Consider the following 57,671-nt stretch of genomic DNA (forward strand, 5'->3'; position numbering starts at 1 on the left):
CGCCTGGTCGGAGCGGGGGATTTGCGTTCGCCGCAGCGATGAAAGGCCTGCCGGACAGCAAAAAGGCCGCCGCTGGATCCCCTCACTCCAGCGGCGGCCCTTTTCGTACGCCAATCCGCGATGCGGACGGGCGGTCGTATTCGGGGGATGCCCCGTATTGCCGTCGGGGTCGGGGGGTCAGACCACAACACGGGGCCATCCGGTGGGTCGGATACCCGCGCCCCCTTCCGACTAACCAGATGTGACTCAACTCATGACGAGCGCCGATCCGGCGGGACCGGGCCCCGACGGGTCCGTCAGGCCTCCAGGATGGCGGCTACGCCCTGGCCACCTGCCGCACAGATCGAGACCAGGGCGCGCACGGTGCCGCCGCCCTTCTGCTCGGCCTTGCGCTGGGCGAGCTGCTTGGCCGCCTGGGCCAGGATCCGCCCGCCGGTGGCGGCGAACGGGTGGCCGGCGGCCAGCGAGGACCCGTTGACGTTCAGCTTGGATCGGTCGATCGAGCCCAGCGCGCCGTCCAGGCCCAGCCGCTCCTTGCAGTACTCCTCGGATTCCCAGGCCTGCAGGTGGCACAGCACCACCGACGCGAACGCCTCGTGGATCTCGTAGAAGTCGAAGTCCTGCAGGCTCAGGCCGTTGCGCGCCAGCAGCCGCGGCACGGCGTAGGTCGGTGCCATCAGCAGGCCGTCGCGCCCGTTGACGTAGTCGACGGCGGCGGTCTCCGAATCCACCAGGTAGGCCAGCGGGGTCAGCGAATGCGCGGCCGCCCACTCGTCGGTGGCCAGCAGCGCCACCGACGCACCGTCGGTCAGCGGCGTCGAGTTGCCGGCGGTCATCGTCGCGTCACCCGCCTTGACGCCGAACACCGGGCGCAGCTTGGCCAGCTTCTCCGCCGACGAGTCCGGGCGCAGGTTGTCGTCGCGGTAGAGCCCCAGGAAGGGCGTGACCAGGTCGTCGAAGAAGCCCCGGTCGTAGGCGGCGGCCATGTTGCGATGGCTGGCGGCGGCCAACTCGTCCTGGGCCACGCGGGAAATGCCCATCTTCTTGGCCGTGAGCGCCTGGTGCTCGCCCATGGACAGCCCGGTGCGCGGTTCGCTGTTCACCGGGATCTCGACGCCCAGGGTGGCGGGCAGCGTGCCCACCAGCTTCAGCCGTTGCACGTTGGACTTGGCCCGGCGCAGCTTGAGCAGGGTGCGGCGCAGGTTGTCGCCCAGCCCGATGGGCGCGTCGGAGGTGGTGTCGACGCCACCGGCGGCGGCCACGTCGTAACGGCCGGACGCGATGCCCTCGGCGGCGGCCACGGCCGCCTGCAGCCCGGTACCGCAGGCCTGCTGCAGGTCGAACGCGGGCGTGTGGGACGACAGCTGCGAGCCCAGAACGCATTCGCGGGTCAGGTTGAAGTCCCGGCTGTGCTTGAGCACGGCGCCGCCGACGACGACCCCGAGCCGCTCGCCGGCCAATCCGAAGCGGTCCACCAGCCCGCCCAGGGCGGCGGTGAACATGTCCTGGTTGGACGCCTCCGCGTAGGCGCCGTCGGATCGGGCGAACGGGATGCGGTTGCCGCCCAGCACGGCCACCCGGCGACGCTCAGAACTGCGCTGAGCAGACTGTTTACTTGCCTCAGAACTTGCAGCGGCCACTATTCTTCTCCGTGTTTGCGCGGTCTATCGGTTTGGGAATCGCCCGTCCGGGGCCATAATACCCACTGTTCTTACTCTGCAGTAAGTTCGTCCCCGATACGGTTGTGCTGTAGGCATACCCCGATTTCGCAAGAACATGGAAGGTAGCTCCGGTGGCTCCCAAGGCTTCGTCCGATCTGTTCTCCCAGATCGTCAATTCCGGTCCTGGATCGTTTCTCGCCAAGCAGCTCGGCGTCCCCCAACCCGAGACGCTGCGCCGCTACTCCGCCGGTGAACCGCCCCTGGCCGGGGCCCTGCTGATCGGCGGCGAGGGCCGGGTCGTCGAACCGCTGCGCGCGGCGCTGGACGCCGACTACGACCTGGTGGGCAACAACCTGGGCGGCCGCTGGGCGGACAAGTTCGGCGGCCTGGTGTACGACGCCACCGGCATCACCACGCCGGAGGGGCTCCGGGGGCTCTACGAGTTCTTCACCCCCCTGCTGCGCAACCTGGGTCATTCCGCGCGCGTGGTGGTGGTCGGGACCACGCCCGACGCCTTGCAAAATACAGAAGCCAGCCCGCACGAGCGGATCGCACAGCGCGCGCTGGAGGGCTTCACCCGTTCGCTGGGCAAGGAGCTGCGCAACGGCGCCACGGTCGCGCTGGTGTACCTGTCGCCGGACGCCAAGCCCGCCGCGACGGGCCTGGAATCGACGATGCGGTTCATCTTGTCGGCCAAGTCCGCCTACGTCGACGGCCAGGTCTTCTACGTCGGGGAGGCGGACTCCACGCCTCCGGCCGATTGGGACCGCCCGCTGGACGGCAAGGTCGCGATCGTGACCGGCGCGGCCCGGGGCATCGGCGCGACGATCGCCGAGGTGTTCGCCCGCGACGGCGCCCGCGTGGTGGCCATCGACGTCGAATCGGCCGCCGAGGCGCTGGCCGAGACGGCCAGCCGGGTCGGGGGCACCGCGTTGTGGCTCGACGTCACCGCCGAAGACGCCGTCGACAAGATCACTGAGCACCTGCGCGAGCACCACGGCGGGCGCGCCGACGTTTTGGTCAACAACGCCGGCATCACCCGCGACAAGCTGTTGGCCAACATGGACGACGCCCGCTGGGACGCCGTCCTGGCCGTCAATCTGCTTGCCCCGCTGCGGCTTACCGAGGGTCTGGTGGGCAACGGCACCATCGGCGAGGGCGGCCGGGTGATCGGTCTGTCGTCGATGGCCGGCATCGCCGGCAACCGCGGCCAGACCAACTACGCGACGACCAAGGCCGGGATGATCGGCCTCACCCAGTCGCTGGCCCCGGAGCTGTACGGCAAGGGCATCACGATCAACGCCGTCGCACCGGGTTTCATCGAAACCCAGATGACCGCCGCCATCCCGCTGGCCACCCGCGAGGTCGGCCGCCGGATGAACTCGCTGCTGCAGGGCGGGCAGCCGGTGGACGTCGCCGAAACCATCGCCTACTTCGCCAGCCCGGCCTCAAATGCGGTGACGGGTAACGTCATTCGCGTCTGCGGCCAGGCCATGCTGGGCGCATAGCGAACCGGGCTGTCGAGGAGAATGCCATGAACCAGCCAAGCGGCCTGAAGAACATGCTGCGCGCGGCGGCCGGGGCGCTGCCGGTGGTGTCCCGCAGCGGCGAGGTGCCCACCCGCACCGTGACCATCGAGCAATTGCCCATCGACCGCGCGAACGTGGCCGAGTACGCGGGGGTCACGGGCCTGCGCTACGGCAATCACGTGCCGCTGACCTACCCGTTCGCGCTGACCTTTCCCGCGCTGATGTCGCTGGTCACCGGCTTCGACTTCCCTTTTGCCGCAATGGGAGCGGTGCACACCGAGAACCACATCACGCAGTACCGCCCGATCGCGGTCACCGACACCGTCGGGGTGCGCGTGCACGCCGAGAACCTGCGCGAGCACCGCAAGGGGCTGCTGGTCGATCTGGTGACCGATGTCAGCGTCGGCAACGACACCGCCTGGCATCAGGTGACGACCTTCCTGCACCAGCAGCGGACGAGCCTGTCCGATGAACCCAAGCCGCCACCGCAGAAGCAGCCCAAGCTGCCGCCGCCGTCCACCGTGTTGCGGATCAGCCCGGGGCTGATCCGGCGCTACGCCGACGTCGGGGGCGATCACAACCCGATCCACACCAACTCGGTCGCGGCCAAGCTGTTCGGCTTCCCGACCGTGATCGCGCACGGAATGTACAGCGCCGCAGCGGTATTGGCCAACGTCGAAGCGCAAATCCCCGATGCCGTGCGGTATTCGGTGCGGTTCGGCAAGCCGCTGGTGCTGCCCGCGACCGCCGGACTCTACATCGACGAGCACGACGGCGGCTGGGACATTTCACTGCGCAACATCGCCAAGGGTTACCCGCACCTGACCGGCACGGTCCGGGCGCTCTAACCCGCGTGCGTCGTACTGCGGCCCTGGGCAAGCACTTTCAGCGCGTGTGCGCTGCTCGCGGTCAGCAGGAAGAGCAGAAACAGCCACAGCGGGGGCCGGGCGAGCTCCCAAACGAAGATCGCCGCCCAGATCGGTGACCCCTGGGTCACCGCGAGCACGCCGGCGGCGCCGGCCAGCGACACCGCCGGGACGTGCAGATGAGTTCCCATCGCCCAGTTGATCGCCAAGACCAGCGCGGCGCCGGCGGCGGCGCCGGTGGCCAGTGAGGGCGTCAGCAGGCCGCCGGCCCCGCCCGCGCGCAGAAACAGCGCGGTCAGTAGGGGTTTCAGCGCCAGGATGGCCAGCGCCGAGAGCAGGGTCATGCCGCTGGCCAGGCTCACGGTCAGGATGCTGCGGCCGTTGCCGGGCAACTCGGGCCACCAGTGCGAACACACGCCCATCACCAGGCCCGCTCCCGCGAGCGCGGGGATGAGCAGCGCAGTCCTCGGCTGGCGGGCGGGCCGGGCCGCGGCCATCAACCGGTTGAACGCCAGCCCGACCGCGAGAGCCACCGGCGCCAGCAGCAATCCGTGCGCGGTCAGCAGATACGTGGACTCCCCGATCGGCCATCGCAGATTGGGTTGATCGCGGGTGATGGCCGAGCCGACGGCGACGGCCAAGCCGGAGGAGAGAAACGCCGCGCCCACCACCCGCGGCCGCCAGGTGTTCAGCAGGATCCGGATCGAGAACAGTGCGCCGGCCAGCGGAACCGCATACACCGCACCCAGGCCCGCGCCCGCCGCACAGGCCAGCAGGATCTCGCGATCGCGCGGGCCCAGCCGCCTGAGCCATCCGGTCCCCAAATCGCTGAGCGCAGCGGCGAATTGACGTGGGGCGCCCTCTCGCCCGAGCGATGCTCCCGATCCGACGAGCAGCACCTGCAGCATCGCGTCGACGCTCCAGGACAGCCGCGGCACGGGTGCGCGGGCGGCGATGGTCTGCGCCAGCGGGGGCACCTCGGCCCGGCGCCGCAGCAACCACCACCCCAGGCCCGCCAGCCCGGCGCCGATCATCGGGCCCAGCATGCGCCGGATCGGGCTGCTGGCGGTCACCCCTTCCAGCAGCGCGCCGAAACTGTAGTTGTAGGTGGCGTGCTGGACCACGCGCAGCACGAACGTCGTCGCCAAGCCTGCGACTCCGGCGAGCAAGCCGACGATGATTACGGCGCAGAAGAATTCGAGGTTGCCGCGGTCCGAGCTCGGGACGCTCATCCGGGCCACCGCAACGACCCTGGGGCTAGTCGCCGGCGGCGTCCGAGCCGCCCGCCTCGGGGTGCGCCGCCGCCCGTTCCGCCGGCGACCCCTTGAGGCCGTACCAGAACAGGTCGATCATCAGCTGGGCCGCCTCCTCGACGTCGACGTCGCCGGTGGACAGCCGGTTGGCGACCGCCTCGCCGGCGCCCACCAGGGCCACGGCCATCATCTCGTTCTCGCGCTCGGTGCGCGGGTTGCGGCTGCCCGCCCGCATCAGCCCGGCCACGAGTTCGATGATCTGCTCGCGTCCCTCGCGGACCATGTGGGCGAACGCCTGTGAGCTGGTGGCCTGGGTGTACATCACGATCCAGGACGCCCGGTTGGCGTCGATGTAGCGCATGAACGACGCGATGGTGTTGCGCAGCATGTCGTTGGGGCTCTGCTGGAAGTCGATGTCGGCGCGCACCGCGTCGATGAACCGGCCCATCTCCCGGTTCAGGCAGGCGCCGAACAGGTCCTCCTTGGAGCCGTAATACAGGTACAGCATCGGCTTGGAGATCTGCGCCTCGGCGGCGATGGCATCCATCGAGGTCTCGTGATAGCCGTTGACCGAGAACATCTGGACGGCGGCGTCGAGCATCTGCTGCTCGCGGACGGCGCGCGGTAACCGCTTGGTGCCACCCGCCATCGCTTACCTTTCCGACCCGTCTAGCTGACTCAAGGGTAAGCAATGCGGCCCGGCCGCCACATCCGTTGGTGCGGACGGGGCCGACCCGCTAGTGGCCGCAGTTACGGCTGGGGCCCTTCATCGTCGCCACCCGCACCAGCGAATCGTCGACCTGCTTGGCCGGCAGGTCGCCCGAGGCCACCGCCTGTTGCAGCCGGTCCAGGACCGCCGGCACCTCGTCGGTGGTCACCCACAGCGCGACGTCGACGCCGGCCCGCAGGCTGCGCAGCACGGCCTCCGACACGCCGTATCGGTCGGAGATGGCGGCCATGCTGGACAGGTCGTCGCTGAACACCGGCCCGGTGAACGGCGGGCCCTTGTACCCGACCCCGTTGCGCAGCAGCTGCACGGCCTCGGGGCTCAGGCTGGCCGGGGCGTCGCCGGTGAGGCCGGGAACCTGCAGGTGGCCCACCATGACGCCGACCGGCGGCGAGACCACCAGGGTCCGGTAGGGCACCAGATCGCTGTTCTGCAGGGCGTCGAGCGGCGGCGTGACCACGCCGCCGGTGTGCGAATCGCCCGAGCCGTGCCCGTGGCCGGGGAAATGCTTGAGCACCGGCAGCAGGCCGGCGTCGCGCAGCCCCTGCGCATAGGCCCCGGCGTAGTCGGTGACCGTGGCAGGATCCGCGCTGAACGACCGGTTGCCGATGACGGCGTCGTCGGGCTCGTCGCTGACGTCGACGACCGGGGCGAAGTCGACGGTGATGCCCAGGTCGCGCATCTTCCTGCCGCGGTCGGCGGCCAGGTCATGCACCTGTTGGACCGTTTGCGTCTGCGCCAGCTCGCGCGGCGATGGCGACGTCCCGATCAGCGACTTCAACCGCGAGACCCGGCCGCCCTCTTCGTCGACGCTGACGGCCAGCGGCAGCGGACCCGCCTTGGCCGCGATGTCGGCCAGCGGTCCCTTGAAGATCGACAGGTCCGTCCAGCTGCCGATGAAGATGCCGCCCACGTGGTAGCCGTTGACGACGTTGCGGGCGTCGTCGGCGTTCTTCACGCCCACCATCAGCAGTTGGGCCAGCTTGTCGCGGAAGCCCAGTGTGGCCGGGAGTGCCGACGGGTCGGCGCACACCGGCGGCGCCGGAGCGGCGACCGGTTTGCTCGACGCCGACGAGCTGGGCGGGTGCGCGGCGGGGTGGTGGCCGCAACCGGCCACCAGCGCCGACGCGGCTGCGAGCACGGCGAAGGTGCGCGAAAATGCCATCGGGCCATGCTTTCACGGCGGGCGTTTCGTGCCCGGCGCCAGGGGGCATCAGCGGTACGTTGCTGATCGGGGGGCTGCAGACCCGTTCGACTGGCAGGGAGGGAGCCAGCGATGACCGGTTTCACGTTGGCCGCCGCGGTCAGCATCGCGGTGGGGTTGTCCGCCGGGGTGGCGACGACCGTCGGGATCACGCTCGCCGTGGCCGACCAGAGCCTGGTGTCGGTGCCCAGCCTGCAGCGCCCCGCGCTTCCGGTCGCGCCCTATCAGGTCGAATACGGCGACCGCTGTTTCCACGGACACTGTCTGCACTGGTGACCGGGGCCCCGGTTGGGCGGGCGCCGTTCTGCTAGGTTGGCGCTAGGTCGAAAGTCAGGACCGCAAGCCGACCCCAGGAGCCGTCGATGAACCGGATCGTTGCGCCCGCCGCAGCGAGCGTTGTGGTTGGCCTGTTGCTCGGCGCGGCCGCGATCTTCGGGATCACCTTGATGGTCCAGCAAGACACGAAGCCGCCACTTCCCGGGGGCGATCCGCAGTCGTCAGTGCTCAACCGGGTCGAGTACGGCAACCGTAGCTAGCCGGTCGCGGACAGGGGCCGGACCTCCGGTCTCATGCTCGACGGCTGGGCCGGTGTCGCGGCGGTGGTTGTGGCTGGTCGGTGCGATCGCGCTGGCCCTGACGTTCGCCCAGTCCCCGGGGCGGGTCTCCCCCGACACCAAGCTGGACCTGACCGCGAATCCGCTGCGCTTCCTGGCCCGCGCGACCAACCTGTGGAACAGCGAGCTGCCGTTCGGGCAGGCGCAGAACCAGGCCTACGGCTACCTGTTTCCGCACGGCACCTTCTTTCTGCTCGGCCACGCGCTGGGCGTGCCCGGCTGGATCACCCAGCGGCTGTGGTGGGCGCTGCTGCTCACCGTCGGCTTCTGGGGGCTGCTGCGCGTCGCCGAGGCGCTGCGGATCGGCAGCCCGGCGTCGCGGGTGATCGCCGCCGTCGCGTTCGCGCTGTCCCCGCGAGTGGTGACCACGCTCGGCTCGATCTCGTCGGAAACCCTGCCGATGATGCTGGCGCCGTGGGTCTTGCTGCCCACGATCCTGGCCCTGCGCGCCACCGGCGACCGGTCGGTGCGCGCGCTGGCCGGGCAGGCGGGCCTGGCCATCGCGCTGATGGGCGCGGTGAACGCCATCGCGACCGCGGCCGGCTGCCTGCCGGCGGTGATCTGGTGGGCATGCCACCGGCCCAACCGGTTGTGGTGGCGATACACCGGGTGGTGGCTGGTGGCGCTGGCGCTGGCCACGCTGTGGTGGGGGGTTGCGCTGATGATGCTGCGCGCCATCAGCCCGCCGTTCCTGGACTTCATCGAATCGTCCGGCGTGACGACGCAGTGGTCGTCGCTGGTCGAGATGCTGCGCGGCACCGACAGCTGGACCCCGTACGTGGCGCCGACCGCCACCGCGGGCGCTCCGCTGGTGACCGGGTCGGCGGCCATCCTGGGCACCTGTCTGGTCGCTGCGGCCGGACTCGCGGGGCTGACCCGCCCGGCGATGCCGGCGCGCGGGCGGTTGGTGACCATGCTGCTGGTCGGGGTGGTGCTGATGGCCGCCGGATACAGCGGCGGGCTGGGCTCGCCGGTGGTGCACGCGGTACAGGCCTTCCTGGACGCCGGCGGCGCCCCGCTGCGCAACGTGCACAAGCTCGGATCGGTGATCAGAATCCCGGTGGTGCTGGGCCTTGCGCAGCTGCTGGGCCGGATACCGCTGCCGGGCAGCGCGCCAATGACGGTGTGGCTGCGCGCCTTTGCGCACCCCGAGCGCGACAAACGGGTGGCGGCGGCGATCGCGGTCGTGACGGCGCTGCTGGTCAGCACGTCGCTGGCGTGGACCGGTCGGCTGGCCCCGCCGGGGACGTTCACCGCGATCCCGCAGTACTGGCATGAGGCCGCCGACTGGCTCACCGAACACAACACCGGCACACCGGCGGCCGGGCGGGTGCTCGTCGTTCCCGGGGCGCCGTTCGCCACCCAGGTGTGGGGCACCAGCCATGACGAGCCGCTGCAGGTGCTGGGCGCCAGCCCGTGGGGGGTGCGCGACTCCATTCCGTTGACCCCACCGCAGACAATCCGCGCCCTCGATTCGGTGCAGCGCCTGTTCGCCGCCGGCCGCCCCTCGGCTGGGCTGGCAGATACTCTTGTCCGGCAAGGTATTTCATATCTGGCGGTGCGCAACGACCTGGACCCCGACACGTCGCGCTCGGCACGCCCCATCCTGGTGCACCGCGCCATCGACGGGTCGCCCGGACTGCGCAAGGTCGCCCAGTTCGGCGCGCCGGTGGGCCCCGGCACCCTGGCCGGTTTCGTCGCGGACAGCGGGCTGCGGCCACGGTATCCGGCGGTCGAGATCTACCGGGTCGGCGGCGATGACGACCCGGGCACACCGTATTTCGCCGACGCCGACCGGATGACCCGGATCGACGGCGGGCCGGAGGCGCTGCTGCGCCTGGACGAACGGCGGCGGCTGCTGGGCCGGCCGCCGCTGGGCCCGGCGCTGCTGAGCGCCGACGCGCGCGCCGCGGGGCTGGCGACGAGCGCCGGGGTGACCATCACCGACACCCCGGTGGCCCGCGAGACGGATTACGGCCGGGTGGACCAACATTCGTCGGCCGTCCGGGCCCCGGGCGATGCGCGGCACACCTTCAATCGGGTGCCCGACTACCCCGTCCCCGGCGCCGATCCGGTGGCCGGCGCCTGGACCGGCGGCCGGATCACGGTATCGAGTTCGTCGTCGGATTCGACCGCCATGCCCGACGTCGCACCGGCGACCTCGCCGGCCGCCGCGATCGACGGGGATTCGGCGACCGCCTGGGTGTCCAACTCGCTGCAGGCCGCCGTCGGTCAATGGATGCGGATCGATTTCGACCACCCGGTGACCAACGCGGCGATCACGTTGACGCCCAGCGCCACCGCCGTCGGCGCCCAGGTGCGTCGCATCCTGATCGAAACCGCCACCGGCAGCACCACTTTGCGCTTCGACGAGCCGGGCAAGCCGCTGGCCGCGGCACTCCCCTACGGCGAGACGCCGTGGGTGCGGATCACCGCGGCGGGCACCGACGACGGTTCGGCCGGGGTGCAGTTCGGCATCACCGACCTGACGGTCACCCAGTACGACGCGTCCGGCTTCGCCCACCAGGTCGACCTGCGACACACCGTGCGGGTGCCGGGGCCGCCGGCGGGCACGCCGGTCGCGGGCTGGGACCTGGGATCGGAGCTGCTGGGCAGGCCCGGCTGCGCCCGCGCGCCCGACGCCGTGCGCTGCGCGCCGTCGATGGCCCTGGCCCCGGAGGAACCGGTCAACTTCAGCCGGACGCTGACCGTGCCGACGCCGATGACGGTCACCCCGGCGGTGTGGGTGCGGCCGCGGCAGGGCCCCAAGCTCGCCGACCTGATCGCCGAGCCGAATACCACTGTGGCTCATGGTGATTCGGACACAGTGGACGTCCTCGGTTCGGCCTACGCGGCGACGGACGGCGACCCGGCCACCGCGTGGACGGCGCCCCAGCGGGTGGTGCAGCACAAGACCCCGCCCACCCTGACGCTCACCCTGCCACGGCCCACCGAGGTCACCGGCGTGCGGCTGACTCCCGGCCAATCGGTGCTGCCCGTGCATCCGACGATGGTGGCCGTCAACCTGGGCGACGGGCCGCAAGTGGCCGCGGTGAAAGCCGACGGGACGCAATCGATTCCGGTCAAACCCCGGGTGACCGACACCGTGACCGTCAGCCTGCTGAATTGGGCGGACGTCATCGACCGCAACGCATTGGGTTTCGACCAGCTCAAGCCGCCCGGGCTGGCCGAAATCGCGGCGCTGGGCGCCGACGGCAACCCGATCGCGGCACCCGACCCCGGCCGCAACCGCGCCCGGGAGGTCACCGTCGGCTGCGAGCGCGGACCCGTCATCGCGGTCGCGGGCCGGTTCGTGCACACCGCGATTCACACCACGGTTGGGGCGATCCTGGATGACGCTCCCATCGCGGCGGTGCCGTGCGAACACGACCCGATCGAGCTGCCCGCGGGTCAACAGGAATTGCTGATCAGCCCAGGCGCTCAGTTCGTGGTGGACGGGGCCCAGCTGTCCGCCCCCGTCCCCGCCGAAGCCGCACGGCCCGTTCGGGTTTCGTCATGGCGGGGATGGGGCCCGGATCGCCGCGAGGTGCAGGCACCGGCCTCGACCACCTCCCGCGTGCTGGTCGTCCCGGAAAGCATCAACCCCGGTTGGGTGGCGCGCACCAGCACCGGGACACGCCTGACGCCGATCGCCGTCAACGGGTGGCAGCAGGGCTGGGTGGTGCCCGCGGGCGACCCCGGGACCATCACGCTGACGTTCGCCTCCAACTCGCTCTACCGGGCGGGCCTGGCCGTGGGGCTGTCCCTGCTGCCGCTGCTGGCGCTGCTGGCGCTCTGGCGCACCCGGAGAAAGGGCGTCGACGACACGGCCGAGCCCGCGCGACCGTGGCGGCCCGGCGTGTGGGCGGCCGTCCCCGTGCTGGCCGCCGCGGCGGTGATCGCGGGCGTGGGCGGCGTCGCGGTGATGGGGGTGGCCCTGGCCCTGCGGTACGCGTTGGACCAGCGGCGCTGGGAGCACCTCAGCGTGGTGTGCGGCGCCGGCGGGCTGATCCTGGCGGGGGCGGCGCTGTCGCGCCAGCCCTGGCGGTCGGCCGACGGCTACGCCGGCCACTCCGCGAGTGTCCAGGCGCTGGCCCTGATTTCGCTTGCGGTGCTTGCCGCTTCGGTCGTGACCGCACCGCGTCGGCGGACCGCTCGGGCCGACGGGCCGCGCGACGAATAGTCGGCCGGGCTATTGGCTACCCGTTTACCGGCTGATTGACTGGATACGCGGGTTGGCGTAACCGCCACCGACCGAGGAGCTAGCGCCATGGACTGGTTTTCCGCACCCCAATATTGGGTGGGCAGACTGGTGCTCGAGCGCGGCGCCGCGGCGATCTATCTGCTCGGGTTCGTTGCGGCCGCGGTCCAGTTCCGCGCGCTCATCGGTGAGCGGGGCATCCTGCCCATTCCGCAGTTTCTGGCGCGCCAATCGTTTTGGCGCACGCCGAGCCTGTTTCATTTGCGCTATTCCGATCGGTTGTTTGCGGCCGTCGCCTGGTTCGGAGCGGCGTTGTCGGCGGCCGTCGTCGCCGGGGCCGCCGACGCGGTGCCGCTGTGGGCCGCGATGGCGATGTGGCTGACGCTGTGGGTGTTCTATCTGTCGATCGTGAACGTGGGGCAGACCTGGTACTCGTTCGGCTGGGAATCACTGTTGCTCGAAACCGGCTTTCTGATGATCTTTTTGGGCAACCACGACGTGGCACCTCCTGTCCTGACGTTGTGGATGGTTCGGCTGCTGTTGTTCCGTGTGGAATTCGGCGCGGGACTGATCAAGATGCGCGGCGACCCGTGCTGGCGTGACCTGACGTGTTTGTACTATCACCATGAGACGCAACCGATGCCGGGCCCGTTGAGCTGGTTTTTTCACCATCTCCCCAAGCCGCTGCACCGGATTGAGGTGGCGGGCAACCATTTCGCGCAGCTGATCGTGCCGTTCGGACTGTTCGCGCCGCAGCCGGTGGCCGGCGTGGCCGCCGCGATCATCGTCGTCACCCAGCTGTGGCTGGTCGCCTCGGGTAATTTCGCGTGGCTCAACTGGGTGACCATCGTGCTGGCGTTCAGCGCCATCGACGACGCGTCGGTCGCGGCGGTGCTGTCCACGAGCCTGGCCCCGGCGCATCCGGGTCCGACGCCGCTGTGGTTCATCGGCCTGGTCGTCGCGATCGCCGCGGCCGTGCTGTTCATGAGCTACTGGCCGCTGGCGAACATGCTGTCCTCGCGGCAGCGAATGAACATGTCTTTCAACTCGTTCCACTTGGTCAACACCTACGGCGCCTTCGGCAGCATCGGGCGGATCCGCCGCGAGGTGGTGATCGAGGGTACCGACGACGCGGTCGTCACCGCCCGCACCGTCTGGAAGGAATACGAATTCAAGGGCAAGCCGGGCGCGCTGCGCCGGCTGCCGCGACAGTGGGCCCCCTATCATCTGCGCCTGGACTGGCTGATGTGGTTCGCCGCGATCTCGCCGGGCTACGCGCAGCCGTGGTTGCGGCCGTTCTTGCAGCGGCTGCTGGAAAACGATCGACCCACGCTGCGGTTGTTGCGGCACAACCCCTTCCCGGATGCACCGCCGAAGTTTGTGCGGGCGCAGCTCTACCAGTACCGCTTCACCACGCCGGCCGAGCTGCGTCGTGATCGGGCCTGGTGGCATCGCGTCCTGATCGGCGGATACGTGCCGCCGATGAGTCTGCCGCGGGTGACCACCGCCACTTGAGGCCGAGAAACGGGTGTCCCGGCGCGGTTCCGTTCACCGCAATTCAAACCCTGGTCAGCCCAACCGATCCGCCATAGCCTCGCCTGGCACTGCGCCGCAGTTCTTGCCGGCGCGAATCGCACGTGTCGAACCGCTACGAGGATACGCAACCTGTGAGTCTGTCCAGCACTGCGCTTTTGGCCCGCACCGGCCGACCTTCGGTACCGCACCGAACCGCTCGGTCAACCCGGTGTCCGAGTCGGCGGAGTCCGATGTCGGCGCGGCGCTATGCCGCGGTCCTGCTGGCCGGCCTCGCGCTGCTGTTGCCGGCGTGCGTCTCCCGCCAACACGCCGCCGGTCCCGGTCAGGTGCCGACGCAAGTCCCGCTGTCCCAGCTGGCCGACCTCACGCTGAAGGTCGGCGATCAAAAGAGCGTGGCCACCGAAGCCATGCTGCGCGCCGCCGGCCAACTGCAGGGCCTTGCGTACCGGATCGACTTCTCGACCTTCACCTCCGGGCCTCCGATGGTCGAAGCCGCCGCCGCGGGCAAGATCGATTTCGCCATCACCGGTGACACCCCACCGATCTTCGGCGCGGTCGCCAACGCCCGCATCAAGGTGGTGTCCGCCTACGACGGCGGCGGTCCCGGCGACCAGATCCTGGTCCACACCGATTCGACCATCCGGTCGGTCCCCGACCTGCGCGGCAAGACGATCGCGCTCGCCAAGGGCAGCTCAGCGCACGCCAATGTGCTCGACCAGCTGGACAAGGCCGGTCTCAAACCGGCCGATGTCCACCTCGTGTTCCTACAGCCCGCCGACGCCCTGTCCGGATTTCGTAACGGTCAGGTCGACGCCTGGGCGGTGTGGGATCCCTATACCGCCCAGGCCGAACAGCAGCTCCCGGTGCGCGGCCTGGTCACACGCAAGCACAAGTACTCGTTTGGCATCGCCTCCGACAAGGCACTGGCCGACGCGAAGACCAACACGGCCCTGGGGGATCTGCTGACGCGATACGCCCGAGCCGCGGCATGGGCTCGCGAGCACCCGCAGGAGTGGGCCGCCGAGTACGCCAAGTCCGCCGGCGTCGACCCCGCCGTCGCCGCCGTCGCGCAAGGCCGCACGCTGCGCCAGCCGATCCCGCTGGACGACACCGTGGTGGGCGCCGAGCAACGGCTCACCGATCTGTTCGCGGCCGCCGGCCAGATCCAGTCCGCGCCGCATTTCGGCGACTGGGTAGATCGTCGCTTCAACGCCACGGCGGCGACTCACTAATCCGCTAAGGGCTGTCGCTCCGGGGTCCGCGCGCCGCGGCTACTTCCGGTAGGACAGCGCCCCGGTGCCCGCTAGCTTGCCGCCTTCGACGATCAGGTACTCGGGGCGGATCGGCGTGCCGGCGAACCAGCTTTCCAGGATTTCCCTGGTGCCGGCCGCGTAGCGCGCCTGCGCGGACAATGTGGTGCCCGAAACATGGGGTGTCATGGCGTTATTCGGCATCGTCCGCCAGGGGTGGTCGGGTGGCGGTGGCTGCGGATACCACACGTCCCCGGCGTAGCCGGCCAGCTGACCGGACCGCAGCGCGTCCGCGATGGCCTCCGGGACGGTCTCCTCGGCGCGGGCCGTGTTGACGATGTAGGAGCCCCGCCGCATCGTCGAAATCAGGTTCTTGTCGAACATCCTGCGGGTGCCGTCGTAGAGCGGCGAGTGGATGGACACCACGTCGACCGCCCGCACCAGCGATTCGACCGTGGGGTGAAACGTCACGTTGAGTCGTTTCTCGGCTTCCGGCGCCAGCCGGCGGGTGTCGGTGTAGTGCAGGTTGACGTCGAACGGTGCCAGCCGGCGCAACACCGCACGCCCGATCCGCCCGGCGGCAATCACTCCGACGTCCATCCCCTCCAGGTCGTAGGCGCGTGCGGCGCAATCGGCGATGTTCCAGCCGCCGTCGGTCGCCCACCGGTGCGACGGCACGAAATTGCGGACCAGCGCCAGGATCTGCATCACCGTGTGCTCGGCGACGCTGATGCTGTTGCTGTACGTCACCTCGGCCACGGTGATCCCGCGCGCTTGCGCCGCGTCCAGATCAACGTGGTCCGAGCCGATGCCGGCGGTCAGGGCCAACTTGAGGTTGGGCGCCTTGGCGATGCGCTCCTTGGTCAGGTAGGCCGGCCAAAACGGTTGCGATATCACGATTTCCGCATCGGCCAGCTCGCGCTCGAATTCCGAATCGGGGCCGTCCTTGTCCGACGTCACCACCAATTCGTGCCCGGCATCTTCGAAAAACCTGCGCAGCCCCAAAGCCCCCGACACACAGCCGAGCAGCTCGCCGGGAGTGAAGTCGATCGTCGACGGGGTCGGCACGGTGCTGCCGTCGGGATAACCCTGGATCGCCGGGACGCTGTCGCGCGCGTAGCGCGGCGGGTACCCGTCGACGGGATCGGGGTAGAGCACCATCACACACTTGGCCATCGAGTTCTCCTTCAGCCGGCGGTCAGGCCCAGTCTCAGACGGCGACCGCGCGGTTGTCCAAGACGCGATTCCGACCGGCCGATAGGCGGCGCCGATCAGCGCCGCTAGGACGGCTCGCTGAGCGTCGCGCCGATGCGGGCCTCGCGCGCGGTGCGGCGCAGCGCGCGGGTCAGCAACGAGCCCGGCTCGGCCCGGTTGGTGACCAGCGCTATCAACGCGGTGACCGACGGGCGCCGCAACGCCAGCACGCTGACCCCGGCGGGCACGCCCAGGGTGTGAATCCACGGTTGCGGCACGATGCTCGCCCACCGGCCGGTGCGGACGTGCGCGAACAGCGCTGCCACGGAATCGGTTTCCAGCCGCGGGGTCACCTGCAGGCCATGGGTGGCCAGCGCGTCGTCGATGAGCCGGCGCCCCCGCATGCCCTGCGTCAGCAGGCACAGCGGCAACTGCACGGCGTCCGACCACGTCATGTTTTTCGCTTCGCCACCAAGGAGTTCGGCGGCGGCGATGAGCACCGGCTGCTCGTGATACAGCGGGGTGACCAGCAGGTCGGCCGTGTCCTGTTGGTCCGGATACAGGATGCCCGCGTCCAGTTCGAAGCTGCGGACGCGTTCCACGATGCCGGCCGAGCGCAGGTTGACCTCGAGCTGAACCCGGACCAACGGATGCGCCGCGCAGAACGGATCCGTCAGCAACGCAACGGTAGTCGACGCGGCCGGTACCACCCCGAGCCGCAATTCACCGGTCAGGCCGGCCTGCAGCGCGGTGACTTCCTGCTTGAGGGCGTCGCGGTCGGCCAGGATGCGCCGCGCCCACGGCACCAGCCGCTCACCCTCCGGGGTGAGGCCCTCGAACTTCTGACCGCGCCGCACCAACGGAACGTTGAGTTCCGATTCGAGCTTGCGGATCGCTTCCGACAGCGCGGGTTGGGAGACGTAACAGGCGCTCGCCGCGCGCGCGAAATGGCGCTCCTGCGCGAGCGCGACGAAGTACTCCAGCTGACGGAACAGCATGTGCCCATTCGATCACGTGGCCCGGCGGGACGCTCGTTCGCAGGTCTCCCGAAGGCCGGCGCGCTCTCTAGAGCGTTTCGTCCAGCTCGCCGAGGCGGTCGGTCAGCCGTAGATTCTCGGAGTAGTCGACCGGGCAACTGATCAGCGACACACCGTCGTCGTCGAGCGCGGCCCGCAGCGTGGGCAGCAGTTCGTCGGCGCTGTTGATCCGGTATCCCTTGGCGCCGAAGCTTTCTGCGTACTTGACCACGTCGGGGTTGTTGAACTTCACGTAGTAGTGCGCCCCGAGCTCGAGGTCCATCTTCCATTCGATGAGGCCGTAACCGCCGTCCTCCCAGATCAGCACCACCAGCGGGATGCGCTCGCGCACGGCGGTCTCGATTTCCTGCGAGTTCATCAGGAACGCGCCGTCGCCGACGACGGCCAGCACCTTGGCCTCCGGCTGCGCCAGCTTGACGCCCAGCGCCCCCGGGAGGGCAAAACTCATGGTGGACAAGCCATTCGAGATCAGGCAGGTATTACGCTCGAAGGTCGGGTAGAGCCGCGCCATCCACATCTTGGTGGCTCCGGTGTCGACCAGCACGATGTCGCTGCGACCCAGCGCCGCGCGGGTATCGGCGACCACCCGGGCGGGCGCCAGCGGGTAGCGCGAATCCTGTTGTCCCCGTTCGAATTCGTCGGCCAGCAGGCCCGAGCCGGGCACATCGGCGGCGTGATCGAAGGTATGACCGGACAGCGCGTCGGTCAGGGCGTTCAGCGAGTCGCTGATGTCGCCGATGATCCCCACGTCGACGGAGTAGTGCGCGTCCACCTCGGCCGGGAAGCGGTGGATGTGGATGATCTTCTTGTCGCCCTGCGGGTTGATCCGGACCGGGTCGAATTCCTGCAACTCGTAGCCGACGGCGATGACGGCGTCGGCGTTGTCGAAGCCGAAGTTGACGTAGTCGTGCCGCATGAAGCCCAGCGTCCCGATGCTGTTCGGGTGGTCGTCGGGCATGACGCCCTTACCGTGGAACGTGTTGGCCACCTGGATGCCGAATTCCTCGGAGAAGCGCACCAGGGCCTTGGTCGCGTCGGCGCGCGCGGCGCCGTGCCCGGCCAGCACCACCGGGCGTTTGGCGTTGCGCAGCACATCGACGGCGCGCGCCACCTGGCGCGGGGCCGGCGCGTCGGCGCGGACGACATTGCGGGGCAACGGCCGCAGGTCGTAGTCGGTGTCGTCGGCGTCGATGTGCTCGGGCACCGCCAGGTAGACCGCGGCCGGACGCTCGGCCTCGGAGACTTTGAACGCCTTGCGGACCATCTCGGGGATGGCCCGCGCGGTCGGGACGCCGGCCGACCACCGGGTGATGGGGGCGAACATCGACACCAGGTCGACGTACTGGTGTGACTCCTTGAACTCCCGGTCGTGGCCCACCTGCGCGGAGATGGCGACCAGCGGGGTGCTGTTGGTGGTGGCGTCGGCCACCCCGAGCTGCATGTTGATGGCGCCGGGGCCCAGCGTGGCCGAGACCACCGCGGCGCGTCCGGTGACCCTGCCGTACATCTCGGCCATGAACGAGGCGGCCTGCTCGTGCCGGGTGAGCACATAACGGATGGACGAGGAAGCCAGCGCCTGCACCAACCGGATGTTCTCCTCGCCGGGCACCCCGAACACGACGGAAACACCCTCGTTTTCCAGGCACTTGACGATCAGCTCAGCGGCTTTGGTCATCCGACACCTCCCTTAGGGGAACGATAGTGGCAGGCTAGGTGTTGGACTTTTCAGCCGTAAGCAACACGAACCCGATGAAGGAGGGCCGACGTGCCCATCGCCACCATTAACCCGGCTACCGGCGAGACAGTGAAGACCTTCACCCCGGCCACCGACCAGGAAGTCGACGCCGCGATTGCCCGTGCCTACGAACGCTTCCTCGATTACCGCCACAACACCACGTTTGCCCAGCGGGCCGAGTGGGCAAACGCGACCGCCGACCTGCTGGAGGCGGAGGCCGACGACGTCGCCGCCATGATGACGCTGGAGATGGGCAAGACCCTGAAGTCGGCCAAGGCGGAAGCGCTGAAGTGCGCCAAGGGTTTTCGCTACTACGCCCAAAACGCCGAGCAGCTGCTGGCCGACGAACCGGCCGACGCCAAGGCGGTGGGCGCGAAGCAGGCCTACACGCGCTATCAACCGCTCGGGGTGGTGCTGGCGGTGATGCCGTGGAACTTCCCGCTTTGGCAGGCCGTCCGGTTCGCCGCACCGGCGCTGATGGCCGGCAACGTCGGGATCCTCAAGCACGCGTCGAACGTGCCGCAGTCCGCGCTGTACCTCGCCGACGTCATCGCGCGCGGCGGCTTCCCCGAGGGGTGTTTCCAAACCCTGCTCGTCTCCTCCAGCGCGGTCGAGCGCATCCTGCGCGATCCGCGGGTGGCGGCGGCGACCCTGACCGGTAGCGAACCGGCCGGCCAGTCCGTGGCGGCCATCGCCGGCGACGAGATCAAGCCGACCGTGCTCGAGCTCGGCGGCAGCGACCCGTTCATCGTGATGCCGTCGGCGAACCTCGACGAGGCCGCCAAGACCGCGGTCACCGCCCGGGTGCAGAACAACGGCCAATCGTGCATCGCCGCAAAGCGGTTCATCGTGCACACCGACATCTACGACGCGTTCGTCGACAAGTTCACCGAGCAGATGGAGGCGCTGACCGTCGGCGACCCGACCGACCCGGACACCGACGTGGGCCCACTGGCGACCGAGTCGGGCCGCGACGAGATCGCCAAGCAGGTCGACGACGCCGCCGCGGCGGGCGCCAAAATCCGCCTCGGCGGCAAGCCCATCGACCGGCCGGGGTGGTACTACCCGCCGACCGTCGTCACCGACATCACCAAGGACATGGCCCTCTACACCGAGGAGGTGTTCGGCCCCGTCGCGTCGATGTACCGGGCAGCCGACATCGACGAAGCCATCGAGATCGCCAACGCCACCACCTTCGGCCTGGGATCCAACGCCTGGACCAACGACGAGGCCGAGCAGCAGCGCTTCATCGACGACATCGAGGCTGGCCAGGTCTTCATCAACGGGATGACGGTGTCCTACCCGGAGTTGGGATTCGGCGGCGTCAAGCGGTCGGGCTACGGCCGCGAGCTCGCGGGCCTGGGCATCCGCGCGTTCGTCAACGCCAAGACCGTGTGGGTCGGGGAACCCGAGAGCGGCTCCTCGTCGGGCGACGACAAGGTCGAGTGAGCTCGGGCCGCCGCCGTCACACCCCAGCCAGCAGCTTCTCGTCCTCCTCGGCGAAGGTGTCCTCGAGCTGGACCGGCGAGTAGTCGAGGTCGATCTCGCTGAGCGGGCGCCCGCGCGCGCTGGAGATGGTGCCGAAGCGCCGCATCCCCTTATCGGAGGCGTAAGCCATGAACTCGTCCACCGACAGGCCGAAGGGCATCGGGTCGTAGAGGGCGAAGCCCTCCTCGATCAGGCGCAGGCCCAGCGGCATCAGCTCGTTCATCCGGGTCTCGAAGACGCCCCAGTTGGCGTCGTCGGCGGCCACGTGGCGCCGGCAGGTGAAGGTGCCCCAGGCCATGTGGCGTCGCTCGTCGTCGCCGATGCGACGCACCAGCTCCTGCATGCCGGGCAGGATGCCGCGCTCCACGCAGATCTTGTGCCAGCCGAAGTAGCCGGTCAGCGCCAGCATGCCTTCGACCATGTGGTTGTAGGTCACCGACGCGCGGACCTGGGCGGCCGGCGACGGATCGACCGTCAGCGCGTTCAGACAGTCCGGCAGTTCCTCATAGAAGATCGTGCGGTAGGTGGGCACGTCGTCGAGGTAGTAGTGCAGGTCCTCGGTGATGCCGACGGCGTCGAGCCACATGCGGAACACCTGGACGTGCTTGGCCTCCTCGAAGGCGAACTGCGTCAGATACATCTCGTCGCCGAGCCGGCCTTCGGCCCGCATCGCGGCCATGAACGGCTGGATGTCCTGGGTCACCGACTCCTCGCCGGCGATGAACTCGGCGCACAGCCGGGTCGCATAGCTGCGTTCGTCGTCGGTGAGCCGCTCCCAGTCCTCGCGATCGCGGGAGAAGTCGATGTCGGCCGGATTCCAGAATTTCGCGTTGCCGCCCGCAAAGAGCTTGAGCGGCAAGCTGTCCCAGTTGAGGCCGCCCTGTGCCATCGAGGCGATTCGGGTGCGATTCATGTGACCTCCTCAGATCGTTTGGGGGCTGGGCTGATCGGCGCGGATTTCGGCGCGGTCGAGAACGCGGCGGCCAGCACCGCGACGAGCCTGCGCACGGCCAGCGCCGGCTGCTCCGGGGTGGGCTCGTCGAGCCCGAGAATCGGATCCAGGCCGCGCATGTAGGGCGCCAGCGCCAGGTGCGGAAAGATCAACAGCAGCAACGACAGCAGCGCGTCGGTGTCGGAATCCGCACGTAGGTCGCCGCGCAGCTGCGCGTCGCGCACCAGCGGGCGCATCACCTCCAGGTAGTGCCGGTGGATGACGTTCTGCACGCTGACCCGGGCCTCGGTGTCGACTTCCAGGGTCGCCGCGGCGTGCAGCGCCCGTTCGTGCGGGTGGTCGGCGAAGTAGGCCACCCACGCGTCGAGCCAGTCGGTCAGGAAGTCGAAGAACGGCCGGCTCGGATCCAGCTCGCGGATGCGGTCCTCCATGTAAGCCCGCACCCGCTGGCTGCCGATGTCGGCGATGAACGCATACAGGTCGCGCTTGTCGGCGAAGTACTGGAACAGGCTGCCCTTGGCGACCCCAGCGCGGCGCGCGATGACGTTCAGGCTGCCCCGGGAGAACCCGTGCGCCCCGAACTCCGCCTCCGCGGCTTCGATGATCGCGGCGCGACGGGCGGGATCGACGCGCGCCCAGGTGACCGTCGGCAATGCAAACTCCTCACCTCAATGACCACTGGTCATATTACGGTGATCTGCGTCACAGTCAAGGGGTTCCGGCGGCCCCACGTGCAACCAACTTCACGCTCGCAGCCCAACGTGAAACTAACTTCCCCCCGAGCGCCCCGTTGGACGGGCGCTCGCAGCCCCGCGCCCGGCTGGCCGGGCGCTCGACGAGCGACGCCGGCCCTACGGCCGCATCTGATACGCGCCGTTGATGGGCGCGATGTGCTCTTTCCACAGCTGGTCGTAGCGCGACGGGTCGTGGGCGGGGCGACGGATCATCCGCATCGCGAAGCGGGCCTGCGCGTCCGTCGTCGCCGGCTTGTCGCCCAGCTCGACGGCGTACGCGTTGAAGTCGCGGACCAGCACGGCGAAGATCTCGTCGATCAGTCCCTCGTCGACGCCCGACAGCCCGGCCTCCTCCAGGATGAGCTGGGCGTAGGGCACGGTGGCGAACAACTGCCCGACGGCGAAGGCGAAGTCGATGTCTTTCTGCTGCGCGGCATCCGGCGTCGCGCCGGCCAGCATGTCGGCCAACACGTCGATCTGCGAGCGCAGCAGCGCGACGTTGGGCAGGTGCCCGAAGCGGTCGAACGGCGCGCGCCAATCGTGGAAGCGCACCTTGCCCAGCCCGCCGGTGGGGCCCTGGTTGAACAGGAAGGTGTCGTCGGCGGCGTCATCGCGACGCCCGATCAACGGCAAGTCGGCGTTCGGCGCAAACAGGAAATTGGGCATGAACTTGCCGAGCAGCCCGATGTTGATGTGGACGGTGCCTTCCAGCCTTGGGAGCAAACCGATTTCGCGGGTCATCGCCTCGAAGATGGTGTCCTTCTCCACGCCCTTGGCGGCGATGACGTCCCACAGCGCGGCGATGACGCGTTCGCCCTCGCTGGTGATCTTCGCCTTGGTGAGCGGGCTGTACAGCAGGTAGCGGCGGTCGGAGGCCGACGCGCTGCGCATGTAGTCGCAGGCGCGGGTGGCGACCATCCGCATCGCGACCAACCGCGCGTAGGCGTCGGTGAGCAGCCGCCGCACATGGGTGAAGTCGGTGACCACCGTCCCGTACAGGATGCGGTTGGAGGCGTGGGTGACCGCCTCGTACATCGCGTGGGTACACATCCCGACCGCGCCCCAGCCGAGGTTGTACTTGCAGACGTTGACGGTGTTGAGCGCCGCGTGGAACGCCTCGGGCCCGCGGTGCAGGATGTCGGCCTCGGTCACCGGGTAGTCGCGCAGCGCGTAGTTGGCGACGAAGTTCTGCGAGTTCACCACGTTCTTGATCAACCGGTAGCGCTCGTGCTGAGAGTCGGCGGCGAAGAACACGTACTCGTCGGTGTCGTCGAACTTGCCGAAGGTGGACACCATCCGGGCCACGTTGGCGTTGCCGATGTAGTACTTTTCGCCGTTGGCGACCCAACCCGCCTCGGAAGGCGTCAGGTTCATGTCGGTCTGGTAGACGTCCGCGCCGTGCGTCTGCTCCGACAAGCCGAACGCGAAGACCTCGCCGGCCTCGAGCAGCGCGGCGGCCTTGCGCTTGGCGTCGGAGTTGGCGCTCATCCAGATCGGCCCCAGGCCCAGGGCGGTGACCTGGAAGGGATACCAGTAGTTGAGCCCGTAGAAGCCGACGATCTCGGCGAACGCACTGATCCGGTAGGTGTCCCAGCGGCAATCATCGGCCCCATAGGCCGACGGTGTCAGCAGCGACGCGAAGATGCGCTCCCGGCCGACGTGCTCCAAAAAGTCCGAGTACCAGACCCGTTCGTGGTCGTCGGACTTCAGCCTGGCCTTGCCGCGGGATTCGAAGAAGTCCACCGTGGCGGCCATGATCTCCCCCGAGCGGCGGTCTGGGTACTGGCGTTGCAAGTGGTTGGGATTGAGCAACATGACGTGACTCCCAGCGGGTTCTCGACGAAGACGAGGGTGACGGTACTGCAATGGCGCGGCCCCCGGGGGCTGCCTGGAATAAAACGACCCTGTTGGTCGGGTGTTAGTCGACCTAGCATCAGTGGCGTGTCAGAACTCAATACCGCTCGCGGGTCCATCGATACCGCTGCGCTAGGCGTCACCCTCATGCATGAGCACGTGTTCATCATGACCACCGAGATCGCGGAGAACTACCCCGAAGCGTGGGGCGACGAAGAACAGCGGGTGGCCGACGCCATCAAACGGCTCAACGAGCTCAAGGCCCGCGGGGTGGACACCATCGTCGATCTCACCGTGATCGGCCTGGGCCGCTACATCCCGCGCATCGCCCGGGTCGCGGCGGCCACCGAGCTGAATATCGTTGTGGCGACTGGGCTTTACACCTACAACGACGTGCCGATGTACTTTCACTACCTCGGCCCGGGCGCGCTGGCGGGCGGGCCGGAGATCATGACCGACATGTTCGTCCGCGACATCGAGCAGGGCATCGCCGACACCGGCATCAAGGCCGGGATCCTCAAATGCGCCACCGACGAACCCGGCGTCACACCGGGCGTCGAGCGGGTGCTGCGCGCGGTCGCCCAGGCGCACAAGCGCACCGGCGTGCCGATCTCGACGCACACCCACGCGGGGCTGCGGCGCGGGCTCGAGCAGCAACGCATCTTCGAAGAGGAGGGCGTCGACCTGAGCCGGGTGGTGATCGGTCACTCCGGCGACAGCACCGACATCGGCTACCTCGAGGAGCTGATCGCCGCCGGCTCCTACCTCGGGATGGACCGCTTCGGCATCGACGCGTTCCTGCCCTTCGAGGATCGGGTGAACACGGTGGTGCAGATGTGCGAGCGGGGACACGCCGACAAGATGGTGCTTTCGCACGACGCCAACTGTTACTTCGATGCGATCCCGGAGGAGCTGGGGTCGCAGATGCTGCCGAACTGGCACTACCTGCACATCCACAACGACGTCATCCCGGCGCTCAAGGAGCGCGGCGTCACCGACGAGCAGCTGCACACGATGCTGGTGGACAATCCGCGCCGCATCTTCGAGCGGCAGGGCGCTTATGAGTGAGCCGATCCCGCCGATCGGTTCCCAGATTTCGGCGCTGGCCGCACTCGCCCCCGACGAACCGGCGGTCACCTGCGACGGCACCACCCTGACCCGGGCCGAGCTCGACCGTTCGACGAATCGGTTGGCCCGCGCCTACGCGGAACTCGGGGTGGGCGTCGGCGACTACGTGACGATGGTGCTGCCGAATTCGGTCGAGTGGATACAGGCCGCGGTGGCGTGCTGGAAGCTAGGCGCGGTGCCCCAGCCGTTGTCCGCCCGGTTGCCCGACGCGGAGCTGCAGGGACTGCTGGACTTGCGCCCACCCGCCCTGCTGGTCGGCCGCGAGCATCATCAGATCCCCAGCGTGCCAACGGGTTTCGAGCCCGATCCGGCGTTGTCGGATGAGGCGCTGCCCGAGGCGGTGTCACCGGTGTGGAAGGCGATGGGATCCGGGGGCAGCACCGGGCGGCCCAAGCTGATCGAATCCGGCGGCGATAGCCGGATACCGGCGGCGATCGGCTACCCGCTGGGCGCCCAGGAGGGCGACACCACTCTGGTGCCGGTGCCGTTGAGCCACAACACCGGTTTCACCACCGCGACCATCGCGTTGCTGATGCGCCATCACCTGGTGTTGATGAGCCGGTTCGACCCCGAGCGGTTTCTCCGGCTGATCGCCGACCATCGCGTCACCTTTTTGACGACGGTGCCGACGATCATGCAGCGGACGCTGCCGGTCTACCAGGCCAACCCGGAAGCCTACGACCTGTCCTCGATTCGGCGGTTCTGGCACCTGGGCGCGCCCTGTCCCCCGGCCATCAAGCAGGCGTGGATCGACCTGCTGGGCGCGGAGAAAGTCTGGGAGCTCTACGGCGGCACCGAATTACAGGCGCTGACATTCATCTCCGGAGACCAGTGGCTGGCGCACCGCGGCTCGGTTGGCCTGGTGGTGGCCGGCGAGATGAAGGTGCTCGACGACGACGGCAACCCCTGCCCGCCCGGCGTGGTCGGCGAGATCTACATGCGGCCCGGCCCGGACAGCGCGCCCACCTACCGCTATGTCGGCGCCACGGCGAAAAGCCGCGACGGCTGGGACTCGCTGGGCGATCTCGGCTATTTCGATGCCGACGGCTTCCTGTATCTCTCGGACCGGCGGGTCGACATGTTCACCGTCGGGGGCCGCAACGTCTACCCCGCCGAGATCGAGAACGCGCTCTCGGCGCACCCGGACGTGCTGTCGTGTCTGGTCGTCGGAGTCCCCCACGAGGATCTCGGCCAGGTGCCATACGCACTCGTGCACCCGATCGACGGTTCGAACCTGGATTGCGTTGGCGTGCAAGAGTTTCTGCGCGAGCATGTGGCGGGGTACAAGGTGCCGCACACCGTCGAGTTCGTCGACACCCCGTTGCGCGACGACGCCGGCAAGGCCCGCCGCTCGGCGGTGCGGGCCCAGATCATCGAGCGCTTGTCGACCGCGGAGGCCAGCTGACCCGCACTGGTCTAGGGCCGCCATGAGCCGCATTCGGCGATCAACGCATACGACAGTGCATTTAAATCAAGCTTGGGCCGCGCGAAGATGCTCCAGCAGGAATACTTGTTTTTTCGAGTCTGTAATCGTCTGTAATGACCAGGTACTGGAGAACGATGCCGTCTAAGTCACCGACATCAACCCCGAGACTGCCGCCCGCCCGGGTGGCTCGGGCGGTCGAGCGAGTCCGTCATCACGTGGGGCGGCTATACCAGAGACTGGCACCCCCGCCGATCGCGGTCATCGAAATCCTCTTCGGGGCCTTTCTGTCGCAGGCCATCTCGGCATCCGCGCAATTGGGCATTGCCGACGCGCTGGCTGCGGGCCCGTTGACCAACGAGGAGTTGGCGCGCCGCATCGGGGCCGACCCGGACAGCGTGGCGCGGCTCATGCGGTTGCTGATCAGCCGCGGCGTGTTTCGCAGGCGTCGCGACGGCCGTTTCGCGCTGAACGCGCTGGCCGACACGTTGCGCACCGACTCGCCGATCTCGACGCATGGGACTGCCCTGTTCTTCGGCTCCCCGCAACATCGAGCGAACTGGACACGGCTGGCCGATGCGGTGCGCACCGGAGAGCCGAATCCCCCGAAAGTGTTCGGCAAGGACATCTTCGACTATCTCCGGGACAACCCCGAGTTCGCGGAGATCTTCAACAACGCCATGACCTCCACGTCGTCAGTGTTGGAGGCTGCGGCGGTCGCGGCGTACGACTTCAGCAACTTCGGCGTCATCGCCGATATCGGTGGCGGCCACGGCCGGTTACTGTCGTCCCTTCTCGCCGCCGCCCCCAACGCCCGCGGCGTGCTGTTCGACCTCCCCGAGGCAGTCGAGGGAGCACCACCTGTGTTGGCCGCGCACGGCGTCGCCGACCGAGTCACGGTGACGGGCGGGTCGTTCTTCGAAAGCGTGCCAGTCGCTGACGCCTATGTGATGAAGAACGTCATCCACGACTGGCCCGATGACAAAGCCATCGCGATCCTCGGCACCATCAAAGCCGCGGCCCCTGCGGGCGCGAAGCTGCTGCTGCTGGAGATGGTGGTCCCCGACCACGACCGCGAATTCCTCGGCCACTACGCCGATATGGAGATGCTGGTGATGGCGGGCGCATTGGAACGCGATCTCAAGCAGTGGACCGATCTACTCCGGCGGGGCGGCTTCCGGCTGCAGCGCGTGGTGCAGACGGCGGGGCCGCTCTGCGTCATCGAAGCCGCGCCCGGTTAGGAGGCCCGCCTCCGGCTCAGGCCTGCTGCGGGATGACCCGGCGAGCCGCTACGCCGCGTCGGATTTGGAGAGCGGACGGGACCGGACCGGCCGTCCCAAGATCACCTTGGCCGTGATCGCGCCGAGCTTCAGCATGCCGAGGTAGGTCGACGGGTTGAACAGGGTCGGCCACACCGTCCGGGTCCTGTTTTCGTCGATCGGGCGTCCGGTGAACCGGTCGCGCAGCCACCTGAGGGCCATCGGCGAGGACAGCGGGTGCAGCAGCAGGTGACCGCAGAATCGATCGCGGTGATAGGTGACCGCCACCCCCGCCGCGCCATACGTCGCGACGAGCTCATCGATGTCGTCGACACTGATGATCCTGTCGTGCACCGCCTGGATCACCAGCAGGGGCAGTTCGGGTGGGGTTCTGCCGAGCCTGGTTTCGTCGAAGATGTGGCGCACCTCCGGCAGGTCCCACAGTTCGTCGGTGGAGATGTCGACGTAGGAGCCGATGTCTGCGTTGCGCAGCCGCCGAACCGCGCCCGCGGTGGTCAGCTTCCGCAATTCGTTCAGCACCGCCCTGCCCTCCTCGGTGGCGTGCTCGATGACGACCCGCTGCGCTTCCGGGAACACCTCCGTCAGCGCCGCGATCATCAGCGCGGCGAGTCCGGCGAAAAACGACCCGTTGAGGCGGCGCGCGACGCTTTCCGGGTCGGCGACCGGTGAGCCGAGCACCGCGCCGACGATATTGAGTTCCGGCGCGTAGCGGGCGGCCGCCTCGGCCGCCCACGCGGAGGCGAAACCACCGCCCGAATAACCCCACAAACCCACCGGGGCGGACGGGGACAAGCCCAGGCGTTCGCAATTCAGGGCCGCCCGGACACCGTCGAGAATGCGGTATCCCGGCTCGCGGGGTGCGCCCCACATGCCGTGACAGCCCTCGTGGTCGGGCACCGAGACCGCCCACCCTTCGGCCAGTGCCGCCGCCACCAGCAGGAACTCCGCCTGCGTGAACGCGCCGATCGCCCCGGCGCCGCGGCGCAGCGCGTACGACGGGAAACACTGCGACGCCACCGCATCGATAGCGCACTGATACGACAACACCGGACACCGCGGATCGCGCTGTTCCGGCAGCAACAAAGTGGTCACGGCGACCTCGGGATCGTCATGCAGGTTCGTGCTGCGGTAGAGGAGTTGGGTGGCCGTGAAGCTTTGCGGCAGCAGGCCCAGGAAGCCCAACTCGACGGTGCGCGAGCGCAGCACGGTGCCACATTCAGCCTGTTCATAACCCGGCGGCGGTTGGTAGAAGGGATCGTCATCCGGCGAGAGCGGACGCTCGCCAGGACGCAACTCCTCGTGTGGCGTGTCCGCCATCGGCCGTGCCGCGATCGTGTCGTTGTCCATTGTCGAACGCCTCTCCTGGACCGAAGCGACTTCGTCACCTTGCCGCTTCCGGCACCCGCGACCCGCCGCTCTCTCACACTCGGGGTTACCCAAAAAAGAGGTTTCGAGACCTTCGGTACCGCATCGGAGGGGAATTCAGGTGGCCGTCCGGGCGGGCTCACGGCGCGATCGCGTCGGCCTCGGCGTCGACATCCTGAGCCGTCTCGGCCGGCTTCTCTCGTTTCTCCCAGCGGCGCAACGCTTCTCGGCACGGCGACTCGACAAGCGCATAGCTGACCGCGGCGATCGCGAAACCGAAGATCAGCGTCAGCACCAGCACCGTGGGCATGCGGCCAGTGAACGGGAACGTCCCGAGCACCGGAAACACCATCGCCAACGCCGCCAGATGCCACACGAACAACCCGTAGGACCAGCGGCCCAACGTCACCATGGCGGTCGTCCCCAAGATGCGATGCGCGGTGTCCACCCGATCCAGCACCAGCGGGGCGACCAGCGCGAAGGCCACCACAGAGCCCATCGCGGTCTTCACCGCGAACTGAGCCGGGGTGCCGGGCACCAGACCTTCGGGACCCGCCAGCGGCGACGCCGCGATCAGGTAGGCGACCACCGCGACGGCCGCCATCACCAACCGCCGGCGCGCAATCCGGTGTGGCAGCCCGATCCCGCTGTGCACCCACTCGGCCAGCAGCATGCCGGCGGCGAACCAGGAGAAGAACGCCGGCGGCCAGTTCAGCGGATTGATACCCGAGGCCGAGTCGGCCGCGAAGAGCCACCCCCACGCCCAGCTCAGCGCGCCCAGCGCGGCGATCGCCGGTACCCGGCCCCGCACCGGCAGGCGGCGGGCCAGCAGCGCGAGAACCGGCAGCGCCAGATAAAAGCTGACCTCGACCGACAGGCTCCACATCTGGGTCAGCCCGCCGGTCAGCGTCAACGGCACATAAATCTGGGTGAGCGTCAGGTTGGCCAGCCACACCGTCGGGCTGGCGTGGTCGGCGTCGGGCAACAGCGTCAGGATCACGACCACGGCGACCACATAGGCGGGCATGATGCGGACCACCCGCGACCGCAGGTAGTGCCCGGTGGCCGGACGCGACCCCAAACCCCGTGCCGCCGCGGCATGCCCGCGCCACAACAGAAAACCCGACAGCGCAAAGAACACCGCCACGGCCAGGTCGAAGCGGCCGAACAGCCTGCCGGTGGCGCCGCTGGAGTGTCCGGTCTGGAACGCGACGTGCGTGACCACCACGCCCATGGCCGCGCAGGCGCGCATGCCTTCCACGGCCGGCAGGAAGCTGCGCACCCCGCCCGCCCGCTGGTCATCGCTCACCACCACAGTTTGCCTGTGCCGTGTGGTCCGGCCATTCGGTACACCCGAAGGACCCGTCCGCGCGAGCAACAGGTTCGTAAGTCGCTGCCTTACTTTCTGCTGTTAGGGTCAAACGAGTTTGCCCCGGGCTTGCCTGCTCGGGTCGGGTCGCGGCTGATGAAGCAAGGAAATTGAGGAGGGCACAGCGACGTGAACCGAGCAGTCATGTTGCGGTTCGCCGCATGCGGGATCATCGGACTCGGAGCCGCCCTGCTGATCGCCGCGCTGCTTTTGACGACGTACACCACCAGCAGGATCACCAAGGTGCCCCTGAACATCGACGCCACGCTGATCGGTGACGGCACCGGGACCGCACTGGACTCCGCGTCGTTGTCGACCGACCACGTCATCGTCAACCAGAACGTGCCGCTGGTCTCCCAGCAGCAGATCAGCGTCGAGTCGCCCGCCAACTCCGACGTGGTCACGCTGCAGGTCGGAAGTTCGTTGCGGCGCACGGACAAGCAGAAGGACAGCGGGCTGCTGCTGGCGATCGTCGACACCGTCACGCTCAACCGCAAGACCGCGCTGGCCGTCTCCGACGACACCCACGCCGGCGGTTCGGTCCAGAAGCCGCGTGCCGTCAACGACGAGAACCCGCCCACCGCGATGCCGCTGCGCCACGACGGGCTGTCCTACCGGTTCCCGTTCCACACCGAGAAGAAGACCTACCCCTACTTCGATCCGATCGCGCAGAAGGCGTTCGACGTCAACTACGACACCCAGGAAGACGTCAACGGGCTGACCACGTACAAGTTCACCCAGAACGTCGGCTACAACGCCGACGGCAAGCTGGTGGCCCCGGTGGCCTACCCGTCGCTGTTGGCGGGCAACGAGGATGCCAAGCAGACCACGTCGGCGGCGATGTGGGGCGTGCAGGGCGGTGACCCGAACGAACAGATCACCATGACCCGCTACTACGCGGCGCAGCGCACCTTCTGGGTGGACCCGGTGTCGGGCACCATCGTCAAACAGACCGAGCACGCCGATCACTACTTCGCCCGCGATCCGCTCAAGCCGGAGCTCACGCTGGCCGACTACAAGGTCACCTCGAACCAGGACACCGTCGAATCCCAGGTGAACGCCGCCCGCGACGAGCGCGACCGGCTGGCGCTGTGGTCGCGCGTCCTGCCGATCACCTTCACCGCGGTCGGTCTGATCGCGCTGATCGGCGGGGGGCTGCTCGCGTCGTTCAGCCTGCGCAGCGAGAGCGCGCTGACCGACCCCGGCCTGGACCGTGGCGACCAGGACTTCTTCGGCCGCAGCGGCCTGGAGGAACCGGTGCCCGGCGCCGAGGCCGAGACCGAGAAGCTGCCCACCCAACGGCCCGAGGCGCGCCAGGAGACCGGTCCGCCCGGCTCCGACCCGCCCGGCCCGGATGAGCCCACCGAGGCGGGGCACACAGAATCCCACCCGCCCGGCACGCACGACCGGGAATAGCCCGGCCCGGATGCGTTAACCGTGCGCTGGACCCGACCCGGGTACGCACTGGTCTTGGCGCTGCTGGTGGTCGGGCCGCTCCTGGCGCCCGGATACCTGCTGCTGCGCGACGCGGTGTCGACGCCGCGGTCCTATCTGTCCGATACCGCGCTGGGGCTGACGTCGGCGCCGCGCGCCACCCCCCAGGACTTCGCGGTGGCGCTGGCCTCCCAGCTGGTCGACGGCGGCGTCGTGGTCAAGGCGCTGCTGGTGGCCGGGCTGTGGCTGGCGGGATGGGGCGCGGCCCGGCTGGTCGCGGTCACGCTGCCCTGCGCGGGCGCGCCCGGCCAGTTCGTCGCCACCACCGTCGCGATCTGGAATCCCTATGTCGCGGAACGGCTTCTGCAAGGGCATTGGAGCCTGCTGGTCGGTTACGGCTGCCTGCCCTGGGTGGCGGCCGCGATGGTCACGCTGCGGACGGCACCGACCTCGAGCCGGTTCGGGCCCTTGGGGCTGGCGTTCTGGATCGCGCTCGCCGGGCTGACCCCGACCGGGCTGCTGCTCGCCGCGACGGTGGCGCTGGCCTGCGTGGTGGTGCCCGGTAGCGGCCGGCCGCGCCGGTGGTGCGCCGCGACGGCGTTGGGCGCCGCCCTGGTGGCGGCGCTGCCGTGGTTGACGGCGTCGGTGATGGGCTCGTCGCTGACCGCCCACACCGCGGCCAACCGGCTGGGGGTGGAGGCGTTCGCCCCGCGCGCCGAGCCCGGCCTGGGCACCCTGGGCAGCCTGGTCAGCCTCGGCGGCATCTGGAACGGCGACGCCGTACCCGGTTCGCGCACCACGCTTTTCGCGGTGTTCTCGGCGGTGGTGCTGTTGGGCGTGGTGGCCGCGGGCCTGCCGACGGTCGTCCGGCGCCCGGTGGCGGTGCCGCTGCTGGTGCTGGCCGCCGTGTCGGTGCTGATCCCGGCGGCCCTGGCGACCGGCCCCGGGGTGGCGGTGCTGGGCACGGTGGTCGACACCGTGCCCGGCTTCGGGGTGCTACGCGACGGCCAGAAGTGGGTGGCGCTGGCGATGCCCGGCTACGCGCTGGCGGGCGCCGGCGCGGTGGTGACGCTGCGCCGCCGACTGCGACTCCCTGGGGCCGCCGCCCCGGCGCTGGTCTGCTGCCTGGCGCTGCTGCTGGCGCTACCGGACCTGGGCTGGGGAGTGTTCGGCAAGGTGGCGCCCGTGCGCTATCCGCGCGGCTGGACGGCCGTCGCCGCGGCGGTCAATGCGCAGCCAGGATCGATAGCGGTGTTACCCGCCGGCACCATGCGGCTGTTCTCCTGGTCGGGCGCGGCACCGGTGTTGGATCCGCTGCCCCGCTGGGTGCGCGCCGACGTGCTGAGCACCGGTGACCTGGTGATCTCGGGGACCACCATCGCCGGCGAGGGCGTGCACGCCCGGGCCGTGCAGCAGCTGCTGCTGTCCGGCCCCGACCCGGCGGCGCTGGCCGCGGCCGGCGTGGCCTGGCTGGTGGTCGAATCCGACAGCGCCGGCGACATGGGGTCGGCCGCCCGCACCCTGGGGGCGCTGGCGCCGGTCTATCGGGACCGCGAGATCGCCCTCTACCGGATCGGCGGGCGGACCGCCCCGGTGGCCGCCGGGCAGCGGACCGTGACGGTGATCGCCCATCTGGCGTGGTTGGCGCTGCTGCTGGGCGGGGGCGCCGGCGCGGTGATCGGCGCGTGGCGGCGCCGCACCCGCTCAGCCCGGCCCGGTGACTAGCCCATTGACCGTGCGGCCGGCTTGCACCGCTTCCAGCACGCCGCACATCGCGTCGGCGCTTTGCGTCCAGGAGAATTCGCCACTGCGGGTGTGCGCCTTGGCGCCCAGTTGATCGCGCAGCACCGGATCGGCGAGCAGTTCTTCGAGCCGATCCACCAGCTCGGCGTGGCTGTCCACCAGGATCCCGGTCACCTCGTCGACGATCGAGTCCGACAGGCCGCCCGAGGATCGGTAGCCGATGGTCGGCACCCCATGCTGGGCCGCCTCGACGACGGCCAGGCCCCAGCCCTCCTTGCGGGAGGGCAGCAGATGCACCCAAGCCCCTTGCAGGACATGGTGTTTGGTGAGGTCGTCGACGTGGCCGTGGAAGGTCACCGACGAGCAGATGCCGAGCCGCTGCGCGTGCTCGACGAGCCGGTCGCGCCACCAGCCGTCGCCGACGATGTCCAGGTGCAGACCCGGTATCCGCGGCAACAGCCGCGCGACCGCCTCCAGGGCGTCCTCGATCTGCTTGTGCGGCACCAGCCGCGACAGCACCACCACGCGCGGCGCCGCCGAGCGGGGGCCGGTCAAGGATTGCGCCGGAGCCCGGTCGAGGCCGTTGCGCACCACCGCGATACGGGCGCCGTCGACGCCCAGGGTGACCAGGTCGCGCGCGGACGGCAGCGACACCGTCACGTACTGGTTGTGCCGGTTCACCCGCGGCGACAGCGTCGACTCGACGAACCAGCCGAGCCGGCCGAGCACCGGGCCCGCCACCGGCCACTGCTCGCGGTGGCAGTGGTGCACCAGCACCACCACCCGGCGGCCGTAGATCAGCCGGGCCAAAAAGGGCAGGCCGTTCTGGGTGTCGACGACCACGTCGGGCCGCACCTTGCGCAGCGGGCCGAGCCCCAGCCGGGCCATGGCCATCGCCAGCAACGCCCAGACGTACACCGAATACCGACCGCCGGCGCGGTCGATCCGCACGCCGTCGACCACCTCGCGGCGCGGCGCGCCGCGATAGCGGGCGGTGCGCAACGTGACGGCGATGCCGGAGGCGGCCAACTGCGCGCCGATGCGCTGCAAATAGGCTTCGCTGCCGCCGCCCTGCGGGTGCCCGGTATCGCGCCAGCACAGCAGCAGCACGGAGCGCAAGGAAGACATCGGTCGCCAGCCTAACCGGCGGCGATGCGTGCCGGGCACGTCAGCACATCCGTAGGGTGTGGCCGGTGGGCGCCACCGACCTCTTCGCGCGCCGGGCGACGCTGACCCGCTCGGTGCGGCTGCTGTCGGAGTTTCGTCACGAGCAGTCGGATCCGGCCCGGTTCTACGGCGCCCTGGCGGCCGATACCGCGGCGATGGTGGGCGATCTATGGCGCGGCACCCACGGCGACTCCGCGGCCGGGCGCACGCTGCTGGACGTCGGCGGCGGCCCCGGCTACTTCGCGACGGCCTTCACCGAGGCCGGAATCCGCTATATCGGGGTCGAACCCGACCCCGGCGAGATGCACGCCGGGCCGGCCGCCGCCCGCGGGGCGGCGCCGTGCGTGCGCGCCTCGGGCATGGCGCTGCCCTTCGCCGACGACTCCGTGGACATCTGCCTGTCCTCCAACGTCGCCGAGCACGTGCCGCGGCCCTGGCAGCTCGGCGCCGAGATGCTGCGGGTGACCAAGCCGGGCGGGCTGGCCGTGCTGTCCTACACCGTCTGGCTGGGCCCCTTCGGCGGCCACGAGATGGGCCTGACGCACTACCTGGGCGGTGCCCGGGCCGCCGCGCGCTACACCCGCAAACACGGCCATCCGCCCAAAAACAACTACGGGTCGTCGTTGTTCGAGGTGTCCGCCGCCGACGGCTTGGACTGGGCGATCAGCACCGGCGCCACCCTGGCCGCATTTCCCCGCTACCACCCACGATGGGCGTGGTGGCTGACCTCGGTGCCGCTGCTACGCGAGTTCCTGGTCAGCAATCTCGTGCTGGTCCTGCAACCCCAAGAGTGAAACGTGTTCTCGTTTTGCCCCGGCTTGGGTAGGGTGGCGCCCATGCGCGCCGGCGACGATGCAGCGCGGAGCAATGAGGAGGAGCGGCGCAGATGGCCGAGAGCAAGACCGAATACGACAAGCTTTTCATCGGCGGCAAGTGGACGGAACCATCCACCTCCGATGTCATCGAGGTGCACTGTCCGGCCACCGGTGAATACGTCGGGAAGGTGCCGCTGGCCGCGGCCGCCGACGTCGACGCCGCGGTCGCCGCGGCGCGCGCGGCCTTCGACAACGGCCCCTGGCCCACCACCCCGCCCAAGGAGCGCGCGGCCGTGATCGCCAACGCGCTCAAGCTGATGGAAGAGCGCAAGGACCAGTTCACCCAGCTGCTCGCCGCCGAGACCGGCCAGCCGCCGACCAGCGTCGAGACCATGCACTGGATGAGCTCGATCGGCGCGCTGAACTTCTTCGCCGGTCCGGCCGTCGACCAGGTCAAGTGGAAAGAGGTCCGCACCGGCGGCTACGGGCAGAGCATCGTGCACCGCGAGCCGATCGGCGTCGTGGGCGCCATCGTCGCGTGGAACGTGCCGCTGTTCCTGGCCGTCAACAAGCTGGGCCCGGCGCTGCTGGCCGGCTGCACGGTGGTGCTCAAGCCGGCCGCCGAAACCCCGCTGAGCGCAAACGCTTTGGCGGAGGCCTTCGCCGAGGCCGGGCTGCCCGAGGGCGTGCTCTCGGTGGTGCCCGGCGGCATCGAAACCGGGCAGGCGCTGACCTCCAACCCGGACGTCGACATCTTCTCCTTCACCGGCAGCTCGGCCGTCGGCAAGGAGATCGGCCGTCGCGCCGCGGACATGCTCAAGCCGTGCACCCTGGAGCTGGGCGGAAAGTCGGCCGCCATCGTGCTCGAGGACGTCGACCTGGCCGCGTCGATCCCGATGCTGGTGTTCTCCGGAATCATGAACACCGGGCAGGCCTGCGTGGCCCAGACCCGCATCCTGGCGCCGCGCTCGCGATATGACGAAATCGTCGACGCGATAAGCACTTTCGTGCAGGCGCTGCCGGTGGGCCTGCCGTCGGACCCGGCCGCCCAGATCGGCTCGCTGATCTCGGAGAAGCAGCGCGCCCGCGTCGAGGGCTACATCGCCAAGGGCATCGAGGAGGGCGCCCGGCTGGTGACCGGCGGCGGCCGCCCGGAGGGCCTGGACAGCGGATTCTTTGTGCAGCCAACGGTTTTCGCCGACGTCGACAACAAGATGACGATCGCCCAGGAAGAGATCTTCGGGCCGGTGCTGTCGATCATCCCCTATGACACCGAAGAGGACGCGATCAAGATCGCCAACGACTCGGTGTACGGGTTGGCCGGCAGCGTGTGGACCGCCGATGTGCAACACGGCATCGAGGTCTCGGAGAAGATCCGCACCGGGACCTACGCCATCAACTGGTACGCGTTCGACCCGTGCTGCCCGTTCGGCGGTTACAAGAACTCCGGCATCGGCCGTGAGAACGGGCCGGAGGGCGTCGAGCACTTCACCCAGCAAAAGAGCGTGCTGATGCCGATGGGCCACACCATCGAGGGCTGAGGCCGTTACCTGCCGAACGTGCACTCAGGGCGTTTTTTCTGCCGATTTTTCGCCGTGAGTGCACGTTCGGCGTTCCGGTCTTAGCGCGTCACGAAGCGGGCCTGGTGTGTTCGACGAACGATTACATGCTCGAACAGCTCCGTCAGCATCGCACGATCGAAGGCGTTGCGTTTGTGCGGCCGGTTCAGGTGGACCATGCGCCCAGCGCAGCGGAGCTCTAGCCATTATGCAATAGGGCATATTTTTGCGGCCGATATGCATCCGCGGCTGCGGTTCGCGGCCCCGTCCACCCGCCATTTGTGCGGTGTGCGTCACACTTCGCCTGAGAAATTGCTTAATTTACGGATGTCTTATATGGTTCATAGCATATTCTAGGGCCGCACACAGGCCGGGAGAACATCATGTGGATCATCGAGCTCAACGTCGCCGGCTATCAGTACACCCGCGAGATGCCAGACTTGCGGCGCCGCACATTCCGCTTCAGCCCACGTCATATGCACTGGCCGGCGTTGCGCCACTCGCACGCGGCATGACCCGAGCCATGGGAGGTACGCCCACGCCGACTATCGGTGAAGCCGCGCCTGACCAGGCGCGGGCAAAACGCGGGGGCACCCGCACGAAGATGCTGGCCAGCGCCGCCGAGGTGATGCGCGAGCGCGGCGCGGCCGGCGTGACCATCGACGCGGTGCTCGCCCGCAGCGGCGCCCCGCGCGGCTCGGTCTACTACCACTTTCCCGACGGCCGCAACCAGATTCTGACCGAAGCGCTGCGCTACTCGGGTGACTCCATCACCGCCATGATCGACGACGCGGCCGGCCGGGGCGCCCGGGTGTTGCTGGCCGAGTTCGTCGGGTTCTGGGAGCGGCTGCTCACCGACGGCGGTTTCACCGCCGGGTGTCCGGTCGTGGCGGCGGCGATCGGCTGTTCGGACGACGACGGGCCCAAGCTCTCCGCCGAAGCGGGCGCCATCCTGGGCCGCTGGTGCACCGCGCTGACCCGTGCGTTCGTCAACGACGGCTTCGACGACGCCGACGCCGCCTCGCTGGCCGTGATGTCCATCGCCGCGCTGGAGGGCGCCATCGTGCTCTCCCGCTCCACCCGCAACGCCGGCCCGCTGCACCAGATCGGTGAGCAGCTCGAATTCCTGATCAAGGCAAAGGAATTCGTTGCCCGCAACAAAATTCCGGGTAAACAGGACGCCGCGCGCTGACCCGCTCAGTCGCTGGCGGGTAGCGGCTTGACCTCTTTGAGCTGCAGGGCGGTCTGCCCGATGCTCAGGCTGCCCGCGCCCGGCTTGGTCACCAGCACCTCGGCGCCGGTCTCGTCGACGTAGCGCTTGCCCATGACCGTGCCGTCGGCGAACGCCGGGTCCAATTCGCCCGACCGCTCGCCACCGACCGGCACCATCGGCACTCCACCACACCGCAAGTCGTCCAGGCTGTCGGCGCTTCTGACGACGATCACCTGGGTGTCACACACCTGGCTGGCGAGACGAGTTCCGTTCTTGATCATTGATTCCGTCCTTGATCGCTTACTGCTGGGCCGGTGCGGCGCGCAATCCGGTGAGGGTCTGGATGATCTCCCGCCGCAAGACCTTGCCGGTCGCGGTGGTGGGCAGCTCGTCGCGAAACACTACCTCGTCGGGAGTGCGCGAACCGCGCAAACTCTTGCGGACGAATTCGCGCAATTCGTCGGGGTCGGGGTCGGTGCCCGCCGCCGGCACCACCACCGCGACGATCGCCTGGCCCCACTGCGGATCCTCGACGCCGACCACCGCGACATCGCGCACCTGCGGGTGCTCGACCAGGACCTCTTCCAGCTCGGCGGGCGCGATGTTCTCCCCGCCGCGGATGATGGTGTCGTCGCTACGCCCACCGATGAACAGGTAGCCCTCGTCGTCGAGCATGGCGATGTCCTTGGTGGGAAACCAGCCGTTCTCGTCGAGCACCGAGCCGATGCCGGTGTAGCGGCCCGACACCTGCTCGCCGCGCACGAACAGCTCGCCGGTCTCACCCGGCGGCAACACGTTGCCGGCCTCGTCGCGGATCTGCAGCTCGATTCCCGCCACCGCCTGGCCGACCGATCCCAGCCGCCGGGCGGCCTCCGGGGTCGACGCCGCCTGCGCGGCGCGATGGTCGTCGGGCGTCAGCACCGCGATCGTCGAGCTGGTCTCGGTCAGGCCGTAAGCGTTGACGAAGCCCACGTTGGGCAGCAGTTCGAGCGCGCGGCGCACCAGCGGCAGACCGACCTTGGACCCGCCGTAGGCCAGGTTGCGCAGCGACGGCAGCTCGACGGCCGTCCCGTCGCCGTTGTCCAGCACGGTGATGATGCGGTCCAGCATCGTCGGCACCACCGTCGCGGTGGTCACGTTCTCGGCGTTGATCAGCCGAACCCATTCCCGCGCATCGAAATTGGGCAGGTACACCATCTTGCGGCCGGCATACAGATTCGACAGCGCGGCGCTGACCCCGGCGATGTGGTACGGCGGCACGCAGATCAGCGCGGCGTCGGTCTCTTCGGCCGCCCCGAATTCCACCGTTCCGGTGATGTAACTGGTCAGGTTGTTGTGTGAGAGCTCGACGGCCTTGGGCTGCGAGGTGGTGCCGGAGGTGAACAGCACGATCGCCACGGAGTCCGGGTCGGGAAACTCGGCCGCCGGTTCGGCGGTGCGCGCGGCCTCCAGGAAATCGTCGGACACGATCACGCGGTCCGACACATCGCCGACGGCGTCGCGGTAGCGACCGTCGACGATCACCAACGGCTCGGGCAGCCGCTCGATCAGCGCCCGGATGCCGTCGGCGGCGAGCCGGTAGTTGATCGGCGTGAAGGGCACGCCGGCACGCGCGGCCGCGAAGATCAGCACGGGCAGCATCGCGCCGCCGGTGCCCACATACGCGACGTGCCTGGCGTTCGACGCGGCGATCACCCCCGCGCCACCGTCGGCGAGATCGCTGAGCTGCTGCGTCGTCAGTCGCAGGTCCCCGGACACCACGGCCGTGCGATCGGCGTTGCCCGACGCGGCCATCTCCAGCAGCAGCGAAATGCTCATCCTCGATCTTTCTGGATTCCCGGCCCTTTACAGATCTCGCCTGCAGTGTAACTCAGCCCGGTTGCCCCCCGATGCCGAGCTTGCCGGGCGACGGGCGCCCTGGTCACGGGCGGGTCCGTCGGCGCCCATGACAAGGCCGCGCTTTCCCACCGACTCAGCGACGCGAGGGCGGCTCCCAGGCCGAGACTCGCGGGATCCAGCGCGGCACGTTGCTTCGATAGTCGGCGTATTCACCGCCATAGCGCTCGGCGAGATGGGGCTCCTCCCAGAACCGAATTGCGAGCGCCTGGAACGTGAAAAAGATTGCGAACCAGAGCAATAACGGAACCGACGCGATGACGGCCGCCTCGCCGAGCAGGATGCACAGCACACCGGTGATCATCGGGTTCCGCACGTGCCGGTACGGGCCCCGCACGACCAGATGGACCGGCTCCCCCATCACGTTGCCCAGCCCAAGCGTCCCCTCGCCCACGCGGTCAAACAGCACGTTCGTCCAGATCATCAGGGCCACGCCGGCGGCGATCAGCAGACAGCCGGCAGTGATCAGCCCGGCCCTCAGCGCGGCGTCCACGTGCGGAGCGTGGACGCCGGCCGGGCCGACGATCAAGGCCGGCACCACGAGCGTCACCGTTACCGGGAACAGCAGGACAGACATCAGGTGCCGCCACCAAAGGCGTCGGCGCGTGCTCGTCACCATGGAAGACTCCTCCGCCGAATACTTCAACTACCGTTCAACAACTAACGTACGCCGCGCGTCGGCATTTGCCAACGCTTGTTGAAGTATCCTGGCGCGCATGCCAGAAGCGCGGCGCGCGGGCCGGTGGCGCACCGGTCAACTGAACCGACAGCGCATCATCGATGCGGCACGCGAACGCTTCATGCGTGACGGGTACGAGCGGGCCACCGTCCGAGCGATCGCGGCCGACGCCGGTGTGGACGTCGCGATGGTCTACTACTTTTTCGGCAACAAGGAAGGCCTGTTCACCGCGTCCACGCTGACCGGTCCCGAGCACCCGTTGCATCAGCTGGCCACGCTGCTCGACGACGGGACCGAACGGATCGGCGAAAGGCTGGTTCGGCGCTTCCTCGAGCACTGGGAGGAAGGCGCCGTCTTCGAGCCGTTCCTGACGCTGTGGCGTTCGGCGGCGATCCACCCCGAGGCGCGAAAGGTGTTGCACGGCAGCCTTGCCGGCCCGATCGCCAAGCGGGTCGCGGCGGAATTCGGGGTGGCCGATGCCGAGCTACGGGTCGAGCTGGTGGCCAGCCACCTGGCCGGCCTGGCTTTCGCGCGCTACCAGCTGAAGATCGAGCCACTCGCGTCGACCCCCGTCGAGGACCTGGTCGCCTGGCTGGGGCCGACGGTGCAGCGCTATCTGACGGCTTAGTACCGCGAGCAGACGCAAAAGCCCCCGACACGCCGAGCGTGCGGGGGCTTTTGCGTCTGCTCGCGGGTTAGGTGCCGGTCCACTTCGGCGGGCGCTTCTCGGCGAAGGCGATGGCGCCCTCCTTGGCGTCGTTGGAGGAGAACACCGGGGCCAGCAGCTTGTTCTGCTCGGCGAACATCTCGTCGGGGCTCCAGCCGCGGGACTCGACGATGATCCGCTTGGTGGCGGCCACCGCGAGCGGCCCGTTCGCCGCGATCTTTTCGGCCAGCGCGATCGCGGCGTCCAGCGCCGCGCCCGGTTCGGCCAGCACATTGACCATGCCCAGCGCATGCGCACGCTCCGCGCTCAGGTTCTCACCGGTCAGCGCCAGCTCCATGGCGATCGCCGACGGGATGCGCTGCGGCAGCCGCAGCAGCCCGCCACCGCCGGCGACCAGCCCACGCTTGACCTCCGGGATGCCGAACGCCGAGTCCTTGGAGGCCACGATCAGGTCGGTCGCCAGGGCCAGCTCGGTGCCGCCGGCCAGCGCGTAGCCCTCCACCGCCGCGATCAGCGGCTTGACCGGCGGACGCTCGGTGAAGCCCATGCCACGACCCTCGACGATGGGCAGTTCGCCGCGGGCGAAGGCCTTGAGGTCCATGCCGGCGCAGAACGAGCCGCCCGCGCCGGTGACGATGCCGACCGACAGGCCGGTCTCGTTGTCGAGCCGGTCGACTGCGGCGGCCAGGCCGTTGGCCACCGCGGAGTTGACCGCGTTCTTGGCCTTGGGCCGGTTGATCGTGATGATGAGGATTCGATCCCGTTGTTCGACCAGAACTTCGGGTTCGTTGGCGTCGTCGTTCCCAGTGCTCACGGGCCGCACAGCTCCTTCAGGGAATGGGGTGGCATTCGGATAGCTCCTGTCGGACCGATGGTAGCGGTCGCCGGAAATGGCGTTAACGTCCCCCGAGATCCCGCTTACCGCCGAAGGTGATCAGCTACCGATCCGGCCCGGTCAGGCCGGAGCCATCGCCGCCTCGACGACCGTCAGCTTTTCGGAAAGCCCTGCGGCCCTGCGAATTTCGATGAAGTCAGCGACCATGGCGTCGGAAACCTCGTGCGGGTCTTCGAGCGTGGACCCGTCGCAGAGCACCGAGATGTTGAGCTGGTCGACATAGCTCCACACGGTGATGTTCAGGCCGCTGCCGGCGGTCAACGGCCCCACCGAATAGATCTCGGTGACCAGCGCCCCGCCCACCCGGCCGCGCTCGCGCGGTCCCGGGACGTTGGAGATGTTCAGGTTGAGGATCTTGTTGTGTCCGTCGCGACCGGACGCCCAGCGGAAGAAGGCCTGGGTGGGCCGGGGCGGCATGTAGGCCGCCCACCTGCTGACCAACTCCGGGCCCATCAGCTGGTTGCTTTCCTTGGCGGCGATGGCGTTCTCGTGGCTGCACCGCACCCGCTCCAGCGGATCGTCGGAATCGGTCGGCAGGCCCACCAGCACGCCGGTGAAGCGATTGCCCGAGATCCGTTCGGGCGAGAAGTCGAAACTCATCGGCACCGACGCCAACAGCGGTTCGGCCTTGCCGTCGTACCGCAACAGCAGGGTGCGCAGCGCCCCGGTCGCCATGGCCAGCACCATGTCGTTGATCGTCGCCCCGAGCCGCTTGCCGGTCTCCTTGACGTCGGCCAGGGCCAGGGTGGCGGTGGCGAACCGCCGTTCCGGGGTGATCTTGTGGTTCATGAAGGTCGGCGGCGGCTCGAAGGGCCGGGTCAGCTCCGGGGATAACTTGCGTGTGCTGCGGCGCACCCGCCCAACACCTTGGGCGGTGTAGCGGATGGTGTGCGGCAGTCGCCCGACATGGCGCATGTGATCGGCGAAGGCCGACACCATCAGCTGCCGCGAGGTGGGGGCCGGGTCGCACACGTACGGCTTGCCTTCCGGGCCCGGCTGCAGATCCATGCCGCGGGCCAACAGGTTCGCCGAGGCGACGCCGTCGGCAAGGGCGTGGTGGATTTTGCCGACGACCGCAATCCGGTTGTTGGCCAAGCCCTCCACGAAGTACATCTCCCACAGCGGCCGGCTGCGATCGAGCTGGGTGCTGGCGATTTGCCCGATGGCCTCGTCCAGTTCCCGGCGGCCCCCGGGCGGCGAAACCCGCCAGGGGCGGATGTGATAGTTCAGGTCGAGTTCGCAGTTCTCCCGCCACATCGGGTGGTGGAAGCCGAAGGGCACCTCGACGAGCTGGTAGCAGAACGGGTCGAGCTTGCTCAGCCGCCCGGCGATGACTTCACGAAAGGTGTCGACGTCCAGTGACCGGCGGTCAGCGTCCAGCTCGATGACGGCGGCCTTGATGGTGTGCATGTGCACGTTCGGCGCTTCGCTGTACAGCAGTACGGCGTCCCACCCGCTAAGCCTCTTCACCCCTGCCCCTTGCCCATAGAGGGACCATACTCAGCGGTGGCTGTTCAGATAACCTCTTTTGCCCCGACGCGTGTCTTGGTGCGGTAAATCTGGTTCAGGAACAGCGAAGTGACGTGCGCCGCGGCGCCGGCTCGCTCGCCGTCCAGCAGGTCATAGCCGTGACCGGCGCCGGGGAATTCCAGGTAGCCGACCATCGAATGCGACACCGCCCGCAGCCGCTCGACGAAGCTGCGCGCCTGCTCGACCGGGATCACGGTGTCTTTGCTGCCGTGAATGACCAAGAAGGGCGGCGCGTTTCGGTGCACGCGCGCGATCGGAGACGCGTCGCGGAAGATGTCCGGGCGACGGGCGATCGACTTCTTCACCACGACCCGCTCCAGGAATTCGACGAACCGCTCGCGCTCCGGCGTCGAGCGGTCCTCCCAGTCGTAGCGGCCGTAGATCCCGACGACGGCGTCCACCGAGGTGTCCGCGCCCTCGGGCAGCTTCGCCTGGAACTGCGGGTCGTCGGGCGTCAGGCCGGCCAGCGCGCTCAGGTGGCCACCGGCCGAACATCCCGCTACCGCAACGAAATCCCGGTCGCCGCCGAACTTGTCGACGTTGGCGCGCGCCCACGCGATGGCGGTCTTGACGTCGACGATGTGGCGCGGCCAGCGGTGGTGCGGCGAGACGCGGTAGTTGACCGCCAGGCACACCCAGCCCTGCTCGGCGAGCCGGGACATCAGCGCCGACCCCTGGCCCATGCACTTGCCGTGCACCCAGGCGCCGCCCGGCAAAAAGATCAGCACCGGCGCGGGTTGTGCGGGCAGGTCTTTGCGCCGCCAGACGTCGAGCACCTGATCGGGGTGGTCCCCGTAGTGCACGGCGCGGCGATAAAGGTAGCGGCGCTGGCGCAGGCCATCCCAGATCGGCGGTGTCTTCTCGGCGACGGGCCAGTCCGTCTCGAGATCCGCGGCCGCCACGACCCCGCGCAAGGCGGCGAGGGAGACCTGCTGGGTGCTGGCGCGGTCACGGCGCCGGACGTCGTTGATGCCGGGGGTGAACCAGTCTTTGGTCGCCGCGGAGATCGCCTCCGGCGCATGCCGCGCGCCCCAGACACCCATGGCGGTCAACCCGCCGAGGGGCTCGAGATGCTTGCCGACCACGGGCAGCGAAGCCCCGGCCACACTCAACGCCAGCGCATAGTCACCGGGGCGGGCCCGCAGCAACCATTTCACGCAATTGGTAATGCCCGGTCCATTCGCCGTCATGAACGGGACTGTACCCCTCACGGCGTTTCGCAAACTGACGTTTCCACAGAACGGGGCGCCGTGCTGGAACCGCTTTGCCGGGCGTGCTCGCTGACCACGATATTTACGCTGTTTGAACAGCTTTTAATTGTTCGCTGCGTTCGCCGAATTTTGCTGTGTACGACACGCTTACCCGGCCACCAGGTCGGCGATGACCCGGCCACCGACAAGGCTGACGCCGGTCAGCGTCAGCCCCACCTGCGTGGCCAGCGCGGCGGCGCTGTCCACCCCCACGGACGCCCAGCGAAACCAGGGGCCGACCTCCCCCGCCGACTCCAGACGCACCCAGCGCGAACAGATCCCGATGGCCTCGGCCTCGAACTCGGCCACGCAACGCCCGCCGCGGGCCAGCAGCTCGAAGGCCCGCCCGAGGATTCGTCGCGGATCCCCGCCGAGCCCGACGTTGCCGTCGACCAATAAAACCGTCTGCCACAGGCCCGTTCCCGGCAGCGGCTCGAACACGTCGCCCAGCAGTGCCGGTGCACCACCGCGACCCGCCAGCTGGATGGCGGTCGCGGACCGGTCGATGCCCAGTGCGGGGATGCCCCGCTGAATCAGCCTCGCCACCAACCGGCCCGGACCGCAACCCAGCTCGATTGTCGGCCCGGTGCACATCTGCGTGACGGCTTCGTCGAAGATTTCGTCGAAGGCGTCACCAGATCCATCACCGGGACATCGGGCACCCAACCATCGGTGCGCCGGCAGTGGCCGCAGTTCGCCGTCGTCATGACGGATCCAACATCGCTCCCCGCCAAGTGCCCGATCGTAAAGTTGCCCAAGCATTTCACGTCCTCGCGTCCTGGCCGATCGGGCGGCGCGCCGACGCTCCCGTCCCTGCGGGACGTTGCGGCGACGCGCCGGCAAACCCCAACAAGCTGACGGCAAGCCCGTGCGCCAGCACTGCTCCGATACCCCGATCGTGGCTCGGTTAATCCACCGCACTGGTGCACGGGGCCGGAACCGAAATGGTTCAGTGATCAGGCGTGGACTTTCCCATCGACCCGCAGGTGAACCGACCCGTCGTCGGCGTGAACGGGATAGGCGGTGACTGGCGCTCCGCCGTTGGCGACCTCGCATCCCGATGCCAGGTCGTAGGTGAAGCCGTGCAGCGGGCAAATGACGACGTCGGCGTCCATGAGCCCGTCTGCCAGCGGACCGCCGCGATGCGGGCACACGGCGTCAAGCGCACGCAGCGAGCCGTCCCGGCACCGGAACACCGCGATCTGCCGGCCGTCGACGACAAAGGTTCGGCCCTCTCCGACCGGGATCTGATCCACCGGTCCCAGGTTGACATCACTCATCGCACCGGCACCCGGGGCAGCGGGATCAGCGGCAACGACGAGCGAAATTGGCTGGCATTCGCGGCTTCTCGGCCATCGGTCCACGGATCTCGGTACGAGTCGACCGACTTCTGCATGCGGGCATCCAGGTCGGCGGCGATGCCGTCGCTGTCGAAGACCACGATGTTCCGAATCCGGTCGATGCCCACCCGCGGGACGAAGTCGTAGCTGCGCTCCAACCAGTTGGCGTTTTCGCGGTAGTACTGCAGGAACCGCCCGGTCAGCGCAATCACCTCGGCCGGGGTGCCGACGGTGGTCAACAGGTCGCCCTTGCGCACGTGTGCGCCGGCGGCGCCGCCGACGTAGATCTGCCACTGCCCGCCTTCGATTGCGACCACGCCGACGTCCTTACACAGCGCTTCGGCGCAGTTGCGGGGGCACCCGGTCACCGCGAGCTTCATCTTGCCGGGGCTGGGTATGCCTTGGAAGCGCTCCTCGATCGCAATCCCCAGCGCAGTCGAATCACCCAGGCCGTAGCGGCAAAAGTCGCTTCCCACACAGGTTTTGACGGTGCGGAAGCTTTTGCCGTATGCATACCCGGACGGCATGCCGAGGTCAGCCCACACCAGCGGGAGGTCTTCCTTGCGCACGCCCAGCAGATCGATGCGCTGGCCGCCCGTGAGCTTGATCATCGGAATGCGGTACTTGTCGGCGACGTCCGCGATCTTGCGCAGTTGCTCGGCGCTGGTCACCCCGCCCTTGAGTTGGGGCACCACGGAGAACGTTCCGTCCCGCTGAATGTTGCCGTGCACCCGGTCGTTGATGAACCGGCCGTCGCGCTCGTCGACGAATTCGTCGCCCCACATCATGTGCAGCAGCGAGGACAACGCCATTTTGGATCCGGCGTCCTCGCGGCCCTCCGGCGCCAGCGCGGCGAAAACAGATGACACCGAGTGCAGTTCGAGCTCGCGGATCCTGCGCATCAGCTCCGGCTTCTCGTAAGGGATCCCCGGCACGTACCAATTGGCCGCGGCGTCGTGCGAAATCGCGGCGCCGGCTTCCGACGCCGCCCACTCGACGAGCTGCGCGACCAGGCCCTTGCAGGACCCGCATCCTTTGCCGGCGCGGGTCGCCGACATCACCCCCTCGAGTGACGTCTGCCCGTCTCTCACGCACCGCACGATCGCGGACTTGTCGACCCCGTTGCAGTTGCATACTTGAGCGTCGTCGGACAATTCGGCCGCCCCGGTGGCTGGGTCCGGAGCACCGCCGATGTCGAACATCAGCGAGACGCGCTCGGGCGGTAGCGGGAGGCCGCGGTCGAAGGCCTGCATCAGAAACGCCACCTTGCTGACATCGCCGACCAGCGTCGCCCCGACCAATTTGTCGTCACGCACCACAACGGTCTTGTACACACCCCGCCGCGGCTCGGAGTACTGCACGAATTCGTCGTCGTCGCGTTCGGGGCTCTTGATGCCCATTGCCGCCACGTCCACACCGGCAACCTTGAGCTTGGTTGCCGTGCGCGAACCATGGTATGCCGCACGGGGATTGACGCCCGTCAAATGATCGGCAAGCACGGTGGCCTGCTCCCACAGCGGCGCCACCAGGCCGTAGACCTGGCCGCGGTGCTGTGCGCATTCGCCTACCACGTAGATGTCGCCGTCATCGACCGAGCGCAGGTGATCGTCGACGACGATGGCGCGTTCGACGGTCAAACCGGCGCGCACCGCCAACCCGACATTCGGCCGGATGCCTGCCGCCATCACCACCATGTCGCACGGCAGCCGGCTGCCGTCGTCGAACTCGATCGCCGACGGTGACCCGTCTCGAGTGAGCATCCTGGTGGTTCTCTTGCCCGTGTACACCTCGATTCCCAGCGCCTCGACCAGCCGCCGCAGGATGCCGCTCCCTTGATCGTCGAGTTGAGCGTTCATCAACGTCGGACCGCCCTGTACGACGCCCACCTGCAGTCCCCGGTTCTGCAGGCCTCGGGCGGCCTCCAGACCCAAGAGACCGCCACCGATCACGGCCGCCCGGCTTCGCCCGTCGGCGAAGCCGATCATGCCTGCGCAGTCGTCGAGTGTGCGAAAGCCGAAGACGCCGGGGGCGAGAGTCTTGTCGTCCGACCAGATGCCGGCCACCGGCGGGAAGAACGACCTGCTGCCGGTGGCCAGGATCAGCTTGTCGTAGCGCACGGTGCTGCCGTCGTCGGCGTGCACCAGGTGCGCAAAGGGGTCCACGCGCACCACCCGCACTCCCGCTCGCAGGTCAATGTCATTGTCACCGTACCAGTCCAGCGGATTGAGATAGATTTCACGCGCATCGTCGGAGCCGGCCAGCACGTTGGAGAGCAAGATCCGGTTGTAGTTACCGTACGGTTCGTCGCCGAACACGGTGATGGAGAACCGCTCACTGCCGCCGCGCGCGATGATCTCCTCGAGCGCCCGCGCTCCCGCCATGCCGTTACCGACCACCACCAGGGCGGCCCGGGTCGGCGGACGGTGGCCGTTGGTTTCGCATTGAACGAGTGTGGTCATGAATGATCCTCGCGGGGGCTAGATTTCGACCAGGCCGATGTCGACGAACACCGTGCCGCTCAGCCCGTCCGGTGCGGCGAGGAAAACCTCGAGAACGGTGTCGGCGAGCAGGTCTTCGACGACCCGCAGCGGCACGTGTACGGCGGCTTTGGCGCCGATCGGGAAGTAGCGCATCGGGGCGCCGTCGCGCATCACCACGACGGTGATCAGCTCCTCAGTGCTGTTGCCGCCGCGGAAATACACCGGCTGGGCGATCGCGCCCGCCGGCACCAGGTAGCGCATCGACGCGTCGAGCGGCACCGGGGCGTCGTAGCCCTTGCCGTCGAACGCGAAGGCGCCCTGCAGGAATCGGGGCGTGCTGCCGTCACCCATATGTGTCAATCTCCTTCCCTGGAAACGATCGGCCCGGCGTGAATTGCGGACACGGCGACCGCACATACCTTGAACGACGGCATGCGGGACTGCGGGTCGAGCGCCGGATTGGTCAGCCGGTTGATACATCCCGCGCCGCCCCAGTGAAACGGTGCGAAGACGGTGTCGGGCCGAATGCTGTCGTCCAGGCGGGCTCTCATCACGACCTCACCCCGGCGCGTGCTGAGGCGGACCTTGTCGCCGTCAGCGATTCCGATCCGTCGACCCAGTGCGGGATGCAACTCGGCCACCGGTTCGGATTCGTCATCGGAAAGTTTTGCCACGCGCCGGGTTTGGGTCCCGGATTGGTATTGGCGCAACACTCGCCCGGTCGTCAGGTAGTACGGGTAGTCGTCATCGGGCAGTTCGGCGGCGGCGCGTTGTTCGGTCGCGTGGAAGCGGGCCCTGCGGTCGGGCGTGGGGAAGTCCTCGACGAACAGTCGCGGCGTGTCGGGGTACAGCGCTGACGGGCAAGGCCAGAACACCCCGTCGTGGGCCTCGATCCGTTCATAGCTGATTCCTCTGTAGTCGGCCTTACCGCCCTGACTTGCCCGACGCAGTTCCTCGAACACCTCCTGGGGTTCGGCCGAAAAGCCTTGTGCCCCCAGTCGTTTTGCCAGATCGGTCATCACGTCCAGATCGGAGCGCACCTCCCCGGGCGGCGAAACCGCCGCCCGGCGCAGGATCACCCGCCCTTCCAGGTTCGTCATGGTGCCCGACTCCTCAGCCCACTGCGTGGTGGGCAGCACCACGTCGGCCAGCGCGGCGGTCTCGGACAGGAAAATGTCAGACACCACGAGAAAGTCCAGCTCCGCCAGCTTTTCGGCGACGTACGTCGAGTTCGGTGCGGACACCGCGATGTTGGACGCCAGCACCCACAACGCCCGTACGCCACCGGGATTGCCGATGCCGCTGAGCATCTCGTATGCCGACCGGCCCGAGGACGGCAGGTCGGCGGGGTTGATGCCCCATACCTGCGCCACGTGGGCCCGAGCGACAGGATCGTCCAGCTTGCGATAACCAGGTAGCTGGTCGCACTTCTGCCCGTGTTCGCGACCGCCCTGCCCATTGCCCTGTCCCGTGATGGTGGCGAAACCGCTGTATTGACGGCCTGGCAGCCCCAGTGCCAGGGCGAGATTGATGAACGCCTGCGCCGTGTCGGTGCCGGAACTGTGCTGCTCGGCCCCCCGAGCGGTGAGGATCATCGCGCGACCGGCGTTGGCGAGCAGCCGGGCCGCCGCCACGATGTCGTTCTCGGGCACGCCGGTGATGCGCTCCACCCGGTCCGGCCAGTACAGGCGCACGGCGCGGCGCACCGCCTCGAATCCCGTGGTGCGTTCGCAGACGTATTTCTCGTCGATAAGACCCTCGCGGGCAACGACATTGAGCATGCCGTTGGCCAGGGCCAAGTCCGTGCCCGGGACCGGTTGCAGGTGCAGGTCGGCACGAGCAGCGGTCAAAGTGCGCCGAGGATCCACCACGATGTGCTTGGCACCCCGTGCCCGTCCCTGTTCGAAGAACTGCATCGCCGGCGGCATCGTCTCGGCGGGATTGCTGCCGACCAGCAGGACCACGTCGGCTCCGGCGATGTCAGCCAGTGGGAACGGCAGTCCCCGGTCGATACCGAACGATCGGTTCGTTGCGGCGGCCGCAGACGACATGCAGAAGCGGCCGTTGTAGTCGATCGCCGAGGTGCACAGCGCCACGCGCGCGAACTTGCCCAGCTGATAAGCCTTCTCGTTGGTCAGGCCGCCACCGCCGAAGCAGCCCGCGGCGTCCGGCCCGTGCCGGCGCTGAGCGTCTTGGAATGCCGCGACGACTTTTTCGAGTGCCTCGTTCCAGGTGGCGGGGCGCAGCGGTGAGCCGCGTCCGTCGCGAACCAGTGGGCGCGTCAGACGTTCCGGATGGCCCAGCAGGTCAGCGGCCGTCCAGCCTTTGGCGCACAACCCGCCACGATTGGTCGGAAAGTCGTTTTGTGGCGCGAGCGCCACCTGACCCCCCGAGGTGTCCAGGGTGATCCCGCACTGCAGGGAGCAGTAAGGGCAGTGTGTTTTCGTCGGCGCCGACGCCATCGGCGATCACCGCTTCGCTGTGGGGGCGCCACGGATCCGGCCGGCCCCGCAATGTAGACCTTTCATGTCGCCTCCCGATCGGCCCTTCGCTGCCGAAGCTACGTGGGGCGTGTTTCGGAGGTATTTCGGTTGATTGTCCGGGCGACTACCGCTGCCTCACCGTCGGTGTCCGAACAAGAATGCGTCCAGCAGCTCGTTGACCCGCGCGGGCTCTTCGAGCGCCGCCAGGTGCGCGACCCGGTCGAGCACGGCGAAGGACGCGCCGGGGATCGAGTCGGCCATGGCGCGGGTTTCTGCCACCGGGAAGGTGGCGTCTTCCGCGCCGGCGACCACCAGCACCGGGGCGGTGACCCCGGCCAGCAGGGCGTGCTGGTCGGGCCGGGCGGACACCACGCTGCGCACCGCCCAGCGCACCGAATCGGTGTTCACCGACTGCACGGCTGCCTGCACGGTCGCCACCACGTCCGGGCGGGTGCGCAGCGTCGTCGGGCCCAAGAAGGCGCGGACGGCCGAGCGGGTCAGCGGCGGCCGGATGCCGCCCAGCAACCTCGCCAACCGGAGCATGGCGGCGTACTGAATCTTTTGCGCGACAGGGGCTTTAGAGGCCGTGCAATTCATCAGCACCGCGCGGTCGAGGCGGTCGGGGTAGCGGGCGGCGAAGGTGCCGCCGATCATGCCGCCCCATGAGTTGCCGACGAAGTGGGCCCTGTCGAGGTCGAGCCCGTCCAGCAACTCGACGACGCAGCGGGCGCAATCGGTGAAGTCGAACATCGCGCGCAGCGGCGCACTGCCGCCGTGGCCGGGCGGATCGATGAGCACCAGCCGATGGCTGTCGCCGAAGCGCGCGGCCTGGCCGGCCCACAGGTCGCCCGTCATCAACAGGCTGGGCCACATCAGGACCGCGGGCCCGGTGCCCGCGCTGACCTGGACGTGCAGCGTTCCGAGAACCGTGTCGACGAACCGCGAAGCCAGCCGGGGGTTATTGGCGGTCACGCTGCCTCCTGACGTCCAATCGTGCGCGGCAGATGCCACACAGCCGTCCTGATGATTTTCCGCGTCGGTGATACTGATGCGGTGACGAACAACGATGTTCATCCTGACCTGCAACGATTTGTCCGCATCGCCCCACGCCGGCTCGTGGGTCCCCGGACCCTGCCGCTCATGCGGGCGGGGATCGCGTGGCGGGGACGCCTCGGCAAGCCCGTGGCCGGGGTCGAGGTGGTCACCCTGGATTCGGGGGCCGGCGTTCGGCTGTTCCGGCCCGCCGGGGTCACCGAAACCACGCCCGCGCTGTTGTGGATCCACGGCGGCGGATACGTGATCGGCACCGCCCAGCAGGATGACCAGCTCTGCAGCGGCTTCAGCAGGCGGCTGGGCATCACCGTCGCATCGGTGGAATACCGCCTGGCGCCCGAACATCCGTATCCCACGCCGCTGGAAGACTGCTATTCGGCGCTGACCTGGCTGGCCGGGCTGCCCTCGGTGGACCGCTACCGCATCGCCATCGGCGGCGCCAGCGCCGGCGGCGGCCTCGCGGCGGCCCTGGCCCTGCTGGCCCGCGACCGTTCCGAGCTCAGCCCGGCATTTCAGCTGCTGACCTATCCCATGCTCGACGACCGCAGCTCGGCCACCGCACCCCGGGCGCACTACCGGCTGTGGGACAACCGCAGCAACAAGTTCGGCTGGGCGGCCTATCTCGGCAACGCCGACCCCGCGGTGGCCGTCCCCGGCCGCCGCGACGACCTCAGCGGATTGCCGCCGGCCTGGATCGGGGTGGGCACGCACGACCTGTTCCACGACGAAGACCTCGCCTACGCCGAGCGCCTGACCGCCGCGGGGGTGCCGTGCCAGGTCGAAACCATTCCGGGCGCCTTCCACGGCTTCGACCTGGTGTTGCCGAAAGCCCAAGTGTCGCGGCGGTTTTTCGACAGCCAATGCAACAGTCTGCGCGCCGCGCTCAGCCCGGCCACCTGACAGCACCTCACATCGCGAAGTAGATCAGCTCACCGCCGATGACGGTCGCCGCCACCAGGCCGGCGTCCAGGGCGGCCAGCGCCGTCTGCGGCGGTTCGTTGAGCACGCACAGGTCGCCCGGCTGCCCGATGTCCACGGTGCGCGGCCGGCCCGGCTGATCGGCCCGGCCCAGGAACATCGTCAAAGCCTCTCGCGCCGAGACGCATTCGCGCGGGCCCAGGACGGCGCCCTGAACCGTGGTGCGGTGCACCGCGGCGCGCATCGCCGTCCAGGGATCGCCGTGGCCGAACGGCATGTCGGTGGACAGCGCGACCGGCACCCGCGCCTTGCGCAGGGATGCGACGCGCCATAGCTGATCGTGTTCGGCGGCGGGGACCTCGGCGAGGTATTGGTCGCCACGCTCGGCGACGAAGTTGGGCTGCGTCACCACCGTGACCCCGAGCTCGGCGAGGTCGGCCAGATTGTCGTCGGGCACCACCGCGGCGTGTTCGATGCGGTCCCGCGGGTGGCCGCCCGCCTCGCGCAGGGCCGCGATGGTCACCACCAGCTGGGCGGCGGTCACGCAGTGCACGGCGACGGGCCGACCGCTATCGTGCTGGTGCGTAACCCATTCCGTGAGCGCCTCGAGGTCCAGGCTGTCGTCGTGCAGGATCTTCTTGCCCGGTGACAGGAAGCTCAGCCGGGGCCGGAACTCGCCTCGCCGGTGCGCCTCCGTCAGCGACGCCATGTCGTCGGCGTCCAGGTCCGGGGTGGCGTCGGTGACGCCGGTGACACCGGTCGCGGTGATCCGGCGGCTCAGTTCGGCCAGATCGGTTTCGCGCCGCTGCAGGGCCAGCGACCAGCCGCGGTCGGCGCTGCGCAGCCGACCGTCGGGATGCTCGGACAGGCCGACCCGGCCCAGCGCTTCGGAATTGAGGATCCACAGCGCCCCGCTGCGGTGCTGGATGCGCACCGGAATGTGGGGAACGATGGCGTCCAGCGCACCCCGATCGAGTTCTCCGGCCACCGAATCGTGGTAGCCGACAGCGCGAATCCAGCCGTCGGGGCCCGGTGTGGCGTTGGTCAGCAATTGGGTGAGCTCGGTTTCGGTGCTGACCCCGGGCGGCCCGACGAGAAACGAATCCTGGGCCGAGGCCGCCGAGCGCAGGTGCACGTGGTGGTCGTGCAGGCCGGGCAGGACGGTGCCGCCGCGGGCGTACAGCACGCCCTCCCCCGGGCGCGCCACCAGGCCCTCACCCGGCGGCGCGATCTCTTCGATCAGCGCGCCCACCCGGATGTCCGCTGTCCTCCCGTCCAGCAAGGTGGCCCGCTGAATTAGCATGGTAGGCAACGCCTTTGGTCGACCAGGCGCCGCACCGCCTCGTTGTCGGCGCCCAGTCCGGACGCCGGCGGTGCGGCCGGTGGGGCCGACGGCGCCGACACGGGTGCGCCCGATGCCGAGGGCCCGGTCGGTAGCGCCGCGTAGGTCGCGGCGACCCCGGCCATGCAGATGCGGATCAACTCGCCGCCGCCGCGGCCCAGGGCTTCGGCCACCGCCAGGGCCGCCTCCAGCCCGGTCAGCGGGTCGGCGATGGCGTCGCCGCAGAATACCGGCCCGTCGGCGCCGGTGCCGACCAGCCCGCCGGCCACCGCGGTGTCGTCGCCGAATCCCGGTCTGTGGCCGTCGTATCCGGTGATTTGCAGCCAGATTCGGCCGGCGCGCGCCGTGACGTCCTCGGGCCCGAGCCCCCGGCGCGCCAGTGTCGCGGGGCGCGAGCCCTCAATGACGATGTCGCTGGCGGCCAGCAGTTCCCGCAGTTCGTCGGCCTGGGTGTCGAAATCGATTCCATAGCAGAGCTTTTGGCCGTTGATCCAGTCGAAAAAGGCCGGGTTCCCGGCCCGGGTGCCGTCGGGACGTCGCGGGCTTTCGACCTTGACGACGGTCGCACCGGCACGCGCGAGCAGGCCCGCGCACAAAGGACCCGCCCACATCGAGGACAGGTCGGCCACCAGCAGCCCCTGCGGGCCGCGCGGCGCCAACCGCGATCCCTGGACGCGGATCCGCGGCGGCGCGGGCGCCGCCTCGCCCAGGCCCGCCACCGGAATGTCGAGCAGCCCCGCGCGTTCGACGATCTCGGCCACCCGGTGGGTGCCCGCCCAGCGCTGCAACACCGGCCACGGGTCGGCGGGCATGTCGTCGGCCTGCAGCAGCGCCGGGACGGCGTCGAGGTCGTCGGCGCGCGACAGAGTCAGCGCGCACCAGCCATCCCGGGCGGCGAGCAGCCGCGTGGCGCCGCCCGGTGACACCCGCCCGGCGCGGCTCAAGCCCAGCAACGCCGCCCGCCCCGTCAGCACGCTCGGCGCATCGACACCGACGCCCAGCCTGTCGCCGATGGCCGCCGCGATCTCGTCGGCGCGGGTCAGCAGGTTGGCGCGGGAGAAGTCGGCGGGACCGTCGGGCAGGCCGGTCAAATAGGCCAGCCCGCTACTTCCCCATTTGGTGGCGGCCGAGCTCACGTCCCCATTGTGCGCGTGGCGCACGTCGGCCTCAGAACTGCAGCGCGTGAAACCGCCAGTCCAGCACCGGACGGTCCGGCTCGGCCGCGGTGTCGCTGACCGCATAGACCAGCGAACGCAGTCCCAGCACGCCCCCGTGCCCGGTGGGCTCGGCCGATTCGACGTGCAGTTCGCTGTAGAGGGTGTCGCCCTCGTGCACCGGCCCGGTGTGATCGCAGGATTGCCAGTTCAACACCGTCACCAGATTGGGCAGTAACCTGCCGGCCTGCGCCAAGGCCAGCCCGATGGTATGCCCGCCGTACACCAGCCGACGCCCACTGACTCGCGAATCATGGTGTGTGGCAGCGATATTCAAGGTCAGCCGGGCGAGCTCGGGTGCACTGCTCACCACGTCGGCGGTGCTGTGTAGCACCGAACCCGCCAGGCCGGCGTCGAAGTGCGGACCGGGCACCTTGTTGCGGAACACCTCGCCGTCCCATTGCGCGGTCGGATCGTGGGCCGGGCCGGGCACGTCGGCGCCGATGCCGGACAGATCGTCGTGCGGCCCGTCCTCGGGCTGCCAATCCGGGCCGGCGGGCAGCATGCCGCAGCGGTAGAAGTCGAGCACCAATTGATCGGCCTGGTCGATGGTGATCATCCGCAGCGCCGCCAGCCCCGTCGGCGCCCGCCCCGGCTTGGGCGAATTCGCCCGCAGCCCAACCACTTCGGTGCGGGTGTAGAGGGAATCACCGATCACCGGGAAACGGTGAAACACCAGGCCCCGATAGAACAGGTTGGCCTTGACCCGCTGGGTCACCAGCGTCGACTGCCCGATCGCCACGTCGCACACCAGCCCCGGATGGGCCAGCGGCGCCGGCAGGCCCGTCACCGCCGCACACAGGTCGGCGTCCAGCGCCAACCGCAGCCGGTCGCCGACGATCGCCTGATGGGCCCCCGCCAACCCGGACGACAGCGTCATCGACGGCGCCCAGTCGAACACCTGCCCCACCGAGAGGTCGTCGAAGTACGGCCCGCCCTCGCGGATTGCCGCATACCCGTCACTCGTCACAACGCCCCATGCTGGCAGGCTGTGGAATCAAGGGTCAATTCGGATCAAACCCCCAACGTCGACTTGCTGACGTCAATTCGTACGGTTTTGCCCATCAAGTCGACGTTCGGCGCAATCGGTTAGGTGATCACAGGTGAACGACGAAGAAGAGATGCTGGTCGCCACGGTGCGGGCGTTCATCGACCGCGGCGTCAAACCGAGCATCCGCGAGTTCGAGCACGCCAACACCTACCCCGAGGCATGGATCGAGCAGATGAAGCGGATCGGGATCTACGGTCTGGCCGTTCCGGAGGAATACGGCGGGTCGCCGGTCTCCATGCCGTGCTACGTGCGAGTCACCGAGGAATTGGCGCGCGGCTGGATGAGCCTGGCCGGTGCGATGGGCGGCCACACCGTGGTGGCCAAGCTGCTGACTCTGTTCGGCACCGAGGAGCAGAAGCGGAGCTACCTGCCGCGGATGGCCAGTGGCGAGGTGCGCGCCACTATGGCGCTGACCGAACCCGGCGGCGGTTCGGATCTGCAGAACATGACCACCACCGCGCTTCCCGCGGCTCCCGGCGACGCCGATCACCTGGTGATCAACGGATCCAAGACCTGGATCAGCAACGCGCGCCGTTCCGGGC

Annotated in this window: 48 protein-coding genes (1 of these 48 running past the window's edge); 20 read left to right on the forward strand and 28 right to left on the reverse strand. The window is 69.0% G+C overall.

Going from position 1 to position 57,671, the window contains the following annotated elements; all coding sequences use genetic code 11:
* Positions 1–296 precede the first annotated feature (296 nt).
* A complete protein-coding gene (locus A5624_RS10895; protein WP_066865930.1) occupies positions 297–1,640 on the reverse strand; it encodes an acetyl-CoA C-acetyltransferase in 1,344 nt (447 codons plus the stop codon).
* A 152-nt stretch (positions 1,641–1,792) separates the two neighbouring features.
* Between A5624_RS10895 and A5624_RS10900 the strand changes: the two genes are divergently transcribed.
* The gene (locus A5624_RS10900; protein ID WP_066865933.1) at positions 1,793–3,169 is read left to right on the forward strand and encodes a 3-oxoacyl-ACP reductase; all 1,377 of its coding nucleotides are present in this window, start codon (positions 1,793–1,795) and stop codon (positions 3,167–3,169) included.
* A 26-nt stretch (positions 3,170–3,195) separates the two neighbouring features.
* The gene (locus A5624_RS10905; RefSeq protein WP_066865936.1) at positions 3,196–4,038 is read left to right on the forward strand and encodes a MaoC/PaaZ C-terminal domain-containing protein; all 843 of its coding nucleotides are present in this window, start codon (positions 3,196–3,198) and stop codon (positions 4,036–4,038) included.
* Here the strand turns inward: A5624_RS10905 and A5624_RS10910 are convergent.
* The 3 genes from A5624_RS10910 to A5624_RS10920 form a co-directional block, all read right to left on the reverse strand.
* Positions 4,035–5,288, reverse strand: a complete 1,254-nt coding sequence (locus tag A5624_RS10910; protein WP_066865938.1) for a chloride channel protein — start codon at positions 5,286–5,288, stop codon at positions 4,035–4,037. The genes A5624_RS10905 and A5624_RS10910 overlap by 4 nt on opposite strands.
* A gap of 25 nt (positions 5,289–5,313) precedes the next feature.
* Complete coding sequence (locus A5624_RS10915; protein ID WP_066865940.1) at positions 5,314–5,958, reverse strand: TetR/AcrR family transcriptional regulator; 645 nt, start codon at positions 5,956–5,958, stop codon at positions 5,314–5,316.
* An 88-nt stretch (positions 5,959–6,046) separates the two neighbouring features.
* Positions 6,047–7,201 (reverse strand): glycoside hydrolase family 3 N-terminal domain-containing protein, encoded by a 1,155-nt coding sequence (locus tag A5624_RS10920; RefSeq protein WP_066865943.1) that lies wholly within the window; start codon positions 7,199–7,201, stop codon positions 6,047–6,049.
* Positions 7,202–7,312: 111 nt separating this feature from the next.
* Here A5624_RS10920 and A5624_RS10925 point away from each other — a divergent pair, with 111 nt between their 5' ends.
* The 5 genes from A5624_RS10925 to A5624_RS10945 all read left to right on the forward strand — a co-directional run bounded on the left by A5624_RS10925 (position 7,313) and on the right by A5624_RS10945 (position 14,823).
* Entirely contained in the window at positions 7,313–7,516 is a 204-nt protein-coding gene (locus A5624_RS10925; protein ID WP_066865946.1) for a DUF2613 family protein, read from the forward strand.
* An 86-nt stretch (positions 7,517–7,602) separates the two neighbouring features.
* Positions 7,603–7,776, forward strand: a complete 174-nt coding sequence (locus A5624_RS10930; protein WP_007769006.1) for a DUF2613 domain-containing protein — start codon at positions 7,603–7,605, stop codon at positions 7,774–7,776.
* A gap of 52 nt (positions 7,777–7,828) precedes the next feature.
* Positions 7,829–12,037 (forward strand): DUF3367 domain-containing protein, encoded by a 4,209-nt coding sequence (locus A5624_RS10935; RefSeq protein ID WP_066865949.1) that lies wholly within the window; start codon positions 7,829–7,831, stop codon positions 12,035–12,037.
* A gap of 87 nt (positions 12,038–12,124) precedes the next feature.
* Positions 12,125–13,570 (forward strand): lipase maturation factor family protein, encoded by a 1,446-nt coding sequence (locus A5624_RS10940; RefSeq protein WP_066865952.1) that lies wholly within the window; start codon positions 12,125–12,127, stop codon positions 13,568–13,570.
* 251 nt (positions 13,571–13,821) lie between these two features.
* The gene (locus A5624_RS10945) at positions 13,822–14,823 is read left to right on the forward strand and encodes an ABC transporter substrate-binding protein (RefSeq protein WP_066865956.1); all 1,002 of its coding nucleotides are present in this window, start codon (positions 13,822–13,824) and stop codon (positions 14,821–14,823) included.
* Between the two features lie 39 nt (positions 14,824–14,862).
* Here the strand turns inward: A5624_RS10945 and A5624_RS10950 are convergent, their stop codons facing one another.
* The 3 genes from A5624_RS10950 to A5624_RS10960 form a co-directional block, all read right to left on the reverse strand.
* The gene (locus A5624_RS10950) at positions 14,863–16,017 is read right to left on the reverse strand and encodes an NAD-dependent formate dehydrogenase (protein ID WP_066865959.1); all 1,155 of its coding nucleotides are present in this window, start codon (positions 16,015–16,017) and stop codon (positions 14,863–14,865) included.
* A gap of 104 nt (positions 16,018–16,121) precedes the next feature.
* Positions 16,122–17,033 (reverse strand): LysR family transcriptional regulator, encoded by a 912-nt coding sequence (locus tag A5624_RS10955; protein WP_066865962.1) that lies wholly within the window; start codon positions 17,031–17,033, stop codon positions 16,122–16,124.
* A 67-nt stretch (positions 17,034–17,100) separates the two neighbouring features.
* Positions 17,101–18,747, reverse strand: coding sequence for an acetolactate synthase large subunit (locus A5624_RS10960; RefSeq protein WP_066865964.1), 1,647 nt, complete (start codon positions 18,745–18,747; stop codon positions 17,101–17,103).
* A gap of 90 nt (positions 18,748–18,837) precedes the next feature.
* On the opposite strand from A5624_RS10960, the gene A5624_RS10965 reads away from it, so the two are divergent.
* Positions 18,838–20,256: an NADP-dependent succinic semialdehyde dehydrogenase gene (locus tag A5624_RS10965; RefSeq protein WP_066865967.1), complete on the forward strand. Its 1,419-nt coding sequence runs from the start codon at positions 18,838–18,840 to the stop codon at positions 20,254–20,256.
* Between the two features lie 16 nt (positions 20,257–20,272).
* Here the strand turns inward: A5624_RS10965 and A5624_RS10970 are convergent, their stop codons facing one another.
* The 3 genes from A5624_RS10970 to A5624_RS10980 form a co-directional block, all read right to left on the reverse strand.
* Entirely contained in the window at positions 20,273–21,208 is a 936-nt protein-coding gene (locus A5624_RS10970) for a R2-like ligand-binding oxidase (protein WP_066865970.1), read from the reverse strand.
* The gene (locus A5624_RS10975) at positions 21,205–21,900 is read right to left on the reverse strand and encodes a TetR/AcrR family transcriptional regulator (protein ID WP_066865973.1); all 696 of its coding nucleotides are present in this window, start codon (positions 21,898–21,900) and stop codon (positions 21,205–21,207) included. The genes A5624_RS10970 and A5624_RS10975 overlap by 4 nt, the downstream gene beginning before the upstream one ends.
* Before the next feature lie 198 nt (positions 21,901–22,098).
* The gene (locus A5624_RS10980; protein WP_066865977.1) at positions 22,099–23,796 is read right to left on the reverse strand and encodes an acyl-CoA dehydrogenase family protein; all 1,698 of its coding nucleotides are present in this window, start codon (positions 23,794–23,796) and stop codon (positions 22,099–22,101) included.
* 126 nt (positions 23,797–23,922) lie between these two features.
* Here A5624_RS10980 and A5624_RS10985 point away from each other — a divergent pair, with 126 nt between their 5' ends.
* The 3 genes from A5624_RS10985 to A5624_RS10995 all read left to right on the forward strand — a co-directional run bounded on the left by A5624_RS10985 (position 23,923) and on the right by A5624_RS10995 (position 27,627).
* Entirely contained in the window at positions 23,923–24,903 is a 981-nt protein-coding gene (locus tag A5624_RS10985) for a phosphotriesterase (protein ID WP_066865981.1), read from the forward strand.
* Entirely contained in the window at positions 24,896–26,368 is a 1,473-nt protein-coding gene (locus tag A5624_RS10990; RefSeq protein ID WP_066865983.1) for an AMP-binding protein, read from the forward strand. Before A5624_RS10985 ends, A5624_RS10990 begins: the two co-directional genes overlap by 8 nt.
* Positions 26,369–26,604: 236 nt before the next feature.
* Positions 26,605–27,627 carry a methyltransferase gene (locus A5624_RS10995; RefSeq protein ID WP_066865986.1) on the forward strand — a complete coding sequence of 341 codons (1,023 nt, stop codon included), beginning with the start codon at positions 26,605–26,607 and terminating at the stop codon, positions 27,625–27,627.
* 48 nt (positions 27,628–27,675) lie between these two features.
* Here the strand turns inward: A5624_RS10995 and A5624_RS11000 are convergent, their stop codons facing one another.
* Both A5624_RS11000 and A5624_RS11005 read right to left on the reverse strand, forming a co-directional pair.
* A complete protein-coding gene (locus A5624_RS11000; RefSeq protein ID WP_066865989.1) occupies positions 27,676–29,013 on the reverse strand; it encodes a lipase family protein in 1,338 nt (445 codons plus the stop codon).
* A gap of 157 nt (positions 29,014–29,170) precedes the next feature.
* The gene (locus A5624_RS11005) at positions 29,171–30,346 is read right to left on the reverse strand and encodes an acyltransferase (protein WP_066865992.1); all 1,176 of its coding nucleotides are present in this window, start codon (positions 30,344–30,346) and stop codon (positions 29,171–29,173) included.
* Positions 30,347–30,529: 183 nt separating this feature from the next.
* Between A5624_RS11005 and A5624_RS11010 the strand changes: the two genes are divergently transcribed.
* Together A5624_RS11010 and A5624_RS11015 are read left to right on the forward strand one after the other, a co-directional pair.
* On the forward strand, positions 30,530–31,816 hold the full coding sequence (locus A5624_RS11010) for a DUF3068 domain-containing protein (protein ID WP_197505177.1): 1,287 nt from the start codon (positions 30,530–30,532) through the stop codon (positions 31,814–31,816).
* Between the two features lie 21 nt (positions 31,817–31,837).
* A complete protein-coding gene (locus tag A5624_RS11015; protein WP_066865998.1) occupies positions 31,838–33,559 on the forward strand; it encodes a hypothetical protein in 1,722 nt (573 codons plus the stop codon).
* Here A5624_RS11015 and A5624_RS11020 read toward each other — a convergent pair.
* Positions 33,539–34,705: a glycosyltransferase family 4 protein gene (locus tag A5624_RS11020; RefSeq protein WP_066866001.1), complete on the reverse strand. Its 1,167-nt coding sequence runs from the start codon at positions 34,703–34,705 to the stop codon at positions 33,539–33,541. The genes A5624_RS11015 and A5624_RS11020 overlap by 21 nt on opposite strands.
* A gap of 65 nt (positions 34,706–34,770) precedes the next feature.
* On the opposite strand from A5624_RS11020, the gene A5624_RS11025 reads away from it, so the two are divergent.
* The 4 genes from A5624_RS11025 (at position 34,771) to A5624_RS11035 (ending at position 38,310) form a co-directional block, all read left to right on the forward strand.
* Complete coding sequence (locus A5624_RS11025; RefSeq protein WP_066866057.1) at positions 34,771–35,538, forward strand: class I SAM-dependent methyltransferase; 768 nt, start codon at positions 34,771–34,773, stop codon at positions 35,536–35,538.
* A 92-nt stretch (positions 35,539–35,630) separates the two neighbouring features.
* Positions 35,631–37,100 carry an aldehyde dehydrogenase gene (locus A5624_RS11030; RefSeq protein ID WP_066866004.1) on the forward strand — a complete coding sequence of 490 codons (1,470 nt, stop codon included), beginning with the start codon at positions 35,631–35,633 and terminating at the stop codon, positions 37,098–37,100.
* Between the two features lie 401 nt (positions 37,101–37,501).
* Positions 37,502–37,633: a hypothetical protein gene (locus A5624_RS29275; protein ID WP_255361682.1), complete on the forward strand. Its 132-nt coding sequence runs from the start codon at positions 37,502–37,504 to the stop codon at positions 37,631–37,633.
* Between the two features lie 8 nt (positions 37,634–37,641).
* Positions 37,642–38,310 carry a TetR/AcrR family transcriptional regulator gene (locus A5624_RS11035; RefSeq protein ID WP_232002243.1) on the forward strand — a complete coding sequence of 223 codons (669 nt, stop codon included), beginning with the start codon at positions 37,642–37,644 and terminating at the stop codon, positions 38,308–38,310.
* Between the two features lie 5 nt (positions 38,311–38,315).
* Here A5624_RS11035 and A5624_RS11040 read toward each other — a convergent pair whose 3' ends face one another.
* From A5624_RS11040 to A5624_RS11050, 3 genes are all read right to left on the reverse strand, one after another.
* The gene (locus A5624_RS11040) at positions 38,316–38,612 is read right to left on the reverse strand and encodes a hypothetical protein (RefSeq protein ID WP_066866008.1); all 297 of its coding nucleotides are present in this window, start codon (positions 38,610–38,612) and stop codon (positions 38,316–38,318) included.
* Between the two features lie 19 nt (positions 38,613–38,631).
* Positions 38,632–40,149: a class I adenylate-forming enzyme family protein gene (locus tag A5624_RS11045; protein WP_066866010.1), complete on the reverse strand. Its 1,518-nt coding sequence runs from the start codon at positions 40,147–40,149 to the stop codon at positions 38,632–38,634.
* Between the two features lie 154 nt (positions 40,150–40,303).
* Positions 40,304–40,846, reverse strand: coding sequence for an isoprenylcysteine carboxylmethyltransferase family protein (locus A5624_RS11050; RefSeq protein WP_066866012.1), 543 nt, complete (start codon positions 40,844–40,846; stop codon positions 40,304–40,306).
* Positions 40,847–40,943: 97 nt separating this feature from the next.
* Here A5624_RS11050 and A5624_RS11055 point away from each other — a divergent pair, with 97 nt between their 5' ends.
* On the forward strand, positions 40,944–41,534 hold the full coding sequence (locus A5624_RS11055) for a TetR/AcrR family transcriptional regulator (RefSeq protein WP_066866014.1): 591 nt from the start codon (positions 40,944–40,946) through the stop codon (positions 41,532–41,534).
* 67 nt (positions 41,535–41,601) lie between these two features.
* On the opposite strand, the gene A5624_RS11060 is transcribed toward A5624_RS11055, so the two are convergent.
* From A5624_RS11060 to A5624_RS11100, 9 genes are all read right to left on the reverse strand, one after another.
* Positions 41,602–42,396 carry a crotonase/enoyl-CoA hydratase family protein gene (locus A5624_RS11060; protein WP_369806937.1) on the reverse strand — a complete coding sequence of 265 codons (795 nt, stop codon included), beginning with the start codon at positions 42,394–42,396 and terminating at the stop codon, positions 41,602–41,604.
* A gap of 132 nt (positions 42,397–42,528) precedes the next feature.
* Positions 42,529–43,938 carry a wax ester/triacylglycerol synthase family O-acyltransferase gene (locus A5624_RS11065; protein WP_066866019.1) on the reverse strand — a complete coding sequence of 470 codons (1,410 nt, stop codon included), beginning with the start codon at positions 43,936–43,938 and terminating at the stop codon, positions 42,529–42,531.
* A 44-nt stretch (positions 43,939–43,982) separates the two neighbouring features.
* A complete protein-coding gene (locus A5624_RS11070) occupies positions 43,983–45,188 on the reverse strand; it encodes an alpha/beta hydrolase (protein WP_066866021.1) in 1,206 nt (401 codons plus the stop codon).
* Positions 45,189–45,356: 168 nt separating this feature from the next.
* On the reverse strand, positions 45,357–46,010 hold the full coding sequence (locus A5624_RS11075) for an SAM-dependent methyltransferase (protein ID WP_066866023.1): 654 nt from the start codon (positions 46,008–46,010) through the stop codon (positions 45,357–45,359).
* A gap of 194 nt (positions 46,011–46,204) precedes the next feature.
* Positions 46,205–46,528, reverse strand: coding sequence for a Rieske 2Fe-2S domain-containing protein (locus A5624_RS11080; protein WP_066866025.1), 324 nt, complete (start codon positions 46,526–46,528; stop codon positions 46,205–46,207).
* A complete protein-coding gene (gene nirB / locus A5624_RS11085; RefSeq protein ID WP_066866027.1) occupies positions 46,525–49,047 on the reverse strand; it encodes a nitrite reductase large subunit NirB in 2,523 nt (840 codons plus the stop codon). Before nirB ends, A5624_RS11080 begins: the two co-directional genes overlap by 4 nt.
* An 18-nt stretch (positions 49,048–49,065) precedes the next feature.
* Positions 49,066–49,419, reverse strand: a complete 354-nt coding sequence (locus A5624_RS28570; protein ID WP_066866029.1) for a molybdopterin oxidoreductase — start codon at positions 49,417–49,419, stop codon at positions 49,066–49,068.
* Positions 49,420–49,424: 5 nt separating this feature from the next.
* A complete protein-coding gene (locus A5624_RS11095; protein ID WP_066866030.1) occupies positions 49,425–51,530 on the reverse strand; it encodes a molybdopterin oxidoreductase family protein in 2,106 nt (701 codons plus the stop codon).
* 156 nt (positions 51,531–51,686) lie between these two features.
* Positions 51,687–52,424 carry an alpha/beta fold hydrolase gene (locus tag A5624_RS11100; protein ID WP_066866059.1) on the reverse strand — a complete coding sequence of 246 codons (738 nt, stop codon included), beginning with the start codon at positions 52,422–52,424 and terminating at the stop codon, positions 51,687–51,689.
* 180 nt (positions 52,425–52,604) lie between these two features.
* On the opposite strand from A5624_RS11100, the gene A5624_RS11105 reads away from it, so the two are divergent.
* Positions 52,605–53,504, forward strand: a complete 900-nt coding sequence (locus tag A5624_RS11105) for an alpha/beta hydrolase (RefSeq protein ID WP_066866061.1) — start codon at positions 52,605–52,607, stop codon at positions 53,502–53,504.
* A 7-nt stretch (positions 53,505–53,511) separates the two neighbouring features.
* On the opposite strand, the gene A5624_RS11110 is transcribed toward A5624_RS11105, so the two are convergent.
* Genes A5624_RS11110 through A5624_RS11120 form a run of 3 tightly spaced genes read right to left on the reverse strand, consistent with a single transcriptional unit; the run spans position 53,512 to position 57,048 of the window.
* The gene (locus A5624_RS11110) at positions 53,512–54,825 is read right to left on the reverse strand and encodes an amidohydrolase family protein (protein WP_066866032.1); all 1,314 of its coding nucleotides are present in this window, start codon (positions 54,823–54,825) and stop codon (positions 53,512–53,514) included.
* Positions 54,819–56,000 carry a CoA transferase gene (locus A5624_RS11115; RefSeq protein WP_066866034.1) on the reverse strand — a complete coding sequence of 394 codons (1,182 nt, stop codon included), beginning with the start codon at positions 55,998–56,000 and terminating at the stop codon, positions 54,819–54,821. The genes A5624_RS11110 and A5624_RS11115 overlap by 7 nt, the downstream gene beginning before the upstream one ends.
* A 31-nt stretch (positions 56,001–56,031) precedes the next feature.
* Positions 56,032–57,048 (reverse strand): MaoC family dehydratase, encoded by a 1,017-nt coding sequence (locus tag A5624_RS11120; RefSeq protein WP_066866037.1) that lies wholly within the window; start codon positions 57,046–57,048, stop codon positions 56,032–56,034.
* Positions 57,049–57,181: 133 nt separating this feature from the next.
* Here A5624_RS11120 and A5624_RS11125 point away from each other — a divergent pair, with 133 nt between their 5' ends.
* Positions 57,182–57,671 carry the 5' end (the start) of an acyl-CoA dehydrogenase family protein gene (locus A5624_RS11125; RefSeq protein WP_066866039.1) on the forward strand. Its footprint extends 665 nt past the window's final position, so the window shows 490 of its 1,155 coding nt (coding positions 1–490); it begins with the start codon at positions 57,182–57,184; its stop codon lies beyond the right edge, outside the window.

The organism is Mycobacterium sp. 1482292.6 (genome assembly GCF_001672995.1).
Lineage (GTDB): Bacteria > Actinomycetota > Actinomycetes > Mycobacteriales > Mycobacteriaceae > Mycobacterium > Mycobacterium europaeum_A.

Coding starts and splice junctions, on each gene's coding strand:
- A5624_RS10905 (WP_066865936.1), top strand. CDS start 3,196: ATGAACCAGCCAAGCGGCCTGAAGAACATGCTGCGCGCGGCGGCCGGG.
- A5624_RS10910 (WP_066865938.1), bottom strand. CDS start 5,288: ATGAGCGTCCCGAGCTCGGACCGCGGCAACCTCGAATTCTTCTGCGCC.
- A5624_RS10915 (WP_066865940.1), bottom strand. CDS start 5,958: ATGGCGGGTGGCACCAAGCGGTTACCGCGCGCCGTCCGCGAGCAGCAG.
- A5624_RS10920 (WP_066865943.1), bottom strand. CDS start 7,201: ATGGCATTTTCGCGCACCTTCGCCGTGCTCGCAGCCGCGTCGGCGCTG.
- A5624_RS10925 (WP_066865946.1), top strand. CDS start 7,313: ATGACCGGTTTCACGTTGGCCGCCGCGGTCAGCATCGCGGTGGGGTTG.
- A5624_RS10930 (WP_007769006.1), top strand. CDS start 7,603: ATGAACCGGATCGTTGCGCCCGCCGCAGCGAGCGTTGTGGTTGGCCTG.
- A5624_RS10940 (WP_066865952.1), top strand. CDS start 12,125: ATGGACTGGTTTTCCGCACCCCAATATTGGGTGGGCAGACTGGTGCTC.
- A5624_RS10945 (WP_066865956.1), top strand. CDS start 13,822: ATGTCGGCGCGGCGCTATGCCGCGGTCCTGCTGGCCGGCCTCGCGCTG.
- A5624_RS10950 (WP_066865959.1), bottom strand. CDS start 16,017: ATGGCCAAGTGTGTGATGGTGCTCTACCCCGATCCCGTCGACGGGTAC.
- A5624_RS10955 (WP_066865962.1), bottom strand. CDS start 17,033: ATGCTGTTCCGTCAGCTGGAGTACTTCGTCGCGCTCGCGCAGGAGCGC.
- A5624_RS10960 (WP_066865964.1), bottom strand. CDS start 18,747: ATGACCAAAGCCGCTGAGCTGATCGTCAAGTGCCTGGAAAACGAGGGT.
- A5624_RS10970 (WP_066865970.1), bottom strand. CDS start 21,208: ATGAATCGCACCCGAATCGCCTCGATGGCACAGGGCGGCCTCAACTGG.
- A5624_RS10980 (WP_066865977.1), bottom strand. CDS start 23,796: ATGTTGCTCAATCCCAACCACTTGCAACGCCAGTACCCAGACCGCCGC.
- A5624_RS10990 (WP_066865983.1), top strand. CDS start 24,896: ATGAGTGAGCCGATCCCGCCGATCGGTTCCCAGATTTCGGCGCTGGCC.
- A5624_RS11000 (WP_066865989.1), bottom strand. CDS start 29,013: ATGGACAACGACACGATCGCGGCACGGCCGATGGCGGACACGCCACAC.
- A5624_RS11020 (WP_066866001.1), bottom strand. CDS start 34,705: ATGTCTTCCTTGCGCTCCGTGCTGCTGCTGTGCTGGCGCGATACCGGG.
- A5624_RS11030 (WP_066866004.1), top strand. CDS start 35,631: ATGGCCGAGAGCAAGACCGAATACGACAAGCTTTTCATCGGCGGCAAG.
- A5624_RS29275 (WP_255361682.1), top strand. CDS start 37,502: ATGTGGATCATCGAGCTCAACGTCGCCGGCTATCAGTACACCCGCGAG.
- A5624_RS11035 (WP_232002243.1), top strand. CDS start 37,642: ATGGGAGGTACGCCCACGCCGACTATCGGTGAAGCCGCGCCTGACCAG.
- A5624_RS11040 (WP_066866008.1), bottom strand. CDS start 38,612: ATGATCAAGAACGGAACTCGTCTCGCCAGCCAGGTGTGTGACACCCAG.
- A5624_RS11045 (WP_066866010.1), bottom strand. CDS start 40,149: ATGAGCATTTCGCTGCTGCTGGAGATGGCCGCGTCGGGCAACGCCGAT.
- A5624_RS11050 (WP_066866012.1), bottom strand. CDS start 40,846: ATGGTGACGAGCACGCGCCGACGCCTTTGGTGGCGGCACCTGATGTCT.
- A5624_RS11055 (WP_066866014.1), top strand. CDS start 40,944: ATGCCAGAAGCGCGGCGCGCGGGCCGGTGGCGCACCGGTCAACTGAAC.
- A5624_RS11070 (WP_066866021.1), bottom strand. CDS start 45,188: ATGACGGCGAATGGACCGGGCATTACCAATTGCGTGAAATGGTTGCTG.
- A5624_RS11075 (WP_066866023.1), bottom strand. CDS start 46,010: ATGCTTGGGCAACTTTACGATCGGGCACTTGGCGGGGAGCGATGTTGG.
- A5624_RS11080 (WP_066866025.1), bottom strand. CDS start 46,528: ATGAGTGATGTCAACCTGGGACCGGTGGATCAGATCCCGGTCGGAGAG.
- nirB (WP_066866027.1), bottom strand. CDS start 49,047: ATGACCACACTCGTTCAATGCGAAACCAACGGCCACCGTCCGCCGACC.
- A5624_RS28570 (WP_066866029.1), bottom strand. CDS start 49,419: ATGGGTGACGGCAGCACGCCCCGATTCCTGCAGGGCGCCTTCGCGTTC.
- A5624_RS11095 (WP_066866030.1), bottom strand. CDS start 51,530: ATGGCGTCGGCGCCGACGAAAACACACTGCCCTTACTGCTCCCTGCAG.
- A5624_RS11100 (WP_066866059.1), bottom strand. CDS start 52,424: ATGTGGCCCAGCCTGTTGATGACGGGCGACCTGTGGGCCGGCCAGGCC.
- A5624_RS11110 (WP_066866032.1), bottom strand. CDS start 54,825: ATGCTAATTCAGCGGGCCACCTTGCTGGACGGGAGGACAGCGGACATC.